Genomic DNA, 48,353 nt, shown 5'->3' with positions numbered 1-48,353 from the left:
AACTTCCCTCCTTTTCTATAATTTTCTGATTCATACGCATCTTATTTTATCATAAAGATTCAAAGTTTTCCACAAGAACTGGAAAAGAATTCACATTGTTAGCTGAAGTTATCCACAGAATGTGAATAAAGTTAAAATTTCTTATTTTAATAGGCTTCCTAATTGATTTAACAGTGGATAATCTTGTTATTTTTAAAAAAGAAAATAACAGTTTTATTTAAAACTGTTTATAATTCTTTGATATTCTTCTTCGCTTTCAAAAGGAATAATCAGCTTTCCTTTACTCTGGTTTTTTAACTGAATAGAAACTTCCAGACCGAGAATTTTTTTAATTTTTTCCTCTTCAGATTTAGCAAACAGTTCCTTATTAGGTTTCTTTTTGAGAATCTTTTTTTGCTGGAGAAGCTTTTCAACTGCTCGAACCGATAAATCTTCTCGACAGATTTTTTTCAGCCACAGTAACTGTTCTTCTTCTTTTAAGGGGACCAGCAGGCGAGCATGTCCTTGAGATATCTCTTCTTCCTTGATAGCTTGACGAACTTCTTTGGATAATTGTAAAAGTCTGACAATATTGCTTATATAGGGTCTAGATTTTCCCATGATTTTAGCAATTTCATCATGTGTCAAGTCTTTGTCAATCAAATTTTGATAAGACTCAGCCTCTTCTATAGGATTCAAGTCTTCTCTTTGAAGATTTTCGATAATGGCCTGTTTCAGCATGTCATCATCAGATAATTCTTTGACGACAGCTGGGATTGTTTCTAGGCCAAGAAAAGAGGCAGCTCTAAATCTCCGTTCTCCTGCTAAAATTTCATAACCAAAAAGTGAAGATTTCCGAAGAATGATTGGCTGAATGAGACCATTTTCTTTGATTGATGCCGCTAATTCTTCAATCTTTTTTTGTGAGAACTCTTTACGAGGCTGATAAGGGTTGTTTCGAATATCTTTAAGTGCAATATATTGAAAATTTTCCATTTGTATATAGAATAACACACCTTTACGATTGTGTAAAGGTGTGTTGACAATCTTGTAAATAGGTTAATTTGAGCTTAGCTCTTTTGTTGATTTAGTGAGTTTGATTTTGACTGTTTGAGATTTACCATCTCGATAATAAGTAATCTCTACCTCATCTCCAATGCTATGCTTGTAGAGAGCAGACTGAAGGTCACTAGTGGATTCCACATCTGTGTTATCTACTTTTGTAATGACATCATTTTTTTGAAGTTTGCCATCAGCAGGCATCCCTTGCTGAACAGAGCGAACAAGAATACCTGATTTCACTGAAGAAGGAAGATTTAATTTAGAAAAATCAGAAGTTGTCAGATTAGATAAATCCATCATTTGAATTCCCAAAGCAGGACGTGTGACTGTTCCATTTTTCTCAAGTTGATTGATAATATTTACGACATCATTAGATGGAATGGCAAATCCCATCCCTTCAACAGAGGTTTGGCCATTTGTTGAAATTTTACTTGAAGTAATTCCAATAACTTGTCCTTGAATGTTAATCAAAGGACCACCAGAGTTACCAGGATTGATTGCAGCATCTGTTTGTAGTGCAGTTGTTGAAATATTTTCACCATTTTCAGATTGTAACGTAACGTTTCTGCCTAAACTAGAAATAATTCCTTGTGTTACAGAGTTAGCGTATTCTGTTCCAAGAGGACTTCCGATAGCGATAGCTGTTTCACCAACTGTCAGAGAACCAGAATCTCCAAATTCAGCGATATCAGTTACTTTTTCAGAGCTAATTTTAACGACAGAGATATCTGAATAAACATCTGATCCAACTACTTCACCTGGAACCTTGTTTCCATCAGCTAGCAAGATATCTACATTGGTTGATCCGTTCAGAACGTGGGTGTTGGTTACCAGATAGGCTGATTTTCCATCTTTTTTATAAATTACGCCAGAACCTTCACTGGAGATTTGTGATTCATCGTTGGAAGATTCATCATTGATAACGCTGCTGGAAGATTCAGCATAAGTAATTACTGAAACAACAGCATTTTGAACCTTTTTCACAGCTTTTGAAATGTCTGTAGAGTTTTTATATGAAGTAGTTACACTAGTTGTTGAATTTCCATTCATTTTTACGCGTGAAGTTAGTAATGTAGTAACATAATTTCCTAAACTTCCGCCTATAAAACCTACAATTAATACTGCAAAAAGCAATAAAGCCTTTTTAATGGCATTTGAAGAGTTTTTCATGTTTTCCTCCTTGAATTACAATTGATGAAATTATATTTAGACAAACTTAATTATAACTTAAATCCTCTAAGTTTTCCACACCTTGTGGAAAACTTAGAAAAACTGTTGATAGGCATTAGAAAATACACAGATTTGACGATTCCCAGATAAATTTTACTTGTTAATAAAGTGTGAAGTATAGATGAATATGATAGAATAAACTTATGAAAATAAAACTTGTAACAGTTGGAAAACTGAAAGAAAAATATTTAAAGGATGGAATTGCTGAATACGTGAAGCGTCTCAATCGATTCTGCAAGGTGGAAATGATTGAGCTAGCGGATGAAAAAACACCTGATAAAGCTAGTGATTTAGAAAATCAGCAGATTCTTGAAAAAGAAGGAAATAAAATTCTGGCTAAAATCAATGAGCGTGAATTTGTTATTGCTTTGGCAATTGAAGGAAAGCAATTTCCGTCAGAAAAGTTTAGTCAGCTCATGATGGATACTACAGTGCATGGCTTTTCTGATATCACTTTTGTTATTGGGGGAAGTTTAGGTTTATATCCTGCAGTAAAAAAACGGGCAAATCTTCTAATGAGTTTTGGCAAATTAACCTTACCTCATCAACTGATGCGCCTTGTTTTAATAGAGCAAATCTATCGAGCTTTTATGATTCAGCAGGGGAGTCCTTATCATAAGTAATCTTGACGGCAATCCTATTTTCTGATAGAATGAGATAGTATTGGTCTCATAGCTCAGCTGGATAGAGCATTCGCCTTCTAAGCGAACGGTCGCAGGTTCGAATCCTGCTGAGATCAGAAATGTAAAAAATGCGAAATATTTTACAATATTTCGTGTTTTTTTCTTCTATTTTTTTGGTATAATGTCATTTCGGGGATAAAAAATGACATTTCAGGGAAAATTGTCACTAACTCTTTCTATTTTTCTATAATGATAAATGTAAGGTGACTTACAAGATAAAAAGATAGGAGATAGTTATGAAAATCTATTCTTTTCAAATTGCTTTAAATAGCAATTCACTTGTTCAAACCTTTTGGGATTTAAGAGGTGTTCCAAATCCATGGGGTTGGATTTTTGGAAGATAAGAATTTTAAAGTTTAGGGGAGAAATTTATGTCACTTGAAATAATTGGATTAATTATTCATCCTTTTATTAATGTAGCTGCATTTTTAGTTATTTTATCAAAAATCACTAAAATTAAGCATACTCGCTTTTTTGTATCTGTTTGCTTTGGTCTTGAGATTATAGTTCCGTTTATAATTGCTTTTTTAGGACACATATTTTCATTTTCTAGCACAATTCCATCATATACACTGTCATTTTTTCTCCCTCTATTTTTAGTTTGGTATTTTTGTAGAGTTGAAAAAATTAAAAAATATCAATCTTTCTTACTTTCCTTCTTTTTATGTTTGTCAATTGATAGCTCTACTACTTTCTTTTCAGTTATTATTTCATCTGTTTTAGGAGATGATTTTGTAGCTCAGTACATGGGCTTGTTTCTGACATGTATCAACTTAATATCCTTGTTCTTTATGGCAAAGGTTATTGATATTTTTGATTTCAGAATAGATTATCTTAAAAGAAGTTTCTTTAAATCTCATATTCTGATGATTAGTAGTTTATATGCAATGAATTGGCTGATTTTAAATCTTTCTCACTGGATTAGTAATATAAAGCATTTCAACAGTTTTAGCAGTATGATTGCTACTATTTGTTTCTTGGCCTTTCTTTCTACCTTGGTGACATTTAAGGACAGCCGTGAGAAATACGAGAAAGAAGAGCGTTTGCGTCAAAAAGAATCTGAACAGCTTCGACTTCAGGAATATACTGATGAAATTGTGAGATTGTACCATGAAATCAAAGGATTTCGTCATGATTATGCTAGCATGTTGACGAGTATGCAAGTGGCTATTCAAACTGGAGATATCAAGGAAATTGAGCACATTTATCAAGAGGTCTTGGCTGATGCAAATTTGAACCTGCGTTCAGATAAATATACAGTTTTTGATTTGAATAATGTAGGAGATTCAGCTTTAAGGAGTGTCATGACTGAGACAATCTTTCAAGCGCGTGAACATCAGATTCAGCTGACTTTTGAAGTTAAGGATAAAGTGGAACGCCTTCCAATCAAGTTGTTAGATCTGGTGAGAATTGCTAGTATTTTATTAAATAATGCTATTGAGAGTGCCATTGACAGTCTAGAAAAAATTGTTCATGTTTCTCTGGTTCAGCTGGATGATAAAACCATATTTGTTGTTCAAAATTCTCGTAAAGAAGGAAAATTGGATTTGGAAGAACTCTATCAGCCCGAATTTTCAACTAAAGGAGAAAATAGAGGCTATGGATTGAATAACATCAAGGAAATTTTAGATAGGTATGAATTTATCACTCTTGATACACAAATTGAGCCAAACAATTTTACACAGATTTTAACAATTAGGAGATAGAATTTATGAAAGTGTTAGTTTTAGAGGATACCGTATCTCATCAAGTCAGGATGGAAACGACATTAGCAGAAATTGCTGAGGAACTTGGAATTGACATCCAGGTTCAGGTTACAGGAAAAATCAAAGAATTCAAAAAATATATTGAAAATGGAGACGTTAACCAGCTTTATTTTTTGGATATTGACATTAAAGGAGAGGAAACAAAAGGGCTGGAAGTAGCTCAATTTATCCGTCATCATAATCCTTATGCCATTATAGTTTTTGTAACCTCAAAATCTGAATTTGCTACTATGACTTTTAAATATAAAGTTTCAGCACTTGATTTTATCGATAAAGATATCAACAATGATGCTTTTAAAAATAGAATCAAAGACAGTATTCTTTACACTAAGAGTACACTAATTGAAAATACCAATATGGTAGATTATTTTGAATATAGTTATCGTGGCAATGATGTTCGAATGCCTTATAACGATATTTTGTATATCGAAACGACGGGGAGCTCTCATAAACTTCGGATTGTCGGTAAAAATTTTCTCAAGGAGTTTTATGGAACGATAACAGATATTCAAGAAAAAGATCAGCAATCTAAACGATTTTTTTCACCACATAAATCTTATTTGGTTAATATTGGCAACATTGTTGATTATGACAAGAAAAATCGAGAAATTATTTTTTACGAAAATCATCGCTGTCCGGTCACTCGTTTAAGAGTAAAATATCTGAAAGATATTTTCGAAAATAAAGGGAAAAGAGTTGACAAAGCTTAAAAACCTGATATAATGGAATATGTTCTGAAAGAGAGCATACCATATGGTCCGTTGGTCAAGGGGTTAAGACACCGCCTTTTCACGGCGGTAACACGGGTTCGAATCCCGTACGGACTATATTATCCGGCATAGCTCAGTTGGTAGTAGCGCATGACTGTTAATCATGATGTCGTAGGTTCGAGTCCTACTGCCGGAGCTAGAGACACTCCTAGTGGGTGTTTTTTTATTGTTCAAAAAAAGGCCTTCACTAGCATTTTAATGAAGAGCCTTATTTTTTATATATTTACATTCTATGTCGTCTCCTACGTAGAAAATTATAGCAAACAAATAAGATTATGCCAGATATGAAGGCAATGCCACCTTCTTTCAGTCCATTAGGAATGAAAGTGAGGACAACTTTTCCTTCTCCTTTTTTCACATCTAATTTCATAAAACCGTTTTGAGCTCGTTTTAGTGTGACAGGCTTCTCATTAAGAGTGGCTGACCATCCCTTATCATAAGGAATGGTAAAGAATAATGAAGTATCCTTTTCCGCTCTATAATTTGTTTTTACTGTGTTTAAATCAGTAGTTGTGGAAACGGGCTGCTCTTTTAATTTTTGAATGACATTTTGATATTGCTCAGCATTAACGGCAAAAAATTCTGGCGTATCAAATGAAACTGTCGAATTGTCTGGGAATGTAAAGCGAATAGATACTGTTTGACTTTGACTAAAATAGCCAGCATTAAAGAAAGGGAAAACATTATTAGTTGTATAATGTTCTGTAAAGTTATTGACAGTAATGTCAACATCTGTCTGATCATCATTACTAAAATCAATCCCAGCGACATTGACATATAGTTGACTGTTAGCAGGTACATTGACAGTATAGACTACGCTAGCAAAGCTTGTATTCTGTTCTCTGTCAACATCCACAGTCACTCTGTTACCAATTTGCTTGACATTTTCATTAGTAGTTATAGCATCTACTTTGTCATAATATTTAAAATCAAAGCCAGTCAATCGATTCAAAAATTCTGTCTGATTATCTAAAGTCAAATTTGTAAACTTGACATCATGGTAAATATCATTGGTCAGAAAAGCTAAACCAAGTGCAGCATCATTTTGGTAGAGAGACATTTCTTTTTCAGTTTTTTCAGGAAGAAAACCAAATTTTTGAGGATCTGTTTCAGATAGATTGTAGCGAACACCAAAAATACTGTCCATTAAAATACTGTTGTTTTGATAACGGAGATTCAGATTTGTTCCTGCTGATTTAAAACCAAGTTTATCTAAAGTGGAACTTGCCTGAGTATTTCTGACAGATGAGAACTGGGAAATTCCATTGTAGTTGAATTTCATACTGTCATTTCCCGTTTGTGGATTCAATCTTTCAGTTCTAAAGAAGTCAATATTTTTCTTTTTGGAATAATTGACAAGCTTGTCAATCTCGTCAAGGTGGCTAGCATAAGATGAACGAGTGGCAAATACCCATTCTTTAGCAATTCCTCCAACTTGATAATAGGAATTAAGCGACAATTCAAAAGTAACAAAGAAAAGCAAGACAGGGAGAATGATTTTTGGTTGAATCGAAGATTTTGCTAAGACAAAGCTAATCAAGAGATAAGCCAGCAGAAATTCTAATGTTAGAATATAATTCTCAGGACCCAAAAAGTCATAATGTTTTCTCTGAATAAACGTCATAATGAATCCGAGGCTGAGCAAAGTGAAACTAATGGCAACATTCATTACTTTCACATCTTTCCAACGATTTAAAGTCTCAGCAGCCATATAGATAACTACCAGAGAAAATAACCAAGAATAACGGTGAAGAAACATGTTCGGAGCATGCATTCCCTGCCAAAGTAAGTCTAAATATTGAAGATAAAAACTAGCTATGAAAATTGCAATGAGTAAAAAGTAGCAAAGTTTCACGTGAAACTTAACAGATTTTAAGGTGAAAAATAAGATAGCAAGAATCAATGGGAAGGTGCCGACATAAATCATAGGGATAGAACCATACTTGGTTGTATCAAAACTGCCAATAAAATTTTTAGCAAACACATCTAAGAACCAACTTTTTTCTGTCAGCAAAGAAGAAACTTTTGTCAAGGTTTCACCATGAGTACTTATGTCTAGGTAAGTTGGCAGAATCATGATTAGGCTAGTCAGACCTGCTAAAGCAGATACGATTGTAAAGTCAAGTAAACTTTTAATTCTATTTTTGAAATCCCAAGATAATTGAAGAAGGTACCAAAAGGCCAAAAAGATTGCCATCATATATCCAAAATAATAATTTTGGATGAAGAGAATTGACAGTGTTGTAAAGTATAGTACTCTTCCTTTTCCAGTTATCAACCTATGTAAACCTAGAACAATTAAAGGTGCAAGGATAAACACATCCAGCCAGGTTTTAATTTCCAATTGACTGACTGAAAAACTCATTAAAGAAAATGAAGTCGAAAGAGTGATGATGAGTAAAGCTGGAATCTTTTTGAATATTCCTTTGATGCTGATAAAGGCAGAGAGTCCAATTAATCCAAACTTGATTAAGGTAAATAGATAGATGGCATCTGGCATTGATTTCAAATCAAAGAAATAAACCAAGGGAGATAAGAAGCTACCTAAATAATAACTGGATAAAGCATAGAAATTCTGCCCAAGTCCGCTGGAGAAAGTATAGAAAATACTATCTGTGCCATGAAGGATATTTCTTAGGTTGGTGTCAAAAATGACATACTGATGAAAACCATCACCAAGCAAGGGAGACGTCTCACTATTCCAATAAATTCCATACATCAAGTAGATAAAGAACATGATGAAAAATGGAAGAAGGAAGGCACAAAAATAAGGCCAATTTTTTTTAAAATATTCTTTAATGTGATTCATATTTCTTATATAGAAAGAGGCAGAAACGTTGTTTCATGCCTCTGTAAAGCTTTGTAAACGTAAATTGACAAGAGATTAATCTTTCCAAAGTTCTTTGACTTTTGCCTGAACTTCTTGATTTTCCAAGAATTCATCATAGGTTTCGTCAATGCGGTCAATCACACCATTTTTAGACAGGACAATGATATGGTTGGCCAAGGTTTGAATAAATTCATGGTCGTGACTGGCAAAAATAATGGATCCTTTGAAGTTTTTCAAGCCATCATTTAAGCTGGAGATTGATTCCAAATCTAAGTGATTGGTTGGATCGTCCAAGACTAAAACGTTGGATTTAAGCAACATCAGCTTAGATAGCATAACCCGAACTTTTTCTCCTCCTGACAAGACATTGACAGACTTGTTAACCTCATCTCCAGAAAAAAGCATGCGTCCAAGGAAACCTCGGAGGAAGGTGTTGTCATCCTCTTCTTTGCTAGCAAATTGACGCAGCCAGTCAAGGATTGATTCACCACTAGCAAAGTCACGAGAATTATCTTTTGGTAGGTAAGATTGACTGGTTGTGACACCCCACTTGACAGTTCCTTCATACTCAATATCACCCATTAAAGCACGAATTAAAGCTGTTGTTTGGATGTCGTTTTGACCAATCAAAGCTGTTTTATCGCCAGGACGTAAAATGAAGTTAATATTATCAAGAATAGTTTCTCCGTCTATCTTGACAGAAAGGTTTTCCACTGTCAAGAGATCATTACCGATCTCACGTTCTGCTTTGAAGCTGATAAATGGGTATTTACGGCTAGATGGAACAATTTCTTCTAACTCAATCTTGTCAAGCATCTTTTTACGAGAAGTTGCTTGTTTTGATTTTGAAGCATTGGCAGAAAAACGAGCAACAAATTCTTGAAGTTGCTTGATTTTTTCTTCTGCTTTGGCATTTCGGTCAGCGAGCAGCTTAGCCGCTAGTTCACTTGATTCTTTCCAGAAATCATAGTTTCCGACATAGAGCTTGATTTTTCCAAAGTCAAGGTCGGCCATATGAGTGCAGACTTTATTCAAAAAGTGGCGGTCGTGGGATACAACAATAACTGTATTGTCAAAATCGATAAGAAAGTCTTCCAGCCAAGTAATAGACTGAATATCCAAACCGTTAGTTGGCTCGTCCAGAAGTAAGACATCAGGTTTACCAAAAAGGGCTTTGGCTAAGAGTACTTTAACCTTGTCTCCGTTAGAGAGCTCGCTCATATTTTGGTAGTGAAGATCTTCCGGAATATTGAGATTTTGCAATAATTGTGAGGCTTCACTTTCAGCTTCCCAACCACCTAGTTCAGCAAACTCTCCCTCAAGCTCGGCCGCACGTACACCGTCTTCATCAGAAAAATCAGGCTTCATATAAATAGCATCTTTTTCTTTCATGATGTTGTAGAGATGCTCATTTCCCATAATTACAACATCAATAGCCCGTTCTTCTTCATAGTCAAAGTGGTTCTGGCGGAGGACTGAAAGACGTTCATTTGGTCCTAGAGAAATGTGGCCTGTTGTTGGCTCGATATCACCAGCTAAAATTTTTAAAAAGGTTGATTTTCCAGCGCCGTTAGCTCCAATCAATCCATAAGTATTTCCTTCTGTAAATTTGATGTTGACTTCATCAAACAATTTTCGGTCACTGAAACGCAGTGATACATCTGATACTGTAAGCAATGTCTTTCTCCTATATATATAATCTTCTTCATTTTACTAGAAAACAGAACTTTTTTCAAATAATTCTGAGATAAAAAGAAAAAATCAAAGCAGAAAGAAAAAAGGAGAATAGAATGAACTAAGACTTTTAGGTTTTACAGCTAGAATAGTTTGTCAATTAAGTTTACAAATGTTGTAAAGGCTTGTCAATAAAATTGTAAAAACTGGATTTTTTGCTTTTTTCTAGAAACTTCTTTCTCATTTTCATTGAAAATGATATAATGAACTCATTATAAATTGAGGAGTAATAAATGACTAAACCAATTATTTTAACAGGAGATCGTCCGACAGGAAAATTGCATATTGGTCATTATGTAGGAAGTTTACGGAACCGCGTGCTTTTGCAGGATCAAGGTAAATATGAGATGTTCGTATTTTTGGCTGATCAGCAAGCTTTGACAGATCATGCAAAGGACCCCCAAACAATTGTTGAGTCCATTGGTAATGTAGCTTTAGATTATCTAGCGGCTGGATTGGATCCTGAAAAGGTGACTATTTTTATTCAAAGTCAGATTCCTGAGTTGGCAGAGTTGTCAATGTATTACATGAATTTGGTGTCATTGGCTCGTCTTGAGCGTAATCCTACTGTCAAGACTGAGATTGCGCAAAAAGGATTTGGTGAAAGTTTGCCGACTGGGTTTTTAGTTTATCCTATTTCTCAGGCAGCAGATATCACTGCTTTTAAAGCTAATTATGTACCAGTAGGACATGATCAAAAGCCTATGATTGAGCAGACTCGGGAGATTGTTCGTTCTTTTAACAACGCTTACCAGACAGATGTTTTGGTAGAACCGGAAGGAATTTATCCTGAAAATGAAGCAGCTGGACGTTTGCCTGGTTTGGATGGCAATGCTAAGATGTCTAAATCTCTCAATAACGGTATTTATCTGGCAGATGATATGGATATTCTGCAAAAGAAAGTTATGAGCATGTATACAGATCCTAATCATATCAGAGTGGAAGATCCTGGAAAAGTTGAGGGAAATATGGTCTTTCATTATCTGGATGTTTTTGGCCGCCCCGAAGATGCTGCTGATATTGCTGCAATGAAAGAGCATTATCAAAGAGGTGGTCTGGGAGATGTCAAAACCAAACGCTATCTGTTAGAAATTTTAGAGCGAGAGTTAGGTCCGATTCGTGAGCGTCGTGTGGAGTTTGCTAAAGACATGGGACAGGTCTATCAGATGCTGCAAGAAGGATGCGATAAGGCACGTCAGACTGCCGGTCAGACTCTTTCGGAAGTGAAGTCTGCGATGGGGATTAATTATTTTAAATAACGAATATTATTGATTATGAATCACAAAAACTATCGTTTTTAGTTTAAAAAATGATGGTTTTTATTTTTTGTATAATAATGATTGACAATTTCCTATAGAATGGTATGATATTAACAACAAAAAAACCAGCTCTTATTCAAAGAAATCTGAACTTCAATTTTCTTTGGGTATTAGTTCAAATAAGAAGGAAAAGAGGAAACTGTGGATGTCTAACTGGGACACTAAATTTTTAAAAAAAGGTTTTACCTTTGATGATGTGCTGCTGATTCCAGCTGAGAGCCATGTACTGCCCAACGATGCTGATTTGAGTACCAAGCTTGCTGAGAATTTGACCTTGAATATCCCAATCATTACTGCCGCTATGGACACTGTTACAGAGAGTCAGATGGCTATCGCTATTGCCCGTGCTGGCGGTCTTGGAGTTATCCACAAAAATATGTCTATTGAGCAACAGGCCGATGAAGTTCGAAAGGTTAAACGTTCTGAGAATGGCGTTATTATTGATCCTTTTTTCCTAACGCCAGAGCATACGATTGCTGAAGCAGATGAGCTAATGGGACGTTACCGCATCAGTGGTGTTCCTGTTGTAGAAACTCTTGAAAATCGTAAGTTAGTAGGGATTCTAACTAATCGTGATTTGCGTTTTATTTCTGACTATGACCAACCTATTTCTCGCCATATGACCAGTGAGAATCTTGTAACGGCGCCTGTTGGAACAGATTTGGGAACTGCAGAGCGTATTTTGCAAGAACACCGGATTGAAAAGTTGCCTTTGGTTGATGATAAGGGCTGCCTTTCAGGTTTGATTACCATTAAAGATATTGAAAAGGTTATTGAGTTTCCAAATGCTGCTAAAGATGAATTTGGTCGTCTTTTGGTCGCTGGTGCTGTCGGTGTTACTTCAGATACTTTTGAACGTGCAGAAGCTCTCTTTGAAGCGGGTGCAGATGCGATTGTTATTGATACTGCACATGGCCACTCAGCTGGAGTTTTGCGTAAGATTGCAGAGATTCGTGCTCATTTCCCTGATCGCACCTTGATTGCTGGAAATATTGCAACTGCTGAAGGTGCGCGTGCACTTTTTGATGCAGGTGTGGATGTTGTTAAGGTCGGAATTGGCCCAGGCTCTATCTGTACAACCCGTGTCATTGCTGGTGTTGGCGTTCCCCAAGTAACTGCTATTTATGATGCAGCTGCTGTGGCGCGTGAATATGGAAAAACCATCATTGCTGATGGTGGAATTAAGTATTCTGGAGATATTGTTAAGGCCTTGGCTGCGGGTGGAAATGCTGTTATGCTGGGTTCAATGTTTGCTGGTACAGACGAAGCGCCAGGCGAGACAGAAATCTTCCAAGGTCGGAAATTTAAGACTTACCGTGGAATGGGATCTATCGCCGCTATGAAGAAGGGTTCTAGTGACCGTTACTTCCAAGGTTCTGTCAATGAAGCTAATAAGCTAGTTCCAGAAGGAATTGAAGGTCGTGTGGCATACAAGGGAGCTGCTGCAGATATTGTCTTCCAGATGCTGGGTGGTATCCGATCTGGTATGGGTTATGTTGGTGCTGCAAATCTGCAAGAACTTCACGATAATGCTCAGTTTATTGAGATGAGTGGTGCTGGATTGAAGGAAAGCCACCCTCATGATGTGCAAATTACAAATGAAGCCCCTAACTATTCAGTTCAATAAAAAATAAAACGAGGTCGGGAATTTTTCCTAACCTCTTTTTAAATTTACGATTTAAATTGACACATTTTTACAATTCAAAAGGCTATAAAAGCTGTTCTAACAACAATTCGATATAATTCGTTTACACTATAAGCAATATTTTGTAAATTAAATTTACAAAATCGTAAATCTCATGTAATGCTAGGATTGAGATATAATTTGTCCTTGCTGAATGGTGAAAATTTTAATATCTTGTGGAAGATTTTTTAAATGTTCTAAAGTTGTTGTAGTGATGAAAGTTTGAATATCTTGAGAGATAGTTTCTAATAATTTTAGTTGACGGTTATTGTCAAGTTCGCTCATTACATCGTCAAGCAATAAAATAGGTGTTTCCTTCGTAATGCTTTCTATTAACTTGATTTCGGCTAGTTTCAGTGATAAAACAAGACTGCGATGCTGACCTTGACTACCAAAGTTGGCATCCATCTGGTTGATAAAAAAAGCAATATCATCACGATGGGGACCAACACCTGTATTTTTTTTGAATAGGTCACGTTTACGGTTACTTAATAAGGAAGAGCAGTAAGTTTCTTCTAAACTGTCAATTTGGTGTAAAGGAATAGATGACAGATACTTGACAGTCAACTTTTCCAGATTCTGAGAAATGTCCCAGTGCTTGTCTTGAGCAAAGCTTTCTAATTTTTGCAAAAAATCCAACCGATGCCTTATGACACGACAGCCATATTCAACCAGCTGATCATCAAGGACAGTCAAGAAGGTTTCATCAACTTTGTCATTAGCTTTCAGATAGGCATTGCGTTGTTTGAGGACATGGTTGTAATTGGATAAATCTGATAGATAGACAGGTTTGATTTGTCCAAGCTCAATGTCTATAAATTTACGACGTAGACTGGGGGAGCCTTTAATCAACTGTAAATCTTCAGGAGCAAAAAGAACAACATTCATAGTTCCAATATAGTCTGATAATTTACTTTGTTTCAAGTGATTAACTTTTGTGATGCGACCTTTTGGTGTCAAGTTAATGTCAAGAGGAACTTTACTAGTCTTTTTTTCTAATATGCCAGAGACAACGAGTTCATTTTCTGTAAAATGAATCAAATCCTTATCTGAGCGTGTGCGGTGGCTTCTTGTCAAGGCTAGGAAATAAACAGCTTCTAAAATATTGGTTTTACCTTGTGCGTTCTGGCCTAGAAAGACATTTAATCCAGGATGGAAGTCAATATCAGCTTCCTGATAATTTCGGAAATGCTTGATTTTTAATGATTGCAGCCACATGATTAGATACCAGGGAAGCGAACAGGGATTTTAGTAGTTTTCTGCTTTTTAGGTAGCCCTGTATTCTTACGCTTTTCTTTTTTAGAAGTCTGAGATTTTTTTAAATCCTTATTCATGGCTTTGACAAGTTCAGTAACTCGTTTTTTTTCTGCGATTTCTTTCTGGTGTTGCAGAATTTCTTCTTGACTAGGAGCTGTCAGATTAATTTCAATTCCTTGCTCGGGAAGGGAAATCCTGTCATTGACACGAAGTTTTTTTCCCCGGCGGTTTTCTGGCTCACCGTTAAAAAGAACTGGATATTCACTTAGAAATGTTTTAATTGCTCCGCCGCTTTGGATAATTCCTGTTTCTTTTAAAAGGGCTTGCAGCGTGATGTAGTCATCAAATAATTTGTATTCCATATTTCACCTCAACCCTGTCATTATACCATATTTGTTAGTAAAAAGTGCTGAGGTGCTTTGGATAAAATCGGAAATTTTCTCCTGTTGTCAGAAAACGTTTTAATCAGCAAAAAGCTTGGTAGAACAAACAAATCAGAGGCATTTCATGATATAATAGTAGTCTATATTATTCAGTATGAGGGGCGTCATGGAAATCACTAAAGGAGTTCGTCTCCATTTTATTCAATCAGAGAAATTTAAAACAAACAAAATTAGGGTTCGTTTTTCAGCGCCTATGTCCAAAGAAACAGTAGCTGGTCGGGTTTTAACAGCCAGCATGCTAGAGACTGTCAATGCTGTTTATCCTACTTCGCAGGCTTTTAGAGAGCGTCTGGCCAACTTGTATGGTGCTGATTATTCTACGAGTCTTTCAAGGAGAGGATTGGTCCATTATTTAGATATCAATCTTTCTTTTGTGCGGGATAAATTTTTGAGTCGTAAAAATGTCCTAACAGATGCCATGCTTGATTTTTTGAAAGCCAGCTTGTTTTCTCCATTGGTAAGTCAGGACGCTTTTGATGAATCTGCTTTTGAAATTGAGAAGAAAAATATCTTGAATGATTTGGAAGCTGAAATTGAGAATCATTTTTATCATGCTCATCGAGAATTAGATAAACTCTTTTATGAAGTCGAGGAAATGCAGATGCCTCGTGTTGGGACGATTGAATTAATCCAGAAAGAGACAGCTGCAAGCAGTTTTGCTACTTTTCAGCAGATGCTTCAGGAAAATCAGATTGACTTTTTCTTTATTGGGGACTTTAATGAAGTGGCTGTTCGGGAGAAAATTCAATCTTTCAATTTTGCGCCTCGCCAGCAAGAACTTCAGCTAGTTTATAAGCAAGAATATTCCAATGTTTTGCGAGAAGGACTGGAGCAGAAGGACGTGCATCAGTCAATTATTGAGTTGGGCTATCACTTCCCTATTCAGTACGGAGAGAGTGAGCACTTGCCTTTGGTCGTTTTAAATGCTTTGCTAGGTGGCTTTGCCCATTCGAAATTATTTGTCAATCTTCGTGAAAAGGAAGGACTGGCTTATACGATTTCCAGCAACTTTGATATTTTTTCAGGCATGATGCGGATTTACGCTGGTATTGACCGCAGCAATCGGACTAGAACAGTTGCTTTAATCAACCGACAGATTGGTGATTTGAAGCGTGGCATGTTTAGTCAGGAAGAATTGGATCAAACCAAGAAAATGCTGAAAAACTCGGTCCTCTTAGCTCAGGATCGACAGAATACAATATTAGAGAGAGCTTATATGGCTTCTGTTTTAGGCAAAAAATTCTTATCTCTTGAAGCTTGGCTGGAAGCTTTGGAACAGGTTCATAAAGATGATATTGTCAAAGCAGCTGGTCAGTTAAAATTACAAGCTATTTACTTTATGGAAGGAAAATAATGCAGGGAGAAGTGCTAGAAAAAATCAATTATTCAGCAGTGGGAGAAACTGTTTATCAGACAGTCTTGGCAAATGGTTTGCGTGTTTTTCTTCTGCCTAAAAATGATTTTAATGAAACTTATGGGATTATCTCAACTAATTTTGGTTCAGTGGATACAGGGATTGTTTCACGTGAAACTAAGCAGATCACTCAGTATCCGGCGGGAATAGCTCATTTTTTGGAACATAAGCTTTTTGAAGGCCCGCAGGGAAAGGATTTGCTGCTGGAATTTACTAAGCTAGGGGCTGAAAGCAATGCCTTTACAAGCTTTACTCGGACTAGCTATTTATTTTCTGCAACGGATAATATTTCAGAAAATCTACAGCTTTTGCAAGAACTGGTGCATCGGGTTGATTTCACAAAAGAATCTATTTTGCGGGAACAGGATATTATCGGCCAAGAAATTGAAATGTATCAGGATAATCCGGATTATCGTCTCTTTTTTGGAGCCTTAGCCAATCTCTATCCTCAAACACCTCTGGCAGAAGACATTGCAGGAACGAAAGAGTCAATCTCTGAGATTACCGTCGAAAATTTGAAGGAAAATTTCAGTAACTTTTATCATCCTTCTAATATGACTTTGTTTGTTATTGGTAATTTCGATTTGGAACAGATAGCTGCTGAGATTGCTGAACAGCAGGAAAAACTAGTTTTTGCTGGGAGTTCGGAACCTATTGAAAAAATTCCTGTTAGCCTTTACCCAGTGGTGTCAACAGACACCTACCGAATGGAGGTGGCTAGTCCAAAACTGGCAGTTGGGATTCGAGGTACGGACTTTGTTGATGAATCGGAGTTGTATCGCTATAAAATCACTTTGAAACTCTTATTTGCCATGATGTTTGGCTGGACTTCCAAGCGTTTCCAGTCCCTCTATGAAAGTGGGAAAATGGATAATTCTTTAACGCTGGAAGTGGAAGTAGAAAAAGATTTTCACTTTGTCATGTTGACGATGGATACTCAGGAACCGGTGGGACTTTCTCATCAATTTCGCTCAGCCATCAAGAATTTTGACAAGGATCCGGATGTGACAGAAGAGCATTTGGATACGATTAAAAGTGAGATGTTTGGTGATTTTCTGCATGGTTTAAACTCGCTTGAGTATATTGCAACCCAATATGAACCGCATTTGACGGGTGAGAATCTGTTTGATTTGCCGAAAATTTTACAGGACATCAGCCTGAATGATGTGATAAAACTAGGTCATCGTTTTATCGATCAGTGTGATATGACAGATTTTACTATTTTTCCAAAATAATTCCAGAATCGTTTTTAAAATTTTGTTAAAATAGTGAAGAATAGAAATAAGGGAAAAGTACGTATGAGAAAAAAAACGATAGGAGAAGTGTTGAAACTTGCTCGGACCAATCAAGGGCTGAGCTTAGAGGAACTGTCAAAAAAGACAGATATCCAGCAGGATTTGCTGGAAGCGCTGGAACGAAATGACTATGATTTGCTTCCTAGTCCTTTCTATGCCCGTAGCTTCTTGCGGAAATATGCTTGGGCTGTAGATTTGGATGAATCCATTATTCTGGAGGCTTACGAAGCTGGTGAGATGATTGTCTTTGATGAAGTGGCACTGGCAGCAGATGAGGAATTCAGGAGCAGAAAAAATAAAAATAAAAGCTCTTTTCTGCCCTTGTTCTATTTTCTCTTATTGGCTTCAGCTATTGCAGCTTTCGTGGCATACTATATTTGGAGCTATGCTCACACCAATTCGGTAAGTTTCAAAGCATCTAACAGCAATTATAGTCTGGTTTCCTCTACAAGCATTAACAGTCAGAAGAGTTCCTTTTCTTCAGCTGATTCTAAGTCAGTTTCTTCCTCAGCTAGCAAATTGACAGTTAGTGGAAGCGGAGATAATTTGATTGCTGAGTATAGCGGAGCAAGTCAGCCTGTCAAAGTGACCGTTTCTGTGGAGCAAACGACCAATTTGGTAAGCATAAGCGATTCAGAACTAGCCGAAGGTATCACCTTATCTCCTGAAAAATCAAGCCAGACGGTTGCTCTTGAGCCAGGCAATAAGTATCTTATTACGTTAGCACCTGTTAAAGGAGCAACTGTGACGATAGAGGGACAAAAACTAGATACTTCGGCTTTGACTAGCGATAGTGGAACCATTAGTTTGAACATTACGAAAGGATAAAAACGAAGGGAATACCATGAAAAAAGAAAATATTCCAAACGCCTTAACTCTTGTTAGAATTGCTTTAATCCCTGTATTTGTTGTGATTTTAACATTCGGTCATTCTTATGCCATGCATATCTTGGCAGCTTTTATCTTTGCTTTTGCCAGTATAACTGATTATCTAGATGGTTATTTGGCTCGAAAGTGGGAAGTGGTAACAAACTTTGGTAAATTTGCTGATCCCATGGCTGATAAGCTTTTAGTGATGTCTGCTTTTATCATGTTGATCGAGATGAAAATGGCTCCTGCATGGGTTGTGGCTATTATTATTTGCCGGGAATTGGCAGTAACAGGTCTACGCTTGCTTTTAGTGGAAACAGGAGGGACAGTCTTAGCGGCTGCTATGCCAGGTAAAATCAAGACCTTCACGCAGATGTTTGCTATTATTTTTCTACTGATTCATTGGACTCTGTTAGGACAAATCCTTCTGTATATCGCTTTAATCTTTACGATTTATTCTGGATATGACTACTTCAAGGGAAGTGCCTATCTCTTTAAAAATACCTTTAAATAATATGGAAAATATCATCGAAGTAAGAAATCTTAAGTACAAATACGATAGTGAGTCTGAGAATTACACTTTAAATGATGTCTCCTTTCAAGTAAAAAAAGGGGAATGGCTTTCTATTGTCGGTCATAATGGAAGTGGAAAATCAACCTCAGTTCGTTTGATTGACGGTCTTTTAGAAGCGGAAAGCGGAGATATTATTATCTCAGGCGATAAGCTAATAGCTGAAAATGTCTGGGAAAAGCGCAGACAGATTGGTATGGTATTCCAAAATCCAGATAATCAGTTTGTCGGTGCAACTGTAGAAGACGATGTAGCCTTTGGTTTGGAAAATCAAGGGCTGGACTATGATCTGATGGTAGAGCGAGTCCAGCAGGCATTAGAGCTTGTCGGAATGCAGGATTTTAAGGAGCGTGAACCAGCTCGTCTTTCCGGAGGTCAGAAACAGCGGGTAGCTGTTGCAGGTGTAGTAGCTCTGAGGCCGGATATTATTATTTTGGATGAAGCAACCAGCATGTTGGATCCAGAGGGACGTTTGGCTCTTATCCAGACCGTGAAAAAAATTAAAGATAGTAATCAGCTGACCGTCATTTCTATCACTCATGACCTGGATGAAATAGCCTTAAGCGACCGTGTTTTGGTCATGAAAGAGGGGCAGGTTGAATCTACCGCTACCCCGAGAGAACTTTTTTCTCGAGAAGATTTAGAAGAGCTAGGATTGGATCAGCCATTTGTTAATCAGGTAAAGGTGGCTTTGCGTCAGTCAGGGCTTTCTATGCCAGACTCTTACTTAACAGAAAAAGAATTGCAGGATCAACTATGGGCATTACTCTCAAAAATGTAAGTTATACTTATCAAGCTGGCACTCCTTTTGAGGGACCAGCGCTTTTTGGAGTGGATTTGGAGATAAAATCGGGCAGTTATACAGCTCTTATCGGGCATACTGGCAGCGGTAAGTCAACCATTCTTCAGCTTTTAAATGGCTTGCTGGTTCCCAATCAGGGTAGTGTTGAAGTAGGCAGTACAGTCATCACAGCTGATTCCGTCAATAAAGACATTAAACAGGTACGCAAGAAGGTCGGTCTGGTCTTTCAATTTCCAGAAAGTCAAGTTTTTGATGAAACAGTTTTGAAAGATGTGGCTTTTGGTCCTCAGAATTTTGGTGTTTCTAAGGAAGAAGCGGAAGCTTTGGCGCGTGAAAAGCTGCACTTAGTCGGAATTTCTGAGGATTTGTTCAATCGCAGTCCTTTCGAACTTTCTGGTGGCCAGATGCGTAGGGTGGCCATAGCAGGTATACTGGCTATGGAGCCTGATATCTTGGTTTTGGACGAGCCGACAGCAGGACTTGATCCATCTGGTCGAAAAGAACTGATGAGGCTCTTTGAAGAGCTGCATCGTGCCGGTATGACCATTGTTTTGGTAACACACCTAATGGATGATGTAGCCAACTTTGCTGATACAGTCTATGTTTTAGATAAGGGCAGAGTCGTCAAGAGCGGTCAGCCTGCTCAGGTCTTTCAGGATCTTGATTTTATGGAGAGTATTCAATTGGGTGTTCCTAAGATTACAAAATTTGCTCACGAATTGGCGGAGAAAGGGATGACTTTCTCGCACTATCCTATTACAATTGAAGAATTCAAGGAGATCTTGCATGGATAAGTTGATTTTAGGCCGCTATATTCCCGGAAATTCAATTATTCATCGTTTGGATCCGCGGAGCAAGTTGCTGGCGATGTTTCTTTTTATTCTATTAATTTTCTGGGCTAATAATCTTGTGACCAATCTGCTGCTGTTTGTTTTTGTTTTTAGTTTGGTCTTACTGTCTAAGGTTCCTTTGAAGTTCTTTTTAAAGGGTATCCAGTCCATGGTTTTTATCATAGCTTTTACCACCTTGTTCCAGCTGTTTTTGACCTCGGGAGGCGCAACAATTTTTCAGTTCGCTTTTATCAGAATTACAGAAGCAGGACTGTCACAGGCTGGCATTATTTTTAGCCGCTTTATTCTGATTATTTTCTTTTCTACTCTTCTGACTCTGACAACGACGCCCTTAAGCTTGTCCGATGCAGTTGAGTGTTTGCTGAAACCTCTGAAGGTTTTCAAGGTGCCAGCACATGAGATTGGCCTGATGCTCTCTATGAGCCTGCGCTTCGTTCCAACTTTAATGGATGATACTACTAGGATTATGAATGCTCAGAGGGCGCGTGGTGTTGACTTTGGTGAGGGAAAGCTTGTTCAAAAGGTTAAATCTATTATTCCCATTCTAATCCCTTTATTTGCTTCTAGTTTTAAAAGGGCAGATGCTCTAGCTATTGCCATGGAAGCACGTGGCTATAATGGAGGTGAAGGTCGGACACGTTTTCGTCGTTTGGTATGGAAAAGAAATGACAGCTTGGCTATTATTAGCTTATTTATATTAGGTGTTCTGCTTTATATATTGAAAAACTGACCTGCTGTTTAAAGTGTTTTTAGAGAATAGTATAAGTTAAACTTGTCTATTTTTTGCTTGATCAAAGAAAATATTTGGCAAAAAAGCTGTAAAAGTCTGTTTTTAACGTCTAAACTAAATGTTATTGTAACGTTTGACTTGTTAATGTAACTTTTTGGTAATATTTTATGTGTAAGATAGTATTATCACCGAAAGGAGAATTACATTTTAATGAACAAAAAAACAGCAAAATGGACTTTAACAGGTGCAGTCGCTGCAGCGGCTTTCTTGGTTTCAGGTATTGCAAATGCTGAGACCTATACAGTTGAAGCCGGTGATACTTTATCAGCTATTGCTAACGAAAAAAATACAACTCTTGAGAAATTAGTAGAGTTAAACAAGATTGCAGATCCAAATCACATCCGTGTTGGTCAAATCTTGGAACTTGGAAATAGTGCCAAAACGTCTGAAACAAGCGTAGCAGCAACTGCAACTCCCGTAAATAATTATGCAGCACCTGCAGCAACAGCTAATTCAGCAGCAACATCAGGAGGCCTTGTACTTAGCAATGGTAATACTGCTGGTGCAACAGGCTCTTATGCAGCATCACGTATGGCAGAAATGACTGGTGTTCCTGCATCAACTTGGGAAGCTATCATTGCCCGTGAATCAAATGGTCAAGTAGATGCTTACAACCCTTCAGGTGCAAGTGGCCTTTTCCAAACAATGCCAGGTTGGGGATCAACAGCTACTGTTGATGATCAAATTCAATCAGCATATAGTGCCTACAGTGCTCAAGGACTTTCAGCTTGGGGCTATTAAGATAGAACTAAAAAAACCACAGAAATCTGTGGTTTTTTGGTTTACATAAAATTGACAATTTATAAGCAGAAAATGATAGTGTAGATAAAGATTTAAAGGTTACAATCTTATCTGGATTGACAGATGTGTAAAGTTATGAAAAGTGTTCGTTCAATATTTTTAAAATGTAGTTAGGAGAATTAGCTAGCAAATCTGCTCCATTTTCTAGTAACTCTTCTTTGCTGCCAAAGCCCCAAAGGACTCCTAAAGTTGAGATTCCTACTTCTTTACCGCCAATCATATCAAACTTTGTATCACCTATAATTATCGTTTCTTCTGGATTTGCATCTAGTGTTTGCAGAGCTCGACGCAGAACATCTGCTTTGTGGAATGAATCTGGCAGTGAGCCAAAAATATCATCAAATTGGTCAGAGATAGCTAGATTTGCTAATAAATCTTGTGCTGTGGGTTGATTTTTACTCGTTGTTACATAAATCTGATAGCCGGCTTCTTTTAACTGTTTCAGCAATTCTGGTATCCCCTCATAGAGGCGGACGCCCCAGATGCCTTTTTCCTTATAGAAGCTGCGATAATAGTTAATTGCTTCTGGAACTTGGCTTTCTTCAAGAACAGAAGCGAAGCTTACTTCCAGAGGAGGACCCATAAAACTTTTTATAATACTTTCTTCAGGACACTCTTTTCCAAGTTGTTTAAAGCTGTATTCAAAGGATTCTTGGATGCCCTTTGAACTGTCAACTAAGGTTCCATCCAAATCAAAGAAGATATATTTCAAATGATTCATCTTGTCTCCTTGTTTACTATCTAGTAAATATACTTGACAAATTTGTCAAGGTTATTCTCCAAAGATTTCTTTTGAAAGTCTGCGACCTGTAGGTGTTGTAGCTAGACCGCCTTCAGCTGTTTCTCTGAAAGCGGTAGGCAGACTTGACCCGACTTGATACATAGCGTCAATGACTTCGTCAACAGGAATTTTAGACTCGATTCCCGCAAGAGCCATATCAGCTGCAATAAAGGCGTAACTGGCTCCCATAGCATTTCGCTTGACACAAGGCACTTCGACCAGACCAGCTACTGGATCGCAAATCAAACCCAGCATATTTTTGATGACAAAACAAATAGCTTGACTAGCTTGAAAAGGTGAGCCTCCAGCAGCCAGAACTAAAGCAGCTGCACTCATAGCTGAAGCGGAGCCGACCTCAGCTTGACAGCCACCTTCAGCTCCCGAAATTGAAGCATTATTGGCAATGACTAGGCCAAAAGCGCCTGCAGCTAATAGAAAGTTTAGTTGTTCTTCTTCTGAGAGTCCCAACTTTTCAATTGCAGATGTGAGAACAGCTGGCAGACAGCCAGCGCTGCCGGCCGTTGGTGTGGCACAAACTAAACCCATTTTAGCATTATGCTCATTGACAGCAATAGCATTTTTTGCAGCAGTCAGCACAGTGTGGTCTGATAAAGCCTTTCCTGACTGGATATAATGGTCAAGTTTTGCCGCGTCTCCACCAGTCAATCCGCTTCGAGACTTGCTCTCATCGAGTCCAAGAAGGACAGAGGCTTTCATGACTTCCAGATTGCGATGCATCAACCGCAGGACTTCATCTCTTTCACGACCAGTCAATTCATACTCGGTAGCAATCATCAATTCAGCAACATTTCCTTGGTAATCCAGGTCAGCTTGCTCTACCAATTCTTTGATGGAATAAAACATATTTTCTCCTATTTAAAGAAATTCACATTATGCAGATGAGGAATATTGCGAATTTCATCGATGGCTTCCTCACAGCTGCGGCTGTCAACTTCAATAATCATAATCGCTTTTTCCCCAGCTTTCTCACGAGTGACATTCATCTGAGCTATATTGATATTGTAGCGTGACAGAGCTTCGGTGACATGGGCAATCATACCAGGGACATCCTGGTGGACGATAATGATGGTCGGAGTATTCATGCTCAGAGATACTGAAAAGCCATTCAGCTCTGTTACTTGAATGTTGCCGCCACCGATAGAGACTCCAGTCACACTGATTGTTTTATGGTCATTTTTGATTGTAATCTTTGTCGTATTTGGGTGAGGTGCATTGCTATCCTTTTGAATGGTCCAGACAATCTTGATACCGCGTTTATGCGCGATTTCAAGGCTGTTAGGAATCTCTGGATCATCTGTATCCATACCTAAAATCCCTGCTACAAGAGCCAAGTCAGTTCCGTGACCTCGGTAAGTTTTGGCAAAAGAGTTAAAGAGCTGGAATTCTACTTCTGTAGGCTCATCGTTAAAAATAGAGGAGACAATTTTTCCGATACGGACGGCACCTGCTGTATGACTGCTTGATGGGCCTATCATAACGGGTCCGATAATATCAAAAACAGATTGAAATCTTAGTGAAGTCATGATTTCTCCTTGCGGCTAATTTATTATTTTCATTATAACAAAGTTAAGGGCTTTCTGCTGATTTTTTAAATGAATTAAAAGTGGATATTATAAAATTTCGTTAGATAGGAAAGTAAACGAGAAAATCAATAACTTTACAACGTTGTAAATATTCTTTACAGATAATAAATTTAGTTGAATTTCTGATTTGTTTTCCTAGTCCTTTCGTGCTATAATAGGCCTTGCTCAAGCGATCTTCAATCGTTGAAAGCACAGCACGACCTTCAATCGTGAAATAACGAAAAGATGGGAGAACACAATGAGTGATAACTCTAAGACTCGTGTCGTTGTTGGTATGAGCGGAGGCGTCGATTCATCAGTAACTGCTTTGCTCTTGAAAGAGCAAGGTTACGATGTGATTGGCATCTTCATGAAAAACTGGGACGACACAGATGAATTTGGTGTCTGCACAGCCACAGAAGACTACAAGGATGTAGCAGCTGTTGCAGATCAGATTGGCATTCCTTACTACTCTGTCAACTTTGAGAAAGAGTACTGGGATCGCGTTTTTGAATACTTCTTGGCGGAATACCAAGCAGGTAGGACTCCAAATCCAGATGTCATGTGTAACAAGGAAATCAAGTTTAAAGCCTTCCTTGACTATGCCTTGACATTGGGTGCAGATTACGTTGCAACGGGTCACTATGCTCAGGTGAAGAGAGACCAAGAAGGCGTGGTTCACATGCTGCGTGGCAAGGACAACAATAAGGATCAGACTTACTTCCTAAGCCAACTATCACAGGAACAACTGCAAAAGACTATGTTTCCTCTGGGTCATTTAGAAAAACCAGAAGTTCGAGCAATTGCTGAAAGAGCTGGTTTAGCTACAGCTAAGAAAAAAGACTCGACTGGTATTTGCTTCATTGGCGAGAAGAATTTTAAAGAGTTTCTGAGTCAATATTTACCAGCCCAGCCGGGTCGCATGATGACCTTGGAAGGTCGAGATATGGGCCAGCATGCTGGGTTGATGTATTATACCATTGGCCAGCGAGGTGGTCTTGGAATTGGTGGTCAGCACGGGGGAGATAATGAACCTTGGTTTGTAGTTGGAAAAGACCTCAGCCAAAATATTCTTTATGTCGGTCAGGGCTTTTATCATGACAACTTAATGTCAACCAGCCTTGACGCTAGTCAGGTTCATTTCACAAAAGAAATGCCAGAAGAATTTACTATGGAATGTACAGCTAAGTTCCGCTACCGTCAGCCAGATTCTAAGGTGACAGTTGCTGTAAAGGGTGACAAGGCTGTTGTCAACGTCGATCAACCGCAAAGGGCTGTTACTCCAGGTCAAGCAGTTGTCTTCTATGATGGCGATGAGTGCCTGGGTGGAGGCTTGATTGACAGAGCTTATAAGAATGGTCAAGTCTTGCAGTACATTTAGATTGACAATTCAGCTCAATCTGCTAAAATAAGATAAGCAATACCTATGATGGTCAAAGCTCATGGATGTTGCAGGCTTTTTTGTCCTGCACTTCTAGAGACTTGGCCTTTTTTGGTGAAAAAATGAAGGAAAAAGAAATGTCACACAATTTTACTGAAAGTTATGATATTATCGTGATTGGAGCAGGACATGCTGGGGTTGAGGCATCGCTGGCTGCTAGTCGAATGGGTTGTAAGGTTCTTTTGGCAACCATCAATATTGAGATGCTGGCTTTTATGCCCTGCAATCCATCTATCGGAGGGTCTGCAAAAGGCATTGTCGTTCGTGAAGTAGATGCTTTGGGCGGAGAGATGGCTAAGAATATTGACAAGAGCTATATCCAGATGAAGATGCTCAATACTGGTAAAGGACCCGCTGTTCGGGCTCTTCGGGCGCAGGCGGATAAGGAAGTCTACTCCAAAGAAATGCGGAAGACTGTCGAAAATCAAGAAAATCTGACTCTGCGGCAAACCATGATTAATGAAATCTTGGTAGAAGACGGTAAAGTAATTGGGGTTAAGACAGCGACCCATCAGGAATATGCAGCTAAAGCTGTTATTGTTACGACTGGAACAGCCTTGCGGGGAGAAATTATCATTGGTGATCTCAAGTATTCATCTGGTCCTAATCACAGTCTGGCAGCCATTCCTTTAGCAGATAACCTGCGTGATCTAGGTTTTGAAATTGGTCGTTTTAAAACTGGAACGCCACCGCGTGTCAAGGCATCATCTATCAATTATGATGTGACTGAGATTCAGCCAGGTGATGAAAAGGCCAATCATTTTTCATACACATCTCGTGATGAGGACTATGTGAAAGATCAAGTTCCTTGCTGGTTGACTTATACCAATGCAGAAAGTCACGAAATTATCCAAAATAACCTGCACCGGGCTCCTATGTTTTCAGGTATCGTTAAGGGTGTGGGCCCTCGCTATTGCCCGTCAATCGAGGATAAGATTGTCCGTTTTGCGGATAAGGAACGCCACCAGCTTTTCTTAGAACCTGAGGGTCGTGATACAGAAGAAGTTTATGTGCAGGGGCTGTCAACCAGTTTGCCAGAAGATGTACAGAAGGACTTGGTTCACTCTATCAAAGGTTTAGAAAATGCTGAGATGATGCGGACAGGCTATGCCATTGAGTACGATATGATTATGCCCCACCAGTTGCGGGTAACCTTGGAAACCAAGAAAATTTCAGGGCTCTTTACAGCGGGTCAAACCAATGGAACTTCTGGCTATGAAGAAGCTGCAGGTCAAGGGATTATCGCTGGGATTAATGCGGCTTTGAAGATCCAAGGGAAGCCAGAGTTGATCTTGAAGCGAAGTGATGGTTACATTGGAGTCATGATTGATGATTTGGTGACTAAGGGCACGGTAGAACCTTACCGACTCTTGACCAGTCGAGCTGAGTACCGTCTGATTCTCCGTCATGACAATGCAGATATGCGTTTGACAGAGATGGGACGGGAAATTGGTCTGGTAGATGATGAGCGCTGGGCTCGTTTCGAGATTAAAAAGAATCAATTTGACAACGAGATGAAGCGTTTGGAATCGATCAAGCTAAAACCTGTCAAGGAAACAAATGCTAAGGTAGAAGCGCTAGGCTTTAAGCCTCTGACAGATGCAGTAACTGCCAAAGAATTTATGCGGCGTCCTGAAGTGTCTTACCAAGATGTAGTTCAGTTCATTGGTCCGGCGGCAGAGGAGCTTGATGAAAAGATTATCGAGCTGATTGAGACAGAGATTAAGTACGAAGGCTATATTTCTAAAGCTCTCGATCAGGTTGAAAAGATGAAGCGTATGGAAGAGAAGCGGATTCCAGCTAATATTGACTGGGATGATATTGATTCGATTGCGACAGAAGCGCGTCAAAAGTTCAAGAAAATTAATCCAGAAACGATTGGTCAGGCAAGTCGTATTTCTGGTGTCAATCCAGCAGATATTTCTATTTTGATGGTTTACCTAGAAGGCAAGTCCAGAAGCATTTCTAAAAATCAAGCGAAGTAACTCTTGTAAAAGGCTTAGTTTCCTTTGGGAAGCAGCCTTTTTGTGTAAATTTACAATAGATTTACAATGTTGTAAACTTTGAAAGACTGTTTTTCGCTTCCTTTACCATTGTTAAATGCTTTGATTATTGGGAGAAATTCGCTTTTTTCTAGGATTTATGGTAAAATGGCGGAATAAGAGGTCTATGATGAAAAAATTTCGTTTTGCCCCAATTCACTTGGCGATGGCGGGTTTAATTTCCTTTATAATCTTAGCTATTTGTCTGAGGCTTTTTGGTGATAGTTTGGCCATGCTAGCTGCTCTCATGCTTGTGCTGGCTCTTTTGATTGTGCTTTTTATCCAGCAACAGAGAGTATCCGAGCTAGATGAGATTGAGCAGATTCATTATGTCAATCATCAAGCAGAAGGAAGCCTCGCTTCCTTGCTGGATAAGATGCCAGTTGGTGTCATTAAAATCAGTGAAGATAATGGTGATGTAGAGTGGTTTAATCCCTATGCGGAACTGATTTTTACAACCGAAGATGGTGATTTTGATGCTGATATGCTCAAGAATATCATGAAGGCTGCTTATTCAGACTCTGGTCATTATGCTACGGTTGGAGACAAGAAATATTCGGTTTACTTGGACCGTGCATCCAGTGTGTTTTATTTTTTTGATGCATCCAATGAATACGAAGCCACCGTTGGTCTGGTAACAACGCGCCCTGTGATCGGGATTATCTCAGTGGATAATTATGATGATTTGGAAGATGTCGTTTCAGACACGGACATCAGCCATATCAATAGCTTTATAGCCAACTTCGTAGCAGAATTTTCTGAGCAGTTTCACATGTTTTACCGTCGGGTTGGCATGGATCGTTTCTATCTTTTTACGGATTACACGGTGCTGGAACAGCTGATGGAAAATAAATTTTCTATCATTGATCAATTCCGGACGGAAGCTAAAAATCGAGAGCTGTCGCTGACACTCAGTATGGGCTTTTCTTATGGTGATGGCAATCATGATGAAATCGGTCGGGTTGCCCTGCTTAACCTCAACTTAGCTGAAGTTCGGGGCGGGGACCAGGCTGTCGTCAAAGAAAATAACGACAACATGAACCCAATCTTCTTTGGTGGAGGAACGGCGTCAGCTGTTAAGCGCACGCGCACCCGTACTCGGGCTATGATGGCTGCAATCTCTGATAAGATTAAGAGTGTGGATCAGGTCTTTGTAGTCGGACATAAAAATCTGGATATGGATGCCTTGGGTTCTTCTCTTGGTATGCAGCTCTTTGCTAGTAATATCATTGAGAAAGCTTATGTGGTCTATGATCCGTCCCAGATGGCTTCTGATATTGAGCGCTCCATTACAAAGCTCCAGCAGGAAGGGGCTGACTATCTGGTGCCGCTTTCTGAAGCAGTAAATATGGTGACCAATCGTTCGCTCTTGATTATGGTTGACCACTCCAAGATATCTCTGACTCTGTCTAAGGATTTCTTTGATCAATTCAGTCAGATTATCGTAGTGGACCACCATCGTCGTGATGAAGACTTTCCAGAAAATGCTGTGATTGCCTATATCGAAAGTGGGGCTAGCAGTGCCAGTGAGTTGGTAACGGAGCTGATTCAGTTCCAGAATTCTAAAAAGAACCGTCTCAGCAAGATGCAAGCCAGCATTCTCATGGCGGGGATTATGCTTGACACCAAAGGATTTTCATCTCGAGTCACCAGTCGGACCTTTGATGTGGCCAGCTATCTACGAACTCGGGGCAGTGACAGTGTTGTGATTCAGGACATTTCCGCTACGAATTTTGAGGAATATCGTGCGATTAATGAGCTGATTTTAAATGGCAAGAAGATATTGCCTAATGTCATTGTAGCAGCTGGTCCAGAGGAGAACACTTACGATACAGTTGTCATCAGTAAGGCAGCTGATACCATGCTCTCTATGTCAGGAATTGAAGCTACTTTTGTCGTGAGCAAGAATACCAAAGGCTATGTGTCTATTTCGGCTCGCAGTCGAAGCAAAATCAACGTTCAGCGAATTATGGAAAAGCTGGGTGGTGGCGGTCATTTCAATCTGGCTGCAGCTCAAATTGAAGGTAAAACAGTTTCTGAGGTCCTTCAGTCGCTGAATCAAGAAATTATGGACCAAGTCATTAAAGAGGAAGTAATAATAGACGAGGAGAAAAAAGGATGAAAGTAATTTTTTTAGCAGATGTAAAAGGCAAGGGCAAAAAAGGCGAAATCAAGGAAATGCCGACTGGCTATGCTCAAAATTTTCTGATTAAGAAAAATTTAGCCAAGGAAGCAACAGCGCAGGCTATCGGAGAACTGCGCGGCAAGCAAAAGTCCGAAGAAAAAGCCCACGCAGAACTAGTGGCAGAAGCTCAAGCTATTAAAGCTAAGTTAGCAGAAGAAGCTACTCTTGTTGAATTTACTGAAAAAGTTGGTCCGGACGGCCGTACCTTTGGATCTATTACAAGTAAGAAAATATCAGAAGAGCTGCAGAAGCAGTTTGGTATCAAAATTGACAAACGTCATATTAAGGTTGACTCACCGATTCGCTCCATTGGTCTGATAGATGTTCCAGTGAAAATTTATCAGGATATAACTGGGGTGATTCGTTTGCGGGTTAAAGAAGGATAATAGTGATTTGAAGGAAGGATTTACCGATGGCAGAGATTGATGAACTCCGAGCTCAGCCTCAGGATATTTTAGCGGAGCAGTCCGTTTTAGGAGCCATTTTCATTGATGAGAGCAAACTGGTCTTTGTTCGTGAGTATATCGAGCCTGCTGACTTCTTTAAGTATGCCAATCGCTTGATTTTCAAGGCTATGATTGACTTGGCTGACCGCGGCGATGCCATTGATGCAACGACTGTTCGCAATATTTTGGACAGCCAGGGTGACTTGCAGAATATCGGCGGTCTCAGCTATTTGGTGGAAGTGGTCAATTCTGTGCCAACCTCTGCCAATGCTGAATACTATGCTAAAATCGTTGCAGAAAAGGCCATTCTAAGGCGGCTGATTTCGCGTCTGACAGAGTCTATCAATCAAGCCTACGATGGCGACCGGCTGTCAGAGGAAATTATCGCCGGAGCTGAAAAAGCTCTGATTGATGTCAGTGAAACTGCTAACCGCAGTGGCTTTAAAAATATCCGTGATGTGCTGAACCTTAACTTTGGCAATCTGGAGGCTCGGTCTCTGCAGACATCAGATATCACCGGAATTGCGACTGGCTACCGTGAGCTGGACAAGATGACGACTGGTCTCCATGAGGAAGAATTAATCATTTTGGCGGCTCGGCCAGCGGTCGGAAAGACAGCCTTTGCCCTTAATATCGCTCAGAATATCGGAACCAAGCTGGATAAGACTGTAGCTATTTTCTCTCTGGAAATGGGGGCGGAAAGCTTGGTGGACCGGATGCTGGCTTCAGAAGGGGTGATTAATTCTCATTCCATTCGTACGGGGCAACTGACAGATGAAGAGTGGCAAAAATATACCATTGCGACAGCTAATCTGGCCAATGCTAGTATCTATATCGATGATACACCAGGGATTCGGATTACAGAGATTCGCTCGCGGGCTCGAAAGCTTGCCCAAGAAACGGGTAATTTAGGGCTAGTCTTGATTGACTATCTGCAGCTGATTACGGGAACTGGCCGTGAAAACCGCCAGCAAGAGGTTTCGGAAATTTCCCGGCAGTTGAAAATCTTAGCTAAGGAGCTCAAGGTTCCGGTCATTGCGCTGAGTCAGCTCTCGCGTGGCGTGGAACAGCGGCAGGATAAGCGACCAGTGCTGTCTGATATTCGGGAATCAGGTTCCATTGAGCAGGATGCGGATATCGTTGCCTTCCTTTACCGGGATGATTATTATGATCGAGCTGGTGAGGAGGAAGAAGGCATTCCCAACAACAAGGTTGAAGTTATTATCGAGAAAAACCGGAGTGGGGCGCGTGGTACAGTAGAGTTAATTTTCCAGAAAGAGTATAATAAATTCTCAAGTATTTCCAAAAGAGAGGACGAATAAAGATGAGTGATGCATTTACAGATGTGGCAAAAATGAAAAAAATCAAAGAAGATATCAAGGCGCATGAAGGACAAATCGTCGAGATGACGCTGGAAAACGGCCGTAAGCGCCAAAAAAGTAAGCAAGGCCGTCTGATTGAAGTTTATCCGTCTTTGTTTATCGTGGAATATTCCAATGAAGGCGGTCAGCCAGGAGAAATTTCCAATACCTATGTAGAGTCTTATACTTATTCTGACATTTTGACAGAAAAGAACCTCATCCGTTATTTTGATGAATAGAAAGGTCCAGTGGGCCTTTTTACTTATATGTGAAGCAATTCCTCAGTCAAATCGATGTATATAGAGGATGATAAGCAAAGAAAACAGGTGGTCATCATGATTAAAAATTTAGTTTTTGATTTGGGCAATGTTCTGATTGAATGGAATTCTAAGAAAATCCTGACATATTTTGAACCTGAGAAAGAGCGGCGGCAGGTCCTTAGACAGGCCATTTTTGAGTCAGGTGTCTGGCATAAGACAGACAAAGGAGAGCTGAGTTTGAAAGAAGCCTGTGAGGGAGTCCAGACTCAGCTAGATGCTTCCTATCATTCTGTCGTTAAGAATATCTTTTATCATTGGTATGAGGTTGTGCATGTTTACAGTAGTTTACAGGAAAGAATTCGGCTATGGGCTAATCAGGGCTATCGAATCTATATCTTGTCAACCACTTGTGAGATTTTTTATCATATTGAAAAAGCTGGTTTGTTGCCCATTTACTCACTGGTGTCGGGCTATATCCTTTCCTCAGAGGTCGGTGTCGTCAAGCCAGATGCAGAGATTTACCAAAAGCTGTTGAAGAAATATGGTCTGGATCCAGTAGAATCCGTCTTTATTGATGATATTCAGGCTAACTTAAATACGGCAGCTGAATTGGGCTTTGAAACCATTTTATCCACAAGCGAGACAGAGAATATCAGGGCTATGGAGGGTTTGTTGGCTGCGAAGGGGAAGTTTGGCTGATTGATGATCGTTTGCTTCACTTATAGTTGAAAAGGAGTGAGTCCAAGCTCAAACCTTGACATTTGCTGATGATTGCGCTATCATAGTCCTATATATGGGAGTCTGTGTACAGTCTGAGAGGAAGTGTAAGCTTCGACCGCACCTGATCTGGGTAATGCCAGCGTAGGAATCATACCGAAAATAGTGGTATTTGTGCGCCTTTTCCATATACGGAAAAGGCCTTTTCTTTTATCATCTTTATCAATGGTGATATCTTGAAGAATAGCAGCGCTAAAATGCAGGAAGGGAGGAAAATCGTTCTAATGAAAGTACTACAAAGGCTGATGCGGCAGCAAATCGGTCTCTTAGGTATGCTGGGTGTACTTGTCATCTGGCAGGTCATGGGCTGGCTCAAGCTCTTGCCCAAGTTTATCCTGCCGACACCTCTGGAAATCGGTCAGGCCTTTATCAGAGATGCTGGATTTCTAGCAAGTCATAGCTGGGCGACCTTAAAAGTAGCCTTGCTGGGTTTAGTCTTGGGTGTCATCTTGGCCTGTATACTAGCTATACTCATGGACAGCATGAGCTGGCTCAATGATTTAATTTATCCCATGATGGTCGTGGTGCAGACGATTCCGACCATTGCTTTGGCGCCAATCTTGGTTCTCTGGCTGGGTTATGGGATTTTGCCCAAGATTGTGCTCATTATTCTGACGACGACTTTTCCGATTATCGTCAGTATTCTGGATGGTTTTCGGCATTGTGACCGAGATACTATGACTCTCTTTGAGCTTATGCAGGCCAATCGCTGGCAGATTCTTTGGCATTTTAAGATTCCAGCTAGTTTGCCCTATTTCTATGCGGGCTTGCGTGTCAGTGTTTCCTATGCCTTTATCACGACTGTGGTTTCCGAATGGCTGGGCGGTTTCGAAGGCTTGGGTGTCTATATGATCCAGTCTAAGAAACTTTTCCAGTACGATACCATGTTTGCCATTATCATATTGGTTTCGGTTATCAGTCTTCTGGGGATGAAGCTAGTGGCTGTCAGTGAAAAATATGTCATCAAGTGGAAATAGGAGCTCAACTCTGCTATTTTCCAAATAAAGAAAAGAGGATAATGATGAAAAAAAGTTATAAAGTCTTGTTGGCAGGTTTGGCTGCCGTGTCAATCATTGGCCTAGCGGCCTGCAGCCAGTCGAAATCTACGTCTGAAAGTAAGGGTAAAAAGATTGATTTTATCCTAGACTGGTCACCTAACACCAACCATACCGGCCTTTATGTGGCTCAGGAAAAGGGCTACTTCAAGGAAGCAGGCGTGGATGTGGATATCAAGTTGCCGCCTGAAGATAGCAGTTCGGATCTGATTATCAATGGCAAGGCGCCTTTTGGTATTTATTTTCAGGACTCCATGGCTAAAAAACTGGATAAGGGCGCAGAAATCACAGCTGTTGCAGCCATTGTAGAGCATAATACTTCGGGTATTATTTCCAAGAAGTCTGCAGGGATTACAAGTCCTAAGGATCTGGTTGGGAAGAAATATGGCACTTGGAATGATCCAGTGGAGCTGGGCATGCTCAAAACTTTGGTCGAAAGCCAAGGCGGCCAGTTTGATGAGGTAGAAAAAGTTCCGAATAATGATTCCAACTCAATTACGCCGATTGAAAATGGTTTGTTTGATGCAGCGTGGATTTATCATGGTTGGGATGGTATCATGGCAGAGACTCAGGGCATGGACACTAATTTCTTTTATATGAAGGACTATGTCAAGGAGTTTGACTATTATTCTCCTGTCATCATTGCTAATAATGACTATCTCAAGAAGAATCCGGACGAGGCGAAAAAGGTCCTGCAGGCTATTAAGAAGGGTTATCAATATGCCATGGAGCACCCTGAAGAAGCAGCAGATATTTTAATCAAGCATGCGCCAGAGTTGAAAAACAAGCGTGACTTTGTCTTGGCTTCTCAAAAATATCTGTCTGAGCAATATGCATCGGATAAGGACAAGTGGGGTCAGTTTGAGGCTAGCCGTTGGAATGCCTTTTACAAATGGGCCAAGGATAAGGGTATCGTAGACAATGACTTGAGTGACAAGGGATTTAGCAACGATTATATAAAATAATGACAGAAATTAAACTTGAAAATGTAAGCTATGCTTATGATGAGCAGCAGATTTTGAAAGATATCAGTCTACAGGTGGAAGCTGGCCAGGTCGTAGCGATTTTGGGACCAAGTGGAGTCGGGAAAACGACCCTCTTTAATCTGATTGCTGGGATTTTGGAGGTCCAGTCGGGCAGGATTGTCCTAGACGGGCAGGAAAATCCCAAGGGTCGGGTGAGTTATATGCTGCAGAAGGACTTGCTGCTGGAGCACAAGACGGTGTTGGGCAATGTCATCTTACCCCTGCTAATCCAAAAAGTATCCAAAAAGGAAGCGACGGAGCAGGCAACTCAGATTTTGAAGGAGTTCGGGCTCTTTGATGTGGCAGATAAGTATCCACATGAGCTGAGTGGGGGGATGCGGCAGCGTGTGGCTCTGCTGCGGACCTACATGTTCGGTCACAAGCTATTTCTTCTGGACGAGGCCTTTAGTGCTCTGGATGAGCTGACAAAGATGGAGCTACACACTTGGTATCTGGATATTCACCGTAGGCTGGGTCTGACGACTCTTCTCATTACTCATAGCATCGAGGAAGCTCTGGCTCTCAGTGACCGTATCTATGTTCTGAAAAATCGGCCTGGGCAAATCGTCGCAAATCTCCAGCTGACCTGGTCAGACAGCGAGGATAAGGAACTACAGAAGCTGCGATATAAGCAAGAGATTTTGAGGATTTTGGGAGTGTGAAGCAACTGTTGGAATTCCTTTGCTTTAAAGAAACAACTTTAATCAAGCCTTTTGGCTTGATTTTTTGGATGAGGCCCTTTACTTTTGACTGTATTCATGGTACAATAGCCTTTGTGTGAAATAGCAGCAGGAAAGCATGGAGCTCGTCAACAGAACATCAGCTATAAAAGTAGCCTTAGCTGTTTGGGCGAAAATGTTCTGCACGAATCAGGGCTTTCTAAGTGACTATTTCCTCGAAAATATTTTACAGGAGGACATTTTTATGTCACGTTATACAGGACCATCTTGGAAACAAGCTCGTCGTTTGGGTCTTTCTCTTACTGGTACAGGTAAAGAATTGGCTCGCCGTAACTATGTACCTGGTCAACATGGACCAAACAACCGCAGCAAATTGTCAGAATACGGTTTGCAATTGGCTGAAAAGCAAAAACTTCGTTTCACTTACGGTGTAGGTGAAAAACAATTCCGTAACTTGTTTGTTCAAGCTTCAAAAATCAAAGAAGGAATCCTTGGTTTCAACTTCATGCTTCTCTTGGAGCGTCGCTTGGATAACGTTGTTTACCGTCTTGGTCTTGCGACTACTCGTCGTCAAGCTCGTCAATTCGTAAACCACGGTCACATCCTTGTTGACGGCAAACGCGTTGATATCCCATCATACCGCGTAACTCCAGGTCAAGTAATCTCAGTTCGTGAGAAATCATTGAAAGTGCCTGCAATCCTTGAAGCTGTTGAAGCAACTCTTGGACGTCCAGCATTCGTATCATTCGATGCTGAAAAATTAGAAGGTTCATTGACTCGCCTTCCAGAGCGCGATGAAATCAACCCAGAAATCAACGAAGCACTTATCGTTGAATTCTACAACAAAATGCTTTAATTTGTATTTGTTCAGAAGTCGGTTTCCCGGCTTCTTTTTTATATTTTCAATGAAATAATAGAGCTAATTCCTACAAAAAAATGTCAATGGCTTGAGATAGCTGTATTTGGAAATTATCTGATTTCTTTCTGCTCCTATCCAATCAGGTGAGACACTCTGTAAAGATTTTTTCCAGCTTTTTTACGGAAGATTTGCTGAAATGGTGTATAATGGGGACAAGACAGAAACAGAAAATTGTATGAAAGGAGTAGCGATGAAGGTTCTAGTGACAGGAGCGACTGGCTTTCTAGGAAAGTATGTTGTTGAAGAGCTAGCTGAACAAGGCTATCAGGTGCGGTCTTTTGGTCGTAATCTGAAGGCTGGTCGGCAGTTAGAAGGTCCTTTAGTAGAGTTTTTTGCTGGAGATTTTACCAGAGAAGAAGAAATTTTTGCAGCCTGCGAAGGAGTGGATGCAGTGGTACATGCTGGTGCCCTCTCAACGATTTGGGGACCCTGGGAGCAGTTTTATCAGACCAATGTGGTAGGAACCAAACTGGTTATGGAAGCCTGCCGACATTTTGGAGTGAAAAGACTGGTCTATATTTCCTCACCTAGTGTTTATGCTGCGGCGCGTGATCAACTTGCTATTAAAGAAGAGGCTGCTCCTCAGGAAAATGAGCTGAATTTTTATATCAAAAGTAAGCTCATGGCTGAGCGGATTGTCCGAAGCTACCCTCAAGTTCCATCAGTTATCTTGCGCCCTAGAGGGCTTTTTGGTATTGGAGATACCAGTATCTTTCCTAGGATTCTGCGCTTGAGCCAAAAACTGGCGATTCCACTCATAAGAAATGGTCAGCAAATGATGGACATGACCTGTGTGGAAAATGTGGCCTTGGCTGTTCGTCTGGCTTTGGAAATTCCAGAAGCTCAAGGACAAGTTTACAACATTAGCAACGGAGAATCCCGTAGTTTCAAGGATATGCTGGATGAAGCTTTGGAAGGTTTACAGGTTCGTAAACGTTATGTTAAGTTGCCTGCTGCTTTTCTAGGTCTTCTGGCACAGGGCTTTGAAAGCTTTTATCGCTTTTTTAACATTGAAAAAGAGCCTCCTCTGACTCTTTACACTTATTACTTAATGCGTTACAGTCAAACGCTGGATATATCAGCAGCAGTAAGAGATTTGGGCTATCAACCCAAGTTGACAATCAGTGAAGGGATTGCAAAATATGTCCAACATTATCGAAAAAATTGAGTATCTTCACCCTGGGCGCTGCAGCAGTCACTTGCAGCAGATGTTTAAGGGAGTTGCCAAGAAAAAAATGATTTTTCCAGCTGGTGTTTTCCTCTTGAAGCATCGTGAGAAAGGCTATATTCTCTACGACACTGGCTATTCTCCAGCTATTCTGAAGCCCAATTTTAAATACTGGCTTTATGGTCTGGGAACGCCTGTTGATATGTCAGAAGAGGAGCGTGTAGATCGTCTGCTTGAGCAAAAAGGAATTGCGCCAGAAAATATTTCTTATGTCATCTTGTCGCACTTGCATCCAGATCACATCGGCGGAGCCGCTTTCTTTCCCAAGGCCCGCTTCATTCTGACCAAGACCGTTTTCAAAACGTATCAGCATGCCAAACTGAAGGATTTGATTTTCAAGGAATTTCTTCCGCAGGATTTTGAGAGTCGGTTGGAAGTGGTGGAACCTCAGCAGGTCCAAGCAGCATTCCTCTATCGCAAGACAGTTGACTTGTTTGGCGATGGCAGTATATATCTGGCCTCAGTTGATGGGCATGCTGCTGGTCAAGCTTGTCTCTTTTTGCCAGATTATCATCTGTTTATCGGAGCTGATTTGTGCTGGGGCGTGGATCTGTTGCCTTATACGGAGCAGATGCGTCTCTTGCCGTCACTCATCCAAGATAGTAAGGAAGAATACATGGCCGGTGTGGCCTTGCTACGGCAGTTACTTGCTGTTGGCTATCAGGTGCTAGTCAGTCATGATCCGGCTGAGAGAGCGGAGCAGATTTTGTATGAAACTAGGAACATTTCTAAAAACCTTTAGCGTCATGCGCTGGGTGCATCGATTTAAAGATCGACAGGCCTTGGAATGCTATCAAATCAAGGCTTTAGCAGCCTATCGGGAATTTCTGCAGCAGGAATCACCTTATTTTAAATCAGGTATTCCAGCAGATTTTAAGATGAATAAGGCCTTCATGATGGAGCATTTCAATGAGCTCAATACTCAGGGACTGGATCGTGATGAGTTGCTAGCTTTGGCCCTAGAGAGTGAGCGGACACGTGATTTCAGTCCCATGATAGGAGAAATCGCTGTCGGCTTGTCTTCGGGGACATCCGGTCACCGAGGCTTGTTTGTCACCACTGAAAAGGAGCGCAGTATGTGGGCGGCAGCCATCTTGGCCAAGATGCTGCCTAAAGGCAAACTCTTTGGGCACAAAATTGCCTTCTTTCTTCGGGCAGACAACCAACTCTATCAGACTGTCAATTCAGGCTTGATTTCTCTGGAGTATTTTGATACTTTCCAGGGAGCTGAAGAACACGTAGAGCGCTTGAATGCTTACCAGCCGACGATTTTGGTAGCGCCAGCATCAATGCTCTTGGAGCTGGCAAAACAAGTCCAGGCAGAAAATTTGCAGATTGCCGCTAGCAAAGTCGTATCGGTGGCAGAGATTTTGGAAGAGCCAGATCGGCAGAGGATTCAAGCAGGTTTTGGTCTGAAAATGGTGGATCAGGTCTACCAAGCGACCGAGGGCTTTTTAGCCTGCAGCTGTGCCTACGGCAATCTTCATCTAAACGAAGATATTGTCCATGTAGATAAGCGCTACCTGGATGATAGGCGCTTTTATCCAATTATTACGGATTTTAAGCGGACTTCTCAGCCAATTTTTCAATATGAGCTGAATGATATCTTGGTGGAAAATCCTGAACCTTGCCCTTGCGGTTCGGTCTTTACACGGATTGACAGGATTGAGGGGCGCTCAGATGATATTTTCATTTTTGAAAATGCTGCAGGTCAGTCGGTGGAGGTCTTTCCAGACTTTATCCGCCGTTGTCTGCTCTTGGTTGATGGGATTGGAGAATATCAAGTCGCTCAGAAAAAGGACTACTCGCTGACCATTGCTATCGAACATCGTAGTCAGCAGCGAGAAGACGAGATTATCCAGCAGTTTCAGAATTTGGCGACTGATAAAGACTTTCTTATGCCGGCTATTTCTTTTGAAGATTATCAGCGGGACAGAAGCCGTAAGTTGAAACGTATCTATCGGGCTTAAGAATGCTCCAAGTGGAAAAACATATGAATCAGAGGCTGAAGTGCTTTGGCAGTTTACCCAGCTGCCGAGCAGCCCCAAGTCTGACAAGAAGGAGTTTAATATGACTGCAGTAAAGAATCATATAAAGATAGTTGGTTACGGTACGCATCTACCTAGAAATACCGTGACTTTTAAGGATCAGACTCGATATCGGGTAGTGGAAAATGAAGAAACCCAGCTTTCCATGGCGGTTAAGGCGATTGAAAAAGCCCTAGAGCAAGCGGGTTTGACAATCAAAGACATCGATTGTATCGTGTCAGCTAGTGCAGTGGGCGTTCAGCCTATTCCCTGCACCGCGGCCCTGATTCATGAGTTGGTAGCCAAGGGCTTGTCCATTCCAGCCATGGATATCAATACGACCTGTACCAGTTTTATCTCGGCTTTGAGTCTCATGTCTCATTTGTTGGAGGCTGGTGAGTATCAAAGGATTCTCATTGTGTCCAGTGAGGTTGGAAGTTTGGGTCTCAATCCCAATCAGAAGGAAAGTTTTGAGTTGTTCAGTGACGGTGCGGCTGCTTTGATTTTTGAAGCAACAGAGGAAGAGAGAGGGGTCATCTCCAGCCTGCAGCGGACTTGGTCTGAGGGAGCTCATGATACAGAGATTCGCGGTGGTTTGACATCGTTTCAGCCTAAGGAGTATTCAGATGCTACCAAGACTCACTACATGTTTGACATGAATGGCAAGAAGATTCTCTTGCTCTCTGCCAGAAAAATTCCAGAAATGTTTAAAGAATTTAAAGAAAAGAGTGGCCTTAGCCTATCTGACTTGGATTATATCATTCCGCATCAGGCGAGTCGGGCTCTGCCAATGGTCATGCGCAGCTTGGGTATTCCTGATGATAAATACCTTAATATTGTGCAAGACTATGGGAATATGGTGTCAGTAGCAGTGCCTTTTTCTCTCTGCTATGCTCTGGAGCGTAATCTGGTCAAGGAAGGGGACACCATCGCTCTGATGGGAACAGCAGCTGGAATGACAGTCAATATGCTGGCTATGAAACTATAATGCAATAAAAATAGGGTGTACAGAACCAAAAGAGGTTTCGTACACCCTGTTTAATTTTTCAAAATATTAGAAGAGCTGTAATTCAATGAATTAGAGCAGCTTCTTACAGCATTTTCAAAAGAAATTCTGCTATTTGTTCAGGACTTTCTTTTTTTCCTCTAGCAATCCACATTTGGCAGACACCAAAGAAGGCATTGGCTAGAAAGACCCGGCTGTATTCTTTTTCAAAATGATTGTAAACACGTCTACTAAAACGGTCCTGCAGACTATCCGCCAGCATCACCTGCAGCTTATGGCGCAGGAAATTTTGAATCTCTTTCGTGCCATTTTCTGTCAAAAGAGCAGCCAAGAGTGGTTCTAGCTGGAGGAACTGAAAGACCTCTGTAATCGCAGTTTGAACATCTTCTTGATTATTCTCAAAAATATATCCCAACTGATGAAAGAGGTTTTGCTGATAACGTTCAATCATATCGTACTTGTCCTTGTAGTGAGTATAAAAACTACTACGGCTGATGCCAGCAGCTTGAGCTAGCTGTACAGTAGTGATATGGTCGAAGGACTGCTTATGCAGTAGTGAAACCATGGCTCTTTCAATAATAGCCTTGGTTTTTCGGCGTTTATTGCTTTCTAACATAAAATCTCCCTTTGAGGCTAAGCCTCAGTCTGCTCTTCAAGCGAATAGCCATCATAGCAAACTACTTTTTCTTTTTCTCCGTGTACTATTATATCAAATGTTTTTCCAGTGGAAAAGAGTTAAATTCCGGAATTAAGCATAGATAGACAAAATTTTATCTGATTAGGCTTAGTCGACTGGTAAAATAATAAAGCCGAGGCTTAAAGTAAAGTCTCGGCTTTTGTTATGAACATTATTTAAAGTAGAGGTAGTCAGGGTCAGGAGTGACATAAAGTAGCTCGCCTTCCTGTGAGAAGATAATAGAAATTTGTTCATTTTTATAAGAGTAAATTGTGTAGGTATTTTGTAATCTTGATGCTTGAGCAATGTCAACTACACCCGCTAAGAAAGCACGCGCTTGTTCGGTACTTATTTTTTGCTCCTGAACCAGTCTTTTAAGATTTTCTAATTCTTTGTTTTGGAAGGCTTCATATTCAGAAGCGAGATCGGTGCTTATTTTTTCTGGTTCGCCGAGAATACTTTTGACTTTTTCTTGGGTATATCCTTTAAATTCAGGAATTTGAGCTTCAAAACCGCCAGATTCATAGGATTGGTAATAGACCTTGGCATTGCCAGTCGCATAAATCTTATCATTCTTAGCGTGATCGGCATCTTCTGGAAGACCATCTGTGGTTTTTTCTATATCCTTACTAGAACTACTATTTTCTTTACTAGAACTTCTGGAAGAACTACTGCTGCTAGGGGAGCTGCTTCTACTTTTGGAAGATTGCTTTGATGAGCTTGAGGAATCCTTTAAACTAACTTTTTTTCCTGATTTATCCGAATTAGAAGAGCGAGTGGTAGAATCTGAATTAGATGGTACAAGGAAACGGCAGGCTGACAGCAGAAATAGTACTGCAGCTAGAGAAAATAAGCTAAATAGTGTTCTTTTTTTCATTATCTTAAACCTTTCTTTACTATGCTCAATCTTACTTGAGCTATTGTGATATGAGGCATCTGCTGACAACAGTGTTTCACATGGAACCATATAATTAATTTAAAAGTTTGACATTTAATTCTATATGCTCCGCTAATAATTCTAACATAAAACTGATTTTCTGTGTACCTACCTATGGGAAAATACCTTTTGTTTACAGATTATTCAGGGATTAAAGACAGTAGGACTAACTTATTCCGCTTCCTTGCAATCTTTTTAAACAAAATTGGACACGGTGTCCATTTTTTTTAAAAAATAAACTTGTAATAATTTTCGATTGGTGTATAATCAATTTTATTGAAATTTGGACACTGTGTATAATTTTAGGAGGTAGATATGTTAAAAGAATGGAAAGCTATTTTAAAAAAGCCGACTTTTATCATTGTGATGTTAGGAGTCTCTTTGATTCCTGCCTTGTATAATGTTATTTTCCTGAGCTCCATGTGGGATCCGTATGGAAAGGTATCGGACTTGCCAGTGGCGGTCGTCAATCAGGATAAAGCTGTAACTGCTAGTGGTAAGACCTTGTCTATAGGCGAGGATGTTGTTTCCAGCCTCAAGGAAAATAAAAATCTGGATTTTCACTTCGTCAGTAAAGAAGACGCTCAAAATGGTCTGGAAAAGGGTGATTACTACATGGTTGTGACGCTTCCAAGTGATTTATCTGAACGTGCAGCCAGTGTTTTGACCGATAATCCTCAGCAAATGAAGATTGACTATCAAACGTCTAGTGGCCACAGTTTTATTGCTGGTAAGATGAGTGATTCAGCCATGGCTTCTTTGAAGCAGACGGTGGCGCAAAATGTCACGGATACTTATACAAACGCCTTATTTAAGAATATGGGAGATCTAAAAACTGGCTTGGTGAAGGCATCCGATGGTGCTCAGCAATTAGCATCTGGCAGCCAACAACTAGGTTCAGGCAGTCAGACAATTGCAGATAATTTAAGAACTCTGAATCAAGCCACGAGCAAATTATCGTCCGGTGCAGCTCAATTTAACACAGGACTACAGACTTATACTGGGAGTGTTGCACAAGTATCGTCTGGACTGGGTAGTTTGTCAAATGGGATAAACACTTATACTAGTGGTGTAAGTACTGTGGCCACAGGTGCAAATCAGCTGTCGGGTCGATCAGCAGACTTATTGGGTGGATTCCAACAGCTCACCCAGTCAGGAGATGGAGTTCAGGCCTTATCGACAGGTGTGACAAATCTGAATACTGGCTTGGCCACATTAAAGTCCTCGGTAGATACCACCTTAGCTAACAACCAGCAAAACGTCAATGATTTAGCAAACGGTTTGACACAGTTGAATGCTAGTATTCAAGCTGCAGCAAGTGACTCAGCAGTGTCGACAGACAGCATTGAAGCTTCACTGACTAGCATAGCAGCATCCGCTCAAGCCATTATCAATAACAATCAGGATGCCAAGGCCGCAGCTTTGGCAAGTGTCCAAGGGACCAGTGCTTATCAAGGGCTTTCTAGTGAGGCTAAGGCTGAGATTGACGCAGCAGTCGGTGCTAGTCAAGCAGGAAGTGATCAATCTGCTCAGGCAATTTTATCAGAAGTTGATACGATGAGGGCTTCTCTTGAAGTGATAAAAGCTACCAGTCAAACGAAAATTAGTCAATTGGGAAACACTTCTACTCAGGTTTTACCCCAAGCATCTAATCTGATAAATGGCCTTTATAATGGCTTGTCAACGGTGAGTACTAGCCTCGGTTCAGCAAGCGGAGGAGCCAATCAACTAGTCGCAGGTGTAGATACCCTAAATGAAAAATTAACGACCGGCGCGACACAATTGGAGCAAGGGGTGACAAGTTATACCAATGCAGTCGGTCAGCTATCTGAGGGGACATCAGCTTTGGCAAGTAAGAACCCTGATTTGCTAGCAAATACAACAAAATTAGCAAACGGGGCTGCCCAATTAACAGATAAATCGCCAGAATTGACCTCTAGTTTCGGGAAATTAGCAGATGGAACCAATCAATTAGCGAGTGGCACAGAGAAGCTGGCTGATGGCAGCAGTGCTTTAACGGATAATCTCTCTAAACTTACCGTGGGAACGAGCGATTTGTCCAATGGCCTCTCAGATGCAGGCGATAAATTGTCGGCTGTTTCAACCAAGGAAGACAATGCAAAAACTCTAGCAGATCCTCTGACACTGAGCAAGACAGATGAGAATAAGGTAGAGAAAAACGGCATTGGAATGGCGCCTTATATGATTTCAGTAGCTTTATTTGTGGCAGCTATTTCAACTAATATCATCTTTAGCACACTTCCATCAGGTCAAGAACCTAAGACGAGACGAGACTGGTTGAAGGCCCGTATAGAGGTAAATGGAGTCATATCTGTCGTAGCGGGTGTTTTGGTCTATGGTGCTGTGCACTTGATAGGCCTATCTGCAAACCATGAGTGGGCAACCCTTGGTTTGATTGTCCTAGCCAGCATGACCTTTATGGCTCTTGTGACGGCTTTGGTTACTTGGGATAGCAAGCTCGGCGCCTTTGCTTCTCTGATTCTCTTGCTTTTACAGCTGGCTTCTAGTGCAGGAACCTATCCGCTGGAGCTGACTAGTAAGATTTTCCAAGTTATCAACCCTTGGCTGCCAATGAGCTATTCTGTATCGGGCTTACGTCAAACGATTTCCATGAATGGTCAAATCGGTACTCAGGTCCTCTTCCTTACTTTTGTTTTAGTTCTTTTCATGACACTTGGTACTCTAGTTTATCGAACAGATAAAAAACAGCTAGCTTAGGGTTCGTGCTTTTATGAATCTGTAAAAATGTAGATGAAAAGTCTATCTGTAATTCGTTTACTTTTTCTCTAACCAACATCTCCTGAAAAGGGAGATGTTTTGTTTTCTTTAAGTTTTCTTTATCTTTCTTTTAAGTTTTCATCTTTAAAATTGCATTACATTCAAGAAAGATAGAGAGGTGAGAAGCCCATGGCAGAAAAATTTTTTCAACATCATTTTCAGCGCTTTGAAACCAAATACATCATTTCCAAGGAAACTTTGCTGGATCTATTGCTAGAGTTTGAAGGATATCTGGTGGAGGATGAGCGAGCTTATTCGACCATTAACAATCTCTACTACGATACGCCATCTTATCAGCTTATTCGTGAGTCCTTGGAAAATCCTTGCTTTGATGAGAAGGTGCGTTTGCGGACTTATCAAGAGCATCCGACCGAGGATAGTCAAGTCTTTTTGGAAATCAAGAAAAAGACGGAGAATCTGGTCACCAAACGCCGTCTTGCAGCAGATTTGCTGACAGCGGAAGCCTACCTGGACGGTGATTACAGTCAGCTGACTGACCTTCAGATAGATAAGGAAATGGCTTGGTTGACCCAGCATTTTGGCAACATTCAGCCTATGATGTATATCGGCTACAATCGTTATTCTATGAAGGGGATTGAGGACGAGCGGATTCGGATTACCTTTGATCACGACCTGACCTACCGTCCTTATGATCTGAGTCTCTTGGCTGGTCGCCATGGAGATCATCTCCTACCAGCCAACCACGTGATTATGGAAGTTAAGATTCCAGAAGCTTGTCCGCTATGGCTGAGCGAGATTATGGATCGCTACCAGCTGTCTCCTAGCTCTTTCTCCAAATATGGCTTTGCTTATAAAAAAGCAAACTGTATCAGCAGCAAATAAAATAGATAGGAAAAGAAAAATGAAACAATCAAAATCAACCCTTAAAAAAATTAAATTGATGATTCCACTGGTCTTGATGACAGCAGTGCTGGGAGCATGTAGCTCAAACGCCAGCAGTTCTACAGCTTCAAGCACCACTCAGACTGCTAATGCTACCAGCACCAGTCAGACTAAGACCAATACTTCTGATTACTTTGCTTCAGAAGACTCAGGCGCTTCTTATGATGAGTCTAAGGCGACGACTATCAGCCTGAGCGGCTCTAGTGCTAAGACTTATGGTGACGGTGCTAGTGTTTCTGGCTCTACTGTAACAATCTCAGAAGCTGGGACCTATGTCGTTTCCGGAACGAGTGAAAATGTGCAGATTGTCGTCAAAGCAGGTGATAGCGACAAGGTTCAAATCGTCCTAAATGGTGTAACCATGAGCGGGACAGACGCAGCTATCCTAGTAGAAAATGCGGGTAAAACAAGCCTAACTCTGGCTGACGGCAGCCAAAACACAATCTCAGATTCATCAAATCATAGCAATACGGATGCAGATGCAGCTATCTATAGTAACTCTGATCTGACTCTCAATGGCTCTGGAAGTCTGACAGTTGACGGCAAGTATGAAACAGCGATTAAGTCTGAGCAGACCTTGCGGGTGACAGGTGGCACTTATACGCTCAAGGCAGCTAAGAATGGTCTGTCTGCAGCTTCAGCCATTAATATCAAGGACGCTACTATCGATATCACAGCGACAGAAGATGCTATCCACGCGGACAATGATGAAGACACTTCTCTGGGGAATCTCTGTATCCAGTCCGGCACCATCACGATTAATGCTGGTGATGATGGTCTGCATGCTAGCAATATTGCTTTGATTGATGGTGGAACGATTACGGTTTCCAAGAGTGTAGAAGCTCTGGAAGGAACCAATGTTACCATTAACGGCGGTAAACTGGATCTTTATGCGACGGATGATGGGATCAATGCAGCTAGTGACGTAACTGGCGCTGATATCTTTATCAAGATTACTGGTGGCGATATCAAGGTCGAGGTCGGTGAAGGCGATACAGACGCTATCGACTCCAACGGCGATGTCATCATGTCAGGAGGAAACTTGGATATTACTTCTACGGTATCTGCCTTTGACTTTGACGGAACAGCTACCTACACTGGCGGTACTATCACGGTCAATGGTGAAAGCCGAACAGAAATCACAGCCGACGGACCTGGCGCTGGTGGACCCGGTGGCGGCGGTGCCCCAGGCGGCCAAGGCGGTTTTGGTGGACGATAAGAAAATAAGGCAGTTCAATTTGAACTGCCTTATTAATTTATGAAAAAGACGGGGATGCAGCTATGTTTCTGCAAAGCAATCTTTTATAGAAGACTTAAGAGGGACGATAAATTTTCTATGGTGAAATCAGGTTTTTCTTCTAGTCGTTGGGGTTGGTAATAAGCACTAAAACCTTGTTTTAACCAGATAGTTGTCATTCCTAGTGCTTTAGCAGGTATGATATCATTGTCTATTCGATCACCAATCATGACAGCTTGTTGAGAAGGGCAATGAGCTTTCTCTAAAGCTAAAGTGAAAATGGCAGGGGAAGGCTTGGCAAGTCCGAGCTCTGCAGAAGAGACAACTAAATCAATCCATTGATATAGTCCCATTTTTTTCAAACGTTCTTTTAGGCCAGGTAGTTGGTTGGCGATGATTCCGATTTTATATCGGTTGTGCAATTCTTTTAAGACCACTTGGGCATCTGGGTATAATTTCTCCAAATTAGAGTTCCAAATGGGACGTTCTAAGTTAAATTCTTTTATTGTCTCCAAGTCTCCCTTTTTGCCTTCTTTAAACAGTTCAACCATACGAGCATAAAAAATATCGTAGTTAATATTTGTCCCTGTAATTGCTCTCCTAATTCTATCTTGATAGGCTTCTTTTTCATCAATCAAAGTAGAGCCAATGTCAAAAAACAACCATTTATGAGCTGACATTTTACTACCTCCACAGTAATTATGATATGCCTTACTCATCTATCTTAATCAACATCTTCTCCGTATCCACTGTCACTTGAGCACCGATGGTAATGGTAAAGAGTGGCTGAGTATGGGCAAAGTCCAAGTCATAGAGGACGGGAATCGTCTTTAG

45 protein-coding genes and 3 tRNA genes (1 of these 48 running past the window's edge) are annotated in these 48,353 nt (G+C 40.4%); 35 read left to right on the top strand and 13 right to left on the bottom strand.

From position 1 onward, the window contains the following. Positions 1 to 213: 213 nt before the first annotated feature. Positions 214 to 975 carry a ParB/RepB/Spo0J family partition protein gene (locus tag J1C91_RS11815; RefSeq protein ID WP_002908360.1) on the bottom strand — a complete coding sequence of 254 codons (762 nt, stop codon included), beginning with the start codon at positions 973 to 975 and terminating at the stop codon, positions 214 to 216. 63 nt (positions 976 to 1,038) lie between these two features. Next, positions 1,039 to 2,211, bottom strand: coding sequence for a S1C family serine protease (locus J1C91_RS11810; RefSeq protein WP_002908359.1), 1,173 nt, complete (start codon positions 2,209 to 2,211; stop codon positions 1,039 to 1,041). Between the two features lie 203 nt (positions 2,212 to 2,414). On the opposite strand from J1C91_RS11810, the gene rlmH reads away from it, so the two are divergent. The 7 genes from rlmH (at position 2,415) to J1C91_RS11775 (ending at position 5,626) form a co-directional block, all read left to right on the top strand. Further along, positions 2,415 to 2,894 carry a 23S rRNA (pseudouridine(1915)-N(3))-methyltransferase RlmH gene (gene rlmH / locus J1C91_RS11805; RefSeq protein ID WP_002908358.1) on the top strand — a complete coding sequence of 160 codons (480 nt, stop codon included), beginning with the start codon at positions 2,415 to 2,417 and terminating at the stop codon, positions 2,892 to 2,894. A 42-nt stretch (positions 2,895 to 2,936) separates the two neighbouring features. Further along, a tRNA-Arg gene (locus J1C91_RS11800) sits at positions 2,937 to 3,010 on the top strand. Between the two features lie 180 nt (positions 3,011 to 3,190). Further along, complete coding sequence (locus tag J1C91_RS11795; RefSeq protein ID WP_002905686.1) at positions 3,191 to 3,298, top strand: competence protein; 108 nt, start codon at positions 3,191 to 3,193, stop codon at positions 3,296 to 3,298. Between the two features lie 27 nt (positions 3,299 to 3,325). Further along, the gene (gene comD, locus J1C91_RS11790) at positions 3,326 to 4,660 is read left to right on the top strand and encodes a competence system sensor histidine kinase ComD (RefSeq protein WP_002908357.1); all 1,335 of its coding nucleotides are present in this window, start codon (positions 3,326 to 3,328) and stop codon (positions 4,658 to 4,660) included. Positions 4,661 to 4,665: 5 nt separating this feature from the next. After that, positions 4,666 to 5,430, top strand: a complete 765-nt coding sequence (comE, locus tag J1C91_RS11785; RefSeq protein ID WP_002899424.1) for a competence system response regulator transcription factor ComE — start codon at positions 4,666 to 4,668, stop codon at positions 5,428 to 5,430. A gap of 45 nt (positions 5,431 to 5,475) precedes the next feature. Continuing rightward, positions 5,476 to 5,547, top strand: a tRNA-Glu gene (locus J1C91_RS11780). Positions 5,548 to 5,552: 5 nt separating this feature from the next. Then, positions 5,553 to 5,626 (top strand) — tRNA-Asn (locus J1C91_RS11775). A gap of 87 nt (positions 5,627 to 5,713) precedes the next feature. Here the strand turns inward: J1C91_RS11775 and J1C91_RS11770 are convergent. Both J1C91_RS11770 and J1C91_RS11765 read right to left on the bottom strand, forming a co-directional pair. Then, on the bottom strand, positions 5,714 to 8,299 hold the full coding sequence (locus tag J1C91_RS11770) for a YfhO family protein (RefSeq protein WP_002908356.1): 2,586 nt from the start codon (positions 8,297 to 8,299) through the stop codon (positions 5,714 to 5,716). Positions 8,300 to 8,374: 75 nt separating this feature from the next. Continuing rightward, on the bottom strand, positions 8,375 to 9,997 hold the full coding sequence (locus tag J1C91_RS11765) for an ATP-binding cassette domain-containing protein (RefSeq protein WP_002899531.1): 1,623 nt from the start codon (positions 9,995 to 9,997) through the stop codon (positions 8,375 to 8,377). 290 nt (positions 9,998 to 10,287) lie between these two features. Here J1C91_RS11765 and trpS point away from each other — a divergent pair, with 290 nt between their 5' ends. Together trpS and guaB are read left to right on the top strand one after the other, a co-directional pair. Then, positions 10,288 to 11,313: a tryptophan--tRNA ligase gene (trpS, locus tag J1C91_RS11760; protein ID WP_002908355.1), complete on the top strand. Its 1,026-nt coding sequence runs from the start codon at positions 10,288 to 10,290 to the stop codon at positions 11,311 to 11,313. 205 nt (positions 11,314 to 11,518) lie between these two features. Further along, entirely contained in the window at positions 11,519 to 13,000 is a 1,482-nt protein-coding gene (guaB, locus tag J1C91_RS11755) for an IMP dehydrogenase (protein WP_032908038.1), read from the top strand. Positions 13,001 to 13,180: 180 nt separating this feature from the next. Here the strand turns inward: guaB and recF are convergent, their stop codons facing one another. After that, on the bottom strand, positions 13,181 to 14,275 hold the full coding sequence (gene recF, locus J1C91_RS11750) for a DNA replication/repair protein RecF (protein WP_125439414.1): 1,095 nt from the start codon (positions 14,273 to 14,275) through the stop codon (positions 13,181 to 13,183). A 2-nt stretch (positions 14,276 to 14,277) separates the two neighbouring features. Next, complete coding sequence (gene yaaA, locus J1C91_RS11745; protein WP_002910935.1) at positions 14,278 to 14,676, bottom strand: S4 domain-containing protein YaaA; 399 nt, start codon at positions 14,674 to 14,676, stop codon at positions 14,278 to 14,280. Between the two features lie 187 nt (positions 14,677 to 14,863). On the opposite strand from yaaA, the gene yfmF reads away from it, so the two are divergent. The 8 genes from yfmF to J1C91_RS11705 all read left to right on the top strand — a co-directional run bounded on the left by yfmF (position 14,864) and on the right by J1C91_RS11705 (position 22,091). Next, entirely contained in the window at positions 14,864 to 16,111 is a 1,248-nt protein-coding gene (gene yfmF, locus J1C91_RS11740) for an EF-P 5-aminopentanol modification-associated protein YfmF (protein ID WP_312023183.1), read from the top strand. Next, a complete protein-coding gene (gene yfmH, locus J1C91_RS11735) occupies positions 16,111 to 17,406 on the top strand; it encodes an EF-P 5-aminopentanol modification-associated protein YfmH (RefSeq protein ID WP_002910937.1) in 1,296 nt (431 codons plus the stop codon). The genes yfmF and yfmH overlap by 1 nt, the downstream gene beginning before the upstream one ends. Positions 17,407 to 17,439: 33 nt before the next feature. Beyond that, positions 17,440 to 18,294: a cytoskeleton protein RodZ gene (rodZ, locus tag J1C91_RS11730; protein WP_125439410.1), complete on the top strand. Its 855-nt coding sequence runs from the start codon at positions 17,440 to 17,442 to the stop codon at positions 18,292 to 18,294. 16 nt (positions 18,295 to 18,310) lie between these two features. Further along, positions 18,311 to 18,850, top strand: a complete 540-nt coding sequence (gene pgsA, locus J1C91_RS11725) for a CDP-diacylglycerol--glycerol-3-phosphate 3-phosphatidyltransferase (RefSeq protein WP_125439408.1) — start codon at positions 18,311 to 18,313, stop codon at positions 18,848 to 18,850. A 1-nt stretch (position 18,851) separates the two neighbouring features. After that, entirely contained in the window at positions 18,852 to 19,688 is an 837-nt protein-coding gene (locus tag J1C91_RS11720) for an energy-coupling factor ABC transporter ATP-binding protein (protein ID WP_185761353.1), read from the top strand. Next, positions 19,664 to 20,503 (top strand): energy-coupling factor ABC transporter ATP-binding protein, encoded by an 840-nt coding sequence (locus tag J1C91_RS11715; protein WP_002908343.1) that lies wholly within the window; start codon positions 19,664 to 19,666, stop codon positions 20,501 to 20,503. The genes J1C91_RS11720 and J1C91_RS11715 overlap by 25 nt, the downstream gene beginning before the upstream one ends. Next, positions 20,496 to 21,290 (top strand): energy-coupling factor transporter transmembrane component T family protein, encoded by a 795-nt coding sequence (locus J1C91_RS11710; RefSeq protein WP_002908341.1) that lies wholly within the window; start codon positions 20,496 to 20,498, stop codon positions 21,288 to 21,290. Before J1C91_RS11715 ends, J1C91_RS11710 begins: the two co-directional genes overlap by 8 nt. 210 nt (positions 21,291 to 21,500) lie before the next feature. Beyond that, on the top strand, positions 21,501 to 22,091 hold the full coding sequence (locus J1C91_RS11705; RefSeq protein WP_002894257.1) for a LysM peptidoglycan-binding domain-containing protein: 591 nt from the start codon (positions 21,501 to 21,503) through the stop codon (positions 22,089 to 22,091). 133 nt (positions 22,092 to 22,224) lie between these two features. Here the strand turns inward: J1C91_RS11705 and J1C91_RS11700 are convergent, their stop codons facing one another. Genes J1C91_RS11700 through sdaAB form a run of 3 tightly spaced genes read right to left on the bottom strand, consistent with a single transcriptional unit; the run spans position 22,225 to position 24,476 of the window. Continuing rightward, positions 22,225 to 22,872, bottom strand: coding sequence for an HAD family hydrolase (locus J1C91_RS11700; protein ID WP_048773849.1), 648 nt, complete (start codon positions 22,870 to 22,872; stop codon positions 22,225 to 22,227). 51 nt (positions 22,873 to 22,923) lie between these two features. After that, positions 22,924 to 23,796, bottom strand: coding sequence for an L-serine ammonia-lyase, iron-sulfur-dependent, subunit alpha (gene sdaAA / locus J1C91_RS11695; RefSeq protein ID WP_002899542.1), 873 nt, complete (start codon positions 23,794 to 23,796; stop codon positions 22,924 to 22,926). Between the two features lie 8 nt (positions 23,797 to 23,804). Further along, positions 23,805 to 24,476, bottom strand: a complete 672-nt coding sequence (gene sdaAB / locus J1C91_RS11690) for an L-serine ammonia-lyase, iron-sulfur-dependent subunit beta (protein WP_002908339.1) — start codon at positions 24,474 to 24,476, stop codon at positions 23,805 to 23,807. A gap of 274 nt (positions 24,477 to 24,750) precedes the next feature. Here sdaAB and mnmA point away from each other — a divergent pair, with 274 nt between their 5' ends. The 15 genes from mnmA to J1C91_RS11615 all read left to right on the top strand — a co-directional run bounded on the left by mnmA (position 24,751) and on the right by J1C91_RS11615 (position 40,949). Further along, positions 24,751 to 25,896: a tRNA 2-thiouridine(34) synthase MnmA gene (mnmA, locus tag J1C91_RS11685; RefSeq protein WP_260469039.1), complete on the top strand. Its 1,146-nt coding sequence runs from the start codon at positions 24,751 to 24,753 to the stop codon at positions 25,894 to 25,896. Between the two features lie 137 nt (positions 25,897 to 26,033). Then, on the top strand, positions 26,034 to 27,941 hold the full coding sequence (mnmG, locus tag J1C91_RS11680) for a tRNA uridine-5-carboxymethylaminomethyl(34) synthesis enzyme MnmG (RefSeq protein WP_032912556.1): 1,908 nt from the start codon (positions 26,034 to 26,036) through the stop codon (positions 27,939 to 27,941). A 157-nt stretch (positions 27,942 to 28,098) separates the two neighbouring features. Further along, positions 28,099 to 30,120 carry a DHH family phosphoesterase gene (locus tag J1C91_RS11675; protein WP_002908336.1) on the top strand — a complete coding sequence of 674 codons (2,022 nt, stop codon included), beginning with the start codon at positions 28,099 to 28,101 and terminating at the stop codon, positions 30,118 to 30,120. Beyond that, positions 30,117 to 30,569 carry a 50S ribosomal protein L9 gene (gene rplI, locus J1C91_RS11670; RefSeq protein WP_002908335.1) on the top strand — a complete coding sequence of 151 codons (453 nt, stop codon included), beginning with the start codon at positions 30,117 to 30,119 and terminating at the stop codon, positions 30,567 to 30,569. Before J1C91_RS11675 ends, rplI begins: the two co-directional genes overlap by 4 nt. A 26-nt stretch (positions 30,570 to 30,595) precedes the next feature. Further along, positions 30,596 to 31,951 (top strand): replicative DNA helicase, encoded by a 1,356-nt coding sequence (dnaB, locus tag J1C91_RS11665; protein ID WP_002894241.1) that lies wholly within the window; start codon positions 30,596 to 30,598, stop codon positions 31,949 to 31,951. Positions 31,952 to 31,953: 2 nt separating this feature from the next. Further along, positions 31,954 to 32,229, top strand: coding sequence for a Veg family protein (locus J1C91_RS11660; protein WP_002894239.1), 276 nt, complete (start codon positions 31,954 to 31,956; stop codon positions 32,227 to 32,229). Positions 32,230 to 32,325: 96 nt separating this feature from the next. Next, complete coding sequence (locus J1C91_RS11655; RefSeq protein WP_032912352.1) at positions 32,326 to 32,949, top strand: HAD family hydrolase; 624 nt, start codon at positions 32,326 to 32,328, stop codon at positions 32,947 to 32,949. A 275-nt stretch (positions 32,950 to 33,224) separates the two neighbouring features. Beyond that, the gene (locus tag J1C91_RS11650) at positions 33,225 to 34,004 is read left to right on the top strand and encodes an ABC transporter permease (RefSeq protein WP_002908332.1); all 780 of its coding nucleotides are present in this window, start codon (positions 33,225 to 33,227) and stop codon (positions 34,002 to 34,004) included. A gap of 44 nt (positions 34,005 to 34,048) precedes the next feature. After that, the gene (locus tag J1C91_RS11645; protein WP_032912350.1) at positions 34,049 to 35,047 is read left to right on the top strand and encodes an ABC transporter substrate-binding protein; all 999 of its coding nucleotides are present in this window, start codon (positions 34,049 to 34,051) and stop codon (positions 35,045 to 35,047) included. Next, complete coding sequence (locus J1C91_RS11640) at positions 35,047 to 35,769, top strand: ABC transporter ATP-binding protein (RefSeq protein WP_002908330.1); 723 nt, start codon at positions 35,047 to 35,049, stop codon at positions 35,767 to 35,769. The genes J1C91_RS11645 and J1C91_RS11640 overlap by 1 nt, the downstream gene beginning before the upstream one ends. Before the next feature lie 262 nt (positions 35,770 to 36,031). Beyond that, positions 36,032 to 36,643 (top strand): 30S ribosomal protein S4, encoded by a 612-nt coding sequence (rpsD, locus tag J1C91_RS11635; protein ID WP_002899562.1) that lies wholly within the window; start codon positions 36,032 to 36,034, stop codon positions 36,641 to 36,643. Positions 36,644 to 36,842: 199 nt separating this feature from the next. Further along, positions 36,843 to 37,874 (top strand): NAD-dependent epimerase/dehydratase family protein, encoded by a 1,032-nt coding sequence (locus J1C91_RS11630; protein WP_125439402.1) that lies wholly within the window; start codon positions 36,843 to 36,845, stop codon positions 37,872 to 37,874. Then, positions 37,849 to 38,676, top strand: coding sequence for an MBL fold metallo-hydrolase (locus J1C91_RS11625; RefSeq protein ID WP_002908328.1), 828 nt, complete (start codon positions 37,849 to 37,851; stop codon positions 38,674 to 38,676). Before J1C91_RS11630 ends, J1C91_RS11625 begins: the two co-directional genes overlap by 26 nt. Beyond that, positions 38,645 to 39,904: a F390 synthetase-related protein gene (locus J1C91_RS11620; protein ID WP_002908327.1), complete on the top strand. Its 1,260-nt coding sequence runs from the start codon at positions 38,645 to 38,647 to the stop codon at positions 39,902 to 39,904. Before J1C91_RS11625 ends, J1C91_RS11620 begins: the two co-directional genes overlap by 32 nt. Before the next feature lie 100 nt (positions 39,905 to 40,004). Beyond that, positions 40,005 to 40,949, top strand: coding sequence for a 3-oxoacyl-ACP synthase (locus J1C91_RS11615; RefSeq protein WP_023917132.1), 945 nt, complete (start codon positions 40,005 to 40,007; stop codon positions 40,947 to 40,949). A 103-nt stretch (positions 40,950 to 41,052) separates the two neighbouring features. Here the strand turns inward: J1C91_RS11615 and J1C91_RS11610 are convergent, their stop codons facing one another. Next, positions 41,053 to 41,583, bottom strand: a complete 531-nt coding sequence (locus tag J1C91_RS11610) for a TetR/AcrR family transcriptional regulator (RefSeq protein WP_002894223.1) — start codon at positions 41,581 to 41,583, stop codon at positions 41,053 to 41,055. Positions 41,584 to 41,815: 232 nt separating this feature from the next. Beyond that, the gene (locus tag J1C91_RS11605) at positions 41,816 to 42,520 is read right to left on the bottom strand and encodes a DUF4947 domain-containing protein (RefSeq protein WP_009659567.1); all 705 of its coding nucleotides are present in this window, start codon (positions 42,518 to 42,520) and stop codon (positions 41,816 to 41,818) included. A gap of 375 nt (positions 42,521 to 42,895) precedes the next feature. Between J1C91_RS11605 and J1C91_RS11600 the strand changes: the two genes are divergently transcribed. From J1C91_RS11600 to J1C91_RS11590, 3 genes are all read left to right on the top strand, one after another. After that, the gene (locus tag J1C91_RS11600; RefSeq protein ID WP_002908323.1) at positions 42,896 to 45,319 is read left to right on the top strand and encodes a YhgE/Pip domain-containing protein; all 2,424 of its coding nucleotides are present in this window, start codon (positions 42,896 to 42,898) and stop codon (positions 45,317 to 45,319) included. Positions 45,320 to 45,508: 189 nt separating this feature from the next. Continuing rightward, entirely contained in the window at positions 45,509 to 46,222 is a 714-nt protein-coding gene (locus J1C91_RS11595) for a polyphosphate polymerase domain-containing protein (RefSeq protein WP_002908321.1), read from the top strand. A gap of 19 nt (positions 46,223 to 46,241) precedes the next feature. Further along, positions 46,242 to 47,501, top strand: a complete 1,260-nt coding sequence (locus tag J1C91_RS11590) for a carbohydrate-binding domain-containing protein (RefSeq protein WP_032909153.1) — start codon at positions 46,242 to 46,244, stop codon at positions 47,499 to 47,501. A gap of 83 nt (positions 47,502 to 47,584) precedes the next feature. Here J1C91_RS11590 and J1C91_RS11585 read toward each other — a convergent pair whose 3' ends face one another. Further along, entirely contained in the window at positions 47,585 to 48,238 is a 654-nt protein-coding gene (locus tag J1C91_RS11585) for an HAD family hydrolase (protein WP_002908318.1), read from the bottom strand. Then, positions 48,231 to 48,353, bottom strand: the 3' portion of a protein-coding gene (locus tag J1C91_RS11580; RefSeq protein ID WP_125439399.1) for a S66 family peptidase. Its footprint extends 831 nt past the window's final position; the window shows 123 of its 954 coding nt (coding positions 832-954); its start codon lies off the right edge, out of view — the gene reads right to left on this strand; its stop codon occupies positions 48,231 to 48,233. Before J1C91_RS11580 ends, J1C91_RS11585 begins: the two co-directional genes overlap by 8 nt.

The sequence above is a fragment of the Streptococcus sanguinis genome (genome assembly GCF_050222175.1).
Lineage (GTDB): Bacteria > Bacillota > Bacilli > Lactobacillales > Streptococcaceae > Streptococcus > Streptococcus sanguinis_M.
This window is presented reverse-complemented; position numbering and strand designations above follow the sequence as displayed.

Coding starts and splice junctions, on each gene's coding strand:
- J1C91_RS11700 (WP_048773849.1), bottom strand. CDS start 22,872: ATGAATCATTTGAAATATATCTTCTTTGATTTGGATGGAACCTTAGTT.
- yfmH (WP_002910937.1), top strand. CDS start 16,111: ATGCAGGGAGAAGTGCTAGAAAAAATCAATTATTCAGCAGTGGGAGAA.
- J1C91_RS11660 (WP_002894239.1), top strand. CDS start 31,954: ATGAGTGATGCATTTACAGATGTGGCAAAAATGAAAAAAATCAAAGAA.
- J1C91_RS11715 (WP_002908343.1), top strand. CDS start 19,664: ATGGGCATTACTCTCAAAAATGTAAGTTATACTTATCAAGCTGGCACT.
- pgsA (WP_125439408.1), top strand. CDS start 18,311: ATGAAAAAAGAAAATATTCCAAACGCCTTAACTCTTGTTAGAATTGCT.
- mnmG (WP_032912556.1), top strand. CDS start 26,034: ATGTCACACAATTTTACTGAAAGTTATGATATTATCGTGATTGGAGCA.
- J1C91_RS11615 (WP_023917132.1), top strand. CDS start 40,005: ATGACTGCAGTAAAGAATCATATAAAGATAGTTGGTTACGGTACGCAT.
- rplI (WP_002908335.1), top strand. CDS start 30,117: ATGAAAGTAATTTTTTTAGCAGATGTAAAAGGCAAGGGCAAAAAAGGC.
- recF (WP_125439414.1), bottom strand. CDS start 14,275: ATGTGGCTGCAATCATTAAAAATCAAGCATTTCCGAAATTATCAGGAA.
- J1C91_RS11625 (WP_002908328.1), top strand. CDS start 37,849: ATGTCCAACATTATCGAAAAAATTGAGTATCTTCACCCTGGGCGCTGC.
- trpS (WP_002908355.1), top strand. CDS start 10,288: ATGACTAAACCAATTATTTTAACAGGAGATCGTCCGACAGGAAAATTG.
- J1C91_RS11630 (WP_125439402.1), top strand. CDS start 36,843: ATGGTGTATAATGGGGACAAGACAGAAACAGAAAATTGTATGAAAGGA.
- J1C91_RS11655 (WP_032912352.1), top strand. CDS start 32,326: ATGATTAAAAATTTAGTTTTTGATTTGGGCAATGTTCTGATTGAATGG.
- J1C91_RS11795 (WP_002905686.1), top strand. CDS start 3,191: ATGAAAATCTATTCTTTTCAAATTGCTTTAAATAGCAATTCACTTGTT.
- J1C91_RS11810 (WP_002908359.1), bottom strand. CDS start 2,211: ATGAAAAACTCTTCAAATGCCATTAAAAAGGCTTTATTGCTTTTTGCA.
- yfmF (WP_312023183.1), top strand. CDS start 14,864: ATGGAAATCACTAAAGGAGTTCGTCTCCATTTTATTCAATCAGAGAAA.
- J1C91_RS11770 (WP_002908356.1), bottom strand. CDS start 8,299: ATGAATCACATTAAAGAATATTTTAAAAAAAATTGGCCTTATTTTTGT.
- J1C91_RS11710 (WP_002908341.1), top strand. CDS start 20,496: ATGGATAAGTTGATTTTAGGCCGCTATATTCCCGGAAATTCAATTATT.
- J1C91_RS11590 (WP_032909153.1), top strand. CDS start 46,242: ATGAAACAATCAAAATCAACCCTTAAAAAAATTAAATTGATGATTCCA.
- J1C91_RS11595 (WP_002908321.1), top strand. CDS start 45,509: ATGGCAGAAAAATTTTTTCAACATCATTTTCAGCGCTTTGAAACCAAA.
- yaaA (WP_002910935.1), bottom strand. CDS start 14,676: ATGGAATACAAATTATTTGATGACTACATCACGCTGCAAGCCCTTTTA.
- dnaB (WP_002894241.1), top strand. CDS start 30,596: ATGGCAGAGATTGATGAACTCCGAGCTCAGCCTCAGGATATTTTAGCG.
- J1C91_RS11675 (WP_002908336.1), top strand. CDS start 28,099: ATGGTAAAATGGCGGAATAAGAGGTCTATGATGAAAAAATTTCGTTTT.
- J1C91_RS11610 (WP_002894223.1), bottom strand. CDS start 41,583: ATGTTAGAAAGCAATAAACGCCGAAAAACCAAGGCTATTATTGAAAGA.
- sdaAA (WP_002899542.1), bottom strand. CDS start 23,796: ATGTTTTATTCCATCAAAGAATTGGTAGAGCAAGCTGACCTGGATTAC.
- J1C91_RS11620 (WP_002908327.1), top strand. CDS start 38,645: ATGAAACTAGGAACATTTCTAAAAACCTTTAGCGTCATGCGCTGGGTG.
- J1C91_RS11605 (WP_009659567.1), bottom strand. CDS start 42,520: ATGAAAAAAAGAACACTATTTAGCTTATTTTCTCTAGCTGCAGTACTA.
- J1C91_RS11585 (WP_002908318.1), bottom strand. CDS start 48,238: ATGAGTAAGGCATATCATAATTACTGTGGAGGTAGTAAAATGTCAGCT.
- sdaAB (WP_002908339.1), bottom strand. CDS start 24,476: ATGACTTCACTAAGATTTCAATCTGTTTTTGATATTATCGGACCCGTT.
- J1C91_RS11705 (WP_002894257.1), top strand. CDS start 21,501: ATGAACAAAAAAACAGCAAAATGGACTTTAACAGGTGCAGTCGCTGCA.
- J1C91_RS11650 (WP_002908332.1), top strand. CDS start 33,225: ATGCAGGAAGGGAGGAAAATCGTTCTAATGAAAGTACTACAAAGGCTG.
- comE (WP_002899424.1), top strand. CDS start 4,666: ATGAAAGTGTTAGTTTTAGAGGATACCGTATCTCATCAAGTCAGGATG.
- rpsD (WP_002899562.1), top strand. CDS start 36,032: ATGTCACGTTATACAGGACCATCTTGGAAACAAGCTCGTCGTTTGGGT.
- J1C91_RS11600 (WP_002908323.1), top strand. CDS start 42,896: ATGTTAAAAGAATGGAAAGCTATTTTAAAAAAGCCGACTTTTATCATT.
- J1C91_RS11640 (WP_002908330.1), top strand. CDS start 35,047: ATGACAGAAATTAAACTTGAAAATGTAAGCTATGCTTATGATGAGCAG.
- J1C91_RS11815 (WP_002908360.1), bottom strand. CDS start 975: ATGGAAAATTTTCAATATATTGCACTTAAAGATATTCGAAACAACCCT.
- rlmH (WP_002908358.1), top strand. CDS start 2,415: ATGAAAATAAAACTTGTAACAGTTGGAAAACTGAAAGAAAAATATTTA.
- J1C91_RS11645 (WP_032912350.1), top strand. CDS start 34,049: ATGAAAAAAAGTTATAAAGTCTTGTTGGCAGGTTTGGCTGCCGTGTCA.
- comD (WP_002908357.1), top strand. CDS start 3,326: ATGTCACTTGAAATAATTGGATTAATTATTCATCCTTTTATTAATGTA.
- guaB (WP_032908038.1), top strand. CDS start 11,519: ATGTCTAACTGGGACACTAAATTTTTAAAAAAAGGTTTTACCTTTGAT.
- J1C91_RS11720 (WP_185761353.1), top strand. CDS start 18,852: ATGGAAAATATCATCGAAGTAAGAAATCTTAAGTACAAATACGATAGT.